Below are 57671 nucleotides of genomic sequence, written 5' to 3' on the forward strand. Positions count from 1 at the left end.
GGCGTGGCGCCGCGACTACAACGAGACCCGGCCGCACGCGTCGCTCGGGGACCGGACCCCCGACGAATTCGCCCTCGCGGCGATCACCTCAAAGCGTCCAGTTTGCCCATCATGATTGGGATACGCGCGGGGGCCAGGTCAAATCCGTTAGCAAACGTCCAAGGTGTCGAACATAAGCTGGAGAAAAAACTCAGCATTGCCTTGTCGCGTAAGGCGTTGCAGATATGCGGGCGAATAGCTCAGTTGGTAGAGCACCTCCCTTACAAGGAGGGGGTCACAGGTTCGAGCCCTGTTTCGCCCAAATTTCAGTCTTTGGTTTGACCGCTTAGTTACGGCGTGAACGAATAGAACAGTCCCTGATTGTACAGGCCGCCTCCAGCCGTCACACCATAGAGATTCGTGCCCATGGGTAACAAGCCGACGGGCGCGTTGCCGCCCCTCCCGCCAGCGAACTTGTGAAGCGTGGTCGCTCCACCGCCCGGGTTGACACTGAACAGCGTACCCTCGCCGAGGCAGGGGGGCGTCGATCCGCCGACGCTCGTACCGTAAAGCGTACCGTTGAGGTTGACGAGGCCCGCCCACGGTTCACAGCCTTTCGCCGCCGTGCCGCCGAAGCTGTAGAGCACTGTCTCCGGGCCGGTCAGGCCGCTCGAAAAGATTGTACCGACGCCTTTTGCGCCGCCCTGAAGCGTCGTTCCATACAACGTGTCGTTGAGGGCGATGAGCGCGCCGAAATATGGTATTCTGCCGTCCGTGCCTTTTCCAAAACTATGTACGATTCTCACGTTTCCGGCAGTGCTGACCCGGAAGATCGTTCCCCCGCCGAACTTGCCGCCGCCAAGCGTCGTGCCGTAGAGCGCCCCGTTGACGACGATCAGCGTCGACATCGGCTGCTCGCCATCGGTCGCGGTGAGGCTAAACGAGTGGATCACGTTTTCAACTCCGCCCGTCGTTATGCTGAACACCGTGCCCACGTCATTGGCACCACCGCCTGACGTCGTGCCGTAGAGCTTTCCGTTGAGCCCGACCAGACCACCGTACGGCTGGCTGCCGTCGTTCGGCCCGCCTTGAAAGCGGTAGAGAACATTGAAGTTCCCGTTGCCGGGATCGATGGTGAACACTTCCCCGAGGCTGCTTGGACCACCACCGGAGATGGTCGTGCCGAAGAACAGGCCCCCGACGTTATACAGCGGTCCGACCGGCTCAGCCCCATCGGTCACCGCAAATGTGTGGAGGATCTTCTCTTTGCCCGCCGGCGTGACGCTGAAAACGATGCCCTCGTTATTCGCGCCGCCGTTTGTCGTCGTTCCATACAACACCCCGTTGAACGATACGAGGAACGTCGGCTGGCTGCCATCGCCGGCGTTCTTCCCGAACGGGTAAAGCGTACTGAAAACGCCGGCGTCCGGCGCCGCCACTGTCTCACGCGAGAAAGCCGTGGAGATCGGCGGCAACGCCGTTGAGCCTGAATGTTGCGAACACGCCGGTAGCGCCAAGCAACACAAAACGGCGAAGTGGCGAAGTCGCGATCGCATATGAAACCTCCCAAGGACGTGACTGCACGTCACTCGAGGCGTGCGTTCGCGAGCCGAAATCGTATCTCCTCAGGTGCGCGCCGCTACGAGGATCAACTCAGCGACTTCCTTCGGATGCGACACCAGCGAGGCGTGGCTAGAGGCAAGCGAAACGGTAGTCGCCTTTGCGCGCGACGCCATCATGCGCTCGGTATCGGGCGGAATCATCAGGTCGTTCTCGGAGACCTGATACCAAGACTTGATCGACTTCCACGCGGGCGCTCCCATCTTGTCGCCGAAGATCGCGCCGCTGACCGGTCGTTGCACGGACGCGAGGACAGCAGCTTCCGCTGCTGGCAAGTCGCCCGCGAAGCACGCCGGAAACTCTTTACGGTCGACGTATAGCAAGCCGCCCGGCCCCGGACCAATGAATTTTGCCCCGGCACCGGGCGGAAACCCGCCGAGCGCCTCACCCTCGTCGGGGGCAAACGCGGCGATGAAGACGAGCCCCTTCACGTTGCGCGCCCCGTAGGCTGCGGACGTCACGACGGCTCCGCCGTAGGAATGACCGGCAACGAGGGTCGGCCCCGGCATCGCATCGATCGTGGCACGCGTGTTCGCGGCGTCGGCAGCGAGGCTAGCCATCTGGTTCTGAACCGCAACGACGTTGTGGCCAGCTGCCTGAAGAATCGGCACGACCTTCGACCAACCCGAACCGTCCGACCATGCCCCGTGGACTAAGACGATGTTGATGCCGCCATCAGAAGACATTCGCAAGTACTCCTTTGCCGCCAGCGAGGAACGATGCGTCGGCAAATCGCGGCGCCTCGGAAAATGTGGTTACTAGCAGCTCACAGCTAAAGCCCTTGTTACAACCGCCGTTCGTCGAGCGGCGACCCTTAGGGTGCCACGCATAAAGAGAAGAAGCGGCCGGTCGTAGACCTGCCGCTTCGTCCGAACGAGGCTTCGTGCTAGTAGATGGCCGTCGCGAAGAAGTTGTTGTCTTTCCAGTATCCGTACGCGACGATCGCCCGGCCGACGGCCACCTTGCCGGTCTGTTTCGCGTCCAGCGCCGGCTGGTCATCGATCGTGACGTTGCCGGTGGCCTGTTGGACGGTCACCAGGTGCCCTTTCACTACAGTGATGGTTCCTGTTACCGTACCGTGCTGAAGAACTTCGGTACAATTGCCGCTCGGAACCCACTGGTCGTTGACCCAGCTTCCGCAAGAGGTGTCGACATACGGAGGAGGATCGGCGAGCGCCGGAGCCATTCCGATCGCGGCGGCTATCGCCAGAGCAGAGATGAATTTCACTAAGACCACTCCCTTCTGCTAGGCGATTTTACCCCGTTTTCCTTGATTTAGGCGCCTCTATTCCATGAGCTTCATCGTGAAATACGTCCACTCGAGCGCGGACGTGTGTGCGCGCTCGTCGAGGTTCGCACCCGCGCCGTGGCCGCCTTCGGTCACCTCGTAGAACAAGTACGGCACGTCCATCGCTGCGAGCTTCGCCGCGAACTTGCGCGCGTGTTGCGGGCCGACACGATCGTCCTTGGTCGTCGTCCAGATGAACGGCTCAGGATACGCGACGCCCCCGCGCAAATTGTTGTAGGGCGATATCTTCGCGAGGAACGCACGTTCCTCGGGGACCGAAACACTGCCGTACTCGCCCACCCACGACGCGCCCGCTTGGACCTGCTCGTAACGCAGCATGTCGAGCAGCGGCACCTGTATGTCGACCGCATTCCACATCTCCGGATGCTGCGTGAACTCGACGCCCATCAAGAGCCCGCCGTTCGAACCACCCTGGATGCCAAGGTGGCGGGGCGACGTGATCTTGCGTGCGACCAGGTCTTGCGCGACGGCGTAGAAGTCGTCGTAGATCCGCTGCCGATGCGTCTTGAGACCGGCGTCGTGCCATGCCGGCCCGAACTCGCCGCCGCCTCGGATGTTCGCAAGCACGTACACACCGCCGCGTTCGAGCCAGAGCTTGCCGAGGATCCCTGAATATCCGGGGGTCTCCGATATCTGGAATCCACCATACGCGTAGAGCACCGTGGGATTGGTCCCATCGAGCTTCATGTTCTTCGGATGAACGATGAAGTACGGGATCTTCGTGCCATCTTTCGACGTCGCTTCGTGCTGCTCGACGACGTCGCTCGACGCGTCGAATTCCGCGGGCAGCGATTTCTCTTGCGATACGGCACCCGACTCGGTGTCGACCGCCCACAACGTCGTCGGAGTCAGAAAGCTCGTGACGTTGACAAAGGCCTTGCCGCTGCGCAGATCGGCATCTCCGATATTGATCGACGAGTTGTCGGGCAGATCGAGACGCTGCGAGCTCCACGTTCCGTCGGGATGCAGCGTGAAGACGAACGCGCGACCGCGCACGTTCTGATAAAGCGCTACCAACAACTGCGAGCGCGTCGCCGCGACGCCGTCGATCGACTCGCGGGGGCCGGGAGCATAGATGAGGACCGGCTTGAGGTGGGCAGGGTCAGCTCGAACCGCCGCCAGATCCATCGCGACCAGCGCGCCTTGTGGGAAGCTCCTCCCGTTCACGCTCCAATCCTCGTTGAGCGTGACGATCAACTTACCGGCGACCAACGCCGAGATATTCGACTTCAGCGGCAAAGCGAGCCGCTCGACGCCGTGAGGTGTGACGATGTAGAGCTGCGCCGTGAAGAACGTCAGGCTCCGCTGGATGAACGTGGCGGAGTCGCCGGTCCCATCGTGCAGCGCGAAGGCCGACGCGCTCACGTCGCTGCGTTCCCCGCGAAAGATCTCGACCGCGCTCGAGAGCGGTTGCCCACGCCTGAGACGCTTGACGATGTACGCGTAGCCCGACGTCGTCAGCTCGCCCGGTTCCCACTCGCGAGAGATGAGGAGCGTATCCGCGTCTTCCCAGTCTGCCTGCTGCTTGCCGCGGGGAAGCTCGAAACCCGACTTCACGAACTGTCCGGTCTGGAGGTCGAATTCGCGTACCGTCTGCGCGTCTTCTCCACCATCGGACAAAGAGACGAGACAATCGGTTTCGGTAGGCCAGTAGCAGTTCGCGCCTCCCCAGACCCAATTCGCATTCTCGGATTTCGCAACCGCATCGAGATCGAGGACCGTCGTCCACTGCGGAGTAGCGGATGCGTAGCTCTCGGCGCTCGTCCGTCGCCAAATGCCTCGCACGTGGTCGTCGTCTTGCCAGAAATTGAAGATTTCGCCGTGGAGAAAAGCCGGCTGCGGAATCCGCCCCTTCGACTTTGCGACCTTCAGCGCCGCCGCGTACAGATTCGCGTAGTGCGGGTCGCTCTCGAGGACGGGCAATGTCTTCGCATTTTGCTCGCGCACCCACTCAAGAGCGCGCGGCCCATCTTTGTCTTCCAGCCAGAGAAACGGATCAGATCCGTCGCTCGTGACGGGGGGCGCCTTTGCCACCGTCGTCTGCGCTCCATCGTTCGGTTGCGCGCCCGCAGGCAGCACAGCGCCACTGCAAAAAACGATCGCAGCGAGAATTGCCGCGATCAGGGGGATTCGGATTAAGCGATGCATGCCGGTCTCCTCCGGACGTCCTCAGTCTGGGAGAAGGAGCGCGTTCTTTGAAGCGAGCGCAGTACACCTTTGACGGCTCCGGCGGAAAGGCGGATGTGACCGACGAACCGCGAGACAAACGGGCGACGTCTGTCGCTCGAGCATCGGAAGGGAACGCTAGAAGTGCATTTCCGGCAGAAACTCGCACGACTTCTCATCGCCTCGACGTTGGCGATCACCGGCACGCTCGTCTCAGCCGCACGCATAAATGCCGCCTCGACGGCCACTCTCAAGACCGTAACGACGGACGACAAGACGGCTACGGTCGGCGTCCCCGACGGCTGGAAGCTCGCAAAAGGCGCCAACGGATACGTCTACGTGAAGGGCCCACACAGCGAGGCGATCAGCCTTGGCGCTGTTATCATCGCGAAGAACGCGCCGGTCGGAACGAGCGGTCTCAGTTCGGATATAGCTTTCGCTTTGCCATTTTCAGCGAGCTTGAAAGACAAGCTCACGATGGCGATCGATAAGGGCGCCGCCAAAGCGGGATTTCCTGCGCCGCAAGTGACGATCGCCAGCCAGACAGGGACGAAGCTCCCGATGTGCACCATGTTCCTCGGAGGCTTGACCTCAAGCAAAGAGTCGAGCAAGTTCGAGGCGGTGATATGCTCGCTGCGGCCCGACTATCTCGGGCTCTACAAGAACATCGTCTTCATGGCGAAAGTGCCGTCCAGCGTTGCAAGCACCGATCGCCCGATCGTCCAGCAGATCGTCCAGAGCTACCGCGTAACGCCGACGATGTTCAAGAAGATGCTGTCCCCGTACACCGCGCCCCCACCGCAGCCCCCGTCTGGCGTAGTGATGCCGGTGATGGCGCCGTATCAAGATCCGACAAACTCGGATTGTTTCGACTACAACATCATCCGGGAATCGCCGCCCTGGGAGGTGCCGATGCACTGCGGCGGTCTGCAGCCCGGCTAAAAACACCGTACGCTGACGACGTGAAAAAAGACGCCGCTCCATGTGGAGCGGCGTCTGCTGCACAGCCACTTGTCAGGCCGGGTCGCTTTAGAAGGACGACGTTCCACCTGACCTCGTAACAAATATAGGTCTAACCAAACCAACAATCGGTACGGAAACGTACCAAGCCCTCTTCATTAGGTGATTGTGACGGCTTGAGGAGGCTCGAGATGTCGATGACCACGACGTTCGAGGGAAACGCGATCTTGGCGAGCCTGAGCGGCGAGGACAGAGAGCAGGCGCTCGCCGGAAGCGAAATCGTCGAATTCAAAGTGCGCCAAAGCGTCTATCGGCCCGAAGAGCGCATCAGCGACGCGTACTTTCCCGTCGGGGCCATCCTCTCGGTCGTCGCACGGATGCGCGACGGCGCGATGATAGAAGTCGGCACGATCGGCCGTGAGGGGACGAGCGCTATACCGCTCGTGATGGGGAGCGACACGACCGCGAACGAGTGCTTCTGCCAAGTGCCGGGACCGGCTTGGAAGATGCCGGCCGATATCTTCCGCGGTCTCCTCGCGCGCAGCCGGACGTTCCGGGACTTTCTCAACCGCTACTTGCAGGCGTACGTCAACATGCTCGGTCAGCTCGCCGCGTGCAACCGATTGCACAGCGTCTACGAGCGATGCGCGCGCTGGCTGCTCATGACCCAAGATCGCGTCGGGAGCGATACGTTTCCGCTCACCCACGAATTCCTCGCGATCATGCTAGGCTCGCGTCGATCGGGCGTGACCGTCGCCGCGGCGGCTCTCCAGAAGGCGGGTTTCATCCACTACTCGCACGGCACGATAGCGGTTCTCGATCGCCCCGGTCTGGAGGCGACGAGTTGCGAGTGTTATAGAGTGACGACCGAACAGTTCGGCGCCTTGCTGAAAATCCAGAAGTAAGGTCTCGTCGAGAGGCGCAGAGCATCGTCCATCAGAAAGGAACCGTGACCGCAACGCGTGGCGCCCGCTCGGGCGCTGATGCGCCGGTCTTTCTTCGTCCTTGAGGAGGCGAGAAGAAGATGTATGCGATGATCGCGGCGCTGCTGGCCAGCGTTGCGCAACTTTACGCGACGCCGTTCGGCCTCGTCCGACATGCGCCGCAATCCATGATCAACATGCGCAGCCCTCTCTCAGGCAGCGTCCTGGTCGCGCAGGCGCTCCATGCGGGCAGAGTCCGGCTCCCCTTCTACAACAATAGGCCGTCGCTCGGCGAGCTGCTCACCTGCACGCCCACGCCGTGCACGGTGCCCAATGTCCAGGCGTCCGAAGGCGGACAGCCCGTCAACGAGACGCCTCTCGCAGCGAACCCGGTCAATCGGCGGCAGATGCTCTCCGGCGGCAACGACTACAACTGCCCGACTACGCAAGGCTTTTTCGCCTCGCATGACGGCGGCTCGACCTGGAACCATACCTGCCTCGGCAATGTGGCGGGCGGATTCGGCGTCGGCGATCCGATCGTCGGCTACAACACGACCGGGATGTCATTCATCGGCGGCATCGACGAGGTATCGGGTACCGTCGCGAACATCGTTTTCGAGCACTCATCGAATGGGGGCACGACGTGGTCGAGCGCGGCGCTCGGGATCGTCGGCATAACGCCCTACACGTTCGTCGACAAGCCGTGGCTTCAGATCGATGACGGTGCGACGAGCCCGCGCAAAGACGAGATGTACGTCTCGACGACCGAATTCGATCCGAACTCGAACAGCGCGATGGTCGTCTCGCACTCGACGAACAACGGCGCGACCTGGACGAGCGTCATGGTCGACGCGGTCGTATATCCGCTCGTCGACCAGTTCACCGATCTCGCGGTCGGCAGCGACGGCGCCGTCTATCTCTCGTGGATGCGCTGTTCGGCGACCGGTCCGAGCCAAGATTGCGGCGGCACGACTTCCGCGATCATGTTCTCGAAGTCGACCGACGGTGGGGTCACGTGGACCGTGCCGATCATGATCGCTTCGGCGAAACTCGTGCCGGACAACTGTGGCGCGTTCTACGGCTGCCTGCCGAACACGCCGGAACGCGTGTCGAACGTGCCGCCGATCGACGTCGATAGGTCGGGCGGCCAGTTCAACAACCACTTGTACGTCGCGTACTACAACTTCACCGGCGCTCAGATGCAGGTGAAGGTCGTCACCTCGGCCGATGGCGGCGCCACCTGGAGTTCGCCCGTCCGCGTGACGCACGCCGCGAACGACGAGTTCTTCCCATGGCTGACGACGAACGACAAAGGATTCGTCGGCGTGTCGTGGCTCGATCGCCGGCTCGACCCTTCGAACATCAACTACGACGCGTTCGCCACGGTGTCGAAAAACGGCGGAGCGCGCTTCGCGCTCGGGGTCCGTCTTTCGTCGGTCTCGTCGGATCCGTTCAACGACGGCTTCGGCGGCGGCTTCATGGGCGACTATACCGGCGGGATATGGGTCAAGAACACGGTTTACGCGTCATATACAGACACGAGAAACGGAGTCGACGGACAAGACGAGATCGGTGGATACAGGATCTAGTCGATAGCCCGACTCCCAGCACCGTGCCACAAGCCCCGGTCGATCGAAATCGACCGGGGTTTAGTTAGAAGTTCTCGCTGAGGGAGCGTCGCCGCGCAAACCCCATAACATCAGAGCGAATGCGGCGATGCCGGTCGGTCCGGCCGAGTAGATGACGGTCCGTATCGTCATCTCTTGAAACGAGGTTCCGAGCGGTGCACTCGTCGCCAAGTGGATTATCGAGCCGCCGGCGCCCCAAACCGCAGCAAGCAGGTACGCGCCAACGGTCGCGAGATCGGAATAAATCGCGAGGTAGAACGCGGCTCGCGACGATGTCACGCCGAGATCGAGCCGCGTCCACATCAGACCCCACGCGAGGAAGAACGCGCCGGAGAAAGCGCCGAGGCGGTGTACCGAGAGCCCGAGCTCGGGAGACGCCATGTAAGGTATCGCAAATCCTTCGAACGAGGTGAATAAGAAGAATAGGATGCCGATCTGCAGGAGGCGACGGCTTTGACGCGCGAGCTCGTTCGAGGCGTTCATGGTTCCCTCCGTAAGGCGGATTCGAAGGTGAGACACATCCTTAGGGGGCGTTTGCGAGGCGGGCGTGCACGTCTTCCATTGCTATCGCAAGGGCGAGGCGAGCGTGGCTCGAAAGAGGAGGCATGCTCTCGGCGCTACTTGCTTCCGCCGTGTTTGGGTTTGCTGCGTTCGGCCTGAACGACCCGGTCGCGTCCCCGCTGCCTGCGACGGCATCGCAAGCGTCGCCGGCGCCGGTCGCGACGCAGCGTCCGTTGCGCGAAGTCGTCTACGATGTGACGACGAATTGGCGCATCGACGACATCACCGAGTCGTACGCGGGCGGTGCGGATGCGACCGACCCAGGCTCGACCGAATACAAGAACGGTCAAGGCACGGTCACCGTCGACGTCTTCGGCCAAACGGCAGACGGCAGTCTCATCGTCACGGTCACGGAGGCGTGGAAAGAACCGACGAAGCAATTGCCGCTTGAAGCGACGATCCAGCCGTCGGGAAACCTCAACTTCGACTTGACCGGTCCGACGTCGCTCGACAATGTCGGCGGCGAGCTGCTCCCCTACTTCGGAACCCAGTTCGCACCTGCCGGCACGCTTGACACGACGACCCGCTGGTCGATCGAGGGCGCTGCAGGCAAGATCAGCACGCGGACCGACTATCAGATCACCGCGGTATCGGGTGACACGGTCACCGTCCACAAAGATCAAACGATCAAGGAGATCGAAACGATAACCGTCGATGGTTCGGTCGTCTACGAGCCTTCGCTGCTCGTCCCCATCTCGGGCACCGTTCGGAAGCGTTCGACCGAGATGTATTCCGACGGTCAGACGACGCGCACGCTCGTGATCACATTCACACGGACATCGGACACGTTCGCATCTAAGGCGCACTAGAAAAGACGGACGCCCCGATCGTCTTGATCGGAGCGTCCATCTCGAGTGCGTTCGCGTAGTCGAGCCCAGGCTCGAGGCCCGGCCGCTTACGCCGTCGTTTGCGTCGTCTGCGAGGTCCGGCGCACGGCCATGTTGCCGAGCCCGAACAGGATCGCTACGCCGACGACGAGCCAGCGGGCGTCATCGCTCCAGATGTTGCTGATGCCGAAGGCCGCATCGAGCGAGAAGCCGCCGAATCCGACGAAGGCCAAGATGAGCGCAGCCGCGATGTTCATCGTGTTGAGCTCGTAGCCGCCGTTCGAAGCCCAGAAGCCCTTGGGTGCGTGAACCGATAGGATCGCCACGATCATCACCATGATGATGAGCGCCGGACCGATCGGGCCGCCGAGGCCGAGAGCGGTCAAGAGGCCGCCGCCGACTTCGCCGAGCCCAGCTGCCGCCGCGAAGAGCGTGCCAGGCCGGAAGCCGATCGATTCCATGAAGCCGCCCGTGCCTTTGATACCGTAGCCACCGAACCAACCGAAGAGTTTCTGCGCGCCGTGCGCGAACAATGCTCCGCCTAAGAGCAGCCGGGCGATTAGTAGTGCCGTAGTCATATGAGAGAGCCTTTCCTCGCTTATATTGCATTGGTTACTTATTTATGGTAACCTATGGACCAAAGGATACTACGGCGAGGTTCGAATTGTCAAGCGCAAAAAAGCGCGAAATGCGGGACGGGGTGGAGTTGTCGAACTTCTGCCCCCGGTTTCACCGAGCGATCGAGCTCGTCGGCCGAAGATGGACCGGAGCGATCATCCGGATCCTTTTGTCCGGGCCGCGGCGGTTCAACGAGATAGCAGCTGGAGTTCCCGGACTCTCCGACCGGCTGCTGACCGAGCGGCTCCGAGAGCTCGAATGTCAGGGAGTTTTGCGCAGGGTCGTCGAGACGGGTTCACCCGTTCGCGTAGCGTACGAGCTCACCGAAGCCGGCACGGAATTGGATGCGACTATACGCGCACTTTCGACTTGGGCCGAGCGCTGGGTTGAAATCCCCGAGCCCGAGCATTCGAAACGCGGCGCGTAACGCGCGACGGGCTGCGACACTAGCAAGGATCTACTCGGGACCTTCGCAACTCATTCTACGGACGGAAACGTCGAGATGGAATAGTTAAGTCGGAGGCGCTCATCGCGTGCCCGACAAGAAAAGTGAAGAACAGCTCCCGCTTACCGTCCGTTTTGTCGCCGGGCTCGGTTTGCTATTCGTCGCCGGCTGGCTCCTCATGTTCGTTCTGCTGACGAAGCGCTGGTAGACGTGCACATCCACCGATCCGAGAAGGTCTGGCTCGTCTGCGGTGTCGTCGCGCTTGTCGTCTTTCTCGCGATCATCGGCGGTGCGGCGATATCCGACGGTATCGTTCCGCCGAGCCACATCGAGACGATCGATCCGACGAAGGTCGCGCAGACGCCTCCCTTCGACCATCCAGGCTTGCGCCGCACCGGACCGCACACGATGGAAGCGTACGTCGTCGCGCACATCTTCTCGTTCACGCCGGACGCCATGAAAATACCGGTTGGGACGAAAGTGACGTTCTACGCCACCAGTCCCGACGTCGTCCACGGCTTTTTCATCACGGACACCGCAGTCAATATGATGGTCATCCCGGGCTGGGTGAGCTCCGCGACGCATACGTTCACGAAGCGCGGGAGCTATCTGCTGCTTTGCAACGAGTATTGCGGCGCGGGCCATCAATATATGTACGGGACAATCGACGTCAAATGAGGCGCCGCACGGGTAAATGATCGCCGATCGCGTCAGAAGCCAAAACCGTCTCATTCTCGCGCACGTCTACGTCGCGACTGCCGCATTGTGCGTCGGCGCGATCTTCGGTCTTCTTCAGGGCATGTCACGTGCCAGGTGGACCACGCCGCCCCCTTGGTTCGACTATTACCGGATGCTCACCGCGCACGGCGTGTTGATGGCGCTCGTCTTCACGACCTTTTTCATCTGCGGCATCTGCACGTTCATGACGCAGCGTGCCATACCTCGCGAGCGTTCGCTCGTGCTCGGCTGGACGGGCTTCGCGGTCATGCTGGCAGGCACGCTTGCAGCGGCCTACGAGATCCTCGCCGGCAACGCGACCGTGCTCTACACGTTCTACGCGCCGCTCAAGGCGAGCCCGATATTCTACATCGGCGCGACGCTGCTCGTCGTTGGAACATGGCTGGTCGCGGCTGATATACTCCTCGACGTCGCATGGTTCCGCAAGAACCGGCCCGGCGAGCGTCTCCCGCTCGTCGTGCACGGGGCTGCATGCACGTTCGTCATGTGGGTCGTTGCGACGATCGGCGTCGCGATCGAGATGGTATTCTTTCTCATCCCCTGGTCGCTCGGCTGGACCCCGACCGTCAACGTCATGCTCACCCGCATGCTGTTCTGGTATTTCGGGCACCCGCTCGTCTATTTCTGGATCATGGGCGCGTACCTCATCTGGTACAACGTCGTGCCGCTCTTCTTCGGCGGTAAGGTGTTCAGCGACGCGCTCACGCGCCTCGTCTTCGTCATGCTCGTCTTGCTGTCGACCCCCGTCGGCATCCACCACGAGTTCATGGAGCCGGGCATCTCAGCGGGTTGGAAGTGGCTCCACACGATGACGACGTACGGGGTCGTCATCCCGTCGATCATCACCGCGTTCTCGATATTCGCCGCGTTCGAGCTCGCGGCGCAGCGCAAGGGCACGAAGGGGTTCATCGCGACGATCCGCGGCTTGCCGTGGGGCGATCCGGCGTTCTCGGGCCCGGCACTCGGCATGATCCTGTTTATCTTCGGCGGCTTCGGAGGCATCGTCAACGCGTCGTACAGCATGGATGCGCTCGTCCACAATACGATGTGGATCGTCGGGCACTTCCACATCACCGTCGGCGGGCCGGTGGCGCTCACGTTCGTCGGTTGCGCGTACTGGCTCGTGCCGCGACTCACCGGTCGCAGGCTATGGGCGCCGAAGCTCGCTCTCGCCCAGACGTATGCGTGGTTCATCGGCATGGCGATCATGTCGACCGCCATGCACTACGCCGGGCTGCTCGGCTCGCCGCGCCGCACCGAAGATGTATCATATTTTGGGTCCGCCGTCGCCCAATCGTGGATGCCCGAGATGAATGCCGCCGCTGTCGGCGGCACGATCCTCTTCGTCAGCATCATCATGTTCGTCGCCGTCGCCGTCGGCACGCTCTTCACGCGAAAAGAGCAATTTCCGGAGGTCGTCTTCGCCGAGGTGGAACCGACGGCGCAGCCCACCCCGGCGGCGCTCGACGGAATGGGTCGCTGGGCTGTTTTGGCTGTGATCCTCGCCGTTCTAGCGTACGTCGGGCCTTTAAGGGAACTGCTCGCGCAGCACATCTACGGCGCGCCCGGCATGCGGACGTGGTAGGGGCTGCGACTCCCGCAACATCTGCATAGGACCTTCACCGGACCTTCCGCCCACGCGAACCTCCACTTGGAATAGTATGACATGGAGGTACTTCGCAATGCGCACATCGCTCAATCGTATCGGAATCGGCCTCGCAGTTGCCGCTGTCCTGGCTGCGGCCGTGTCCCTGATGCCCGCGACCTCGTCGGCCCATCCTTCCATAGACATCGCGGTCGCGAACTGGAAGTTCACTCCGGATAAGATCACGATTCCGGTCGGCGAACCGACGACGCTCCGAATGACGACGACATCCGGCGTCCACGGGATCAAGTCCGACGAGCTCGGCATCCCGATGACGACGATTCCGAACGGCAAAGTCATCGAAGTGACGTTCACGCCGGCGAAGGCGGGCACGTACGTCCTGCACTGCCAGATCTTCTGTGGACCCGGCCATCCCAATATGGCCCTGACGATCGTCGTAACGCCATGAAGCAGCGCAATGCGATCGCCGCGATCGCGCTCGCATTTGCGGCGACCTTCTTCATCGTCGACGCCCGCCCGCTGCAAGCGATGCCGCCGTTCGCCCAGGCGTATGGGATGAACTGCGACGTGTGTCATACGGCTGTGCCGGCACTCAACGCGTACGGCCGCTACGTACAGCGCACGGGTTATGCGTCGCTCGACCCAGCGACCATCCATCGCGCGAACCCGCTCTGGATTGGCGAAACCGCGTTCTACGATTCCCAAGACCCGGCGCTCCCGCACCAGACGCAGTTAGGGAATCTCGCCATCCACGCCGCCGGCTATATCGGCACCGATTGGACGTTCCACGCACATCAGTGGATCGTGCAGAACAACGCGTCCGGCGGCACCGATACGCTTTGGGTGACGTACAACAACCTCTTCCACCGCGATGGCCATCTCTTCATAGGCAAGATCGAAGACGCAGCGCCCTCACCGTACAGCCAGTGGTCTGAACTCAATGGGTTCGGCACGACCGGCGTCGTCTCGGGCGAACATGCCTGGCAATGGGGAGCGAACCGCTGGGGTACGAAGCTGGCGTATACGCACGACTGGGTCGTCGCGGAAGCCGCATACCTAGGTCCGAACGGCGACTTGAACAGCGCGACCGATTTCTCGGCCGCCCAGGACAAGACGTTTGATTGGCGCCTCGCGTACGCGCCGCCGGCTGCGCCGTTCGAAGTCGGCGTCTACGGTGAGCGCGGCATCGTGCCGATCTCCGACGGTACATTCGACCACTACAGCGGCTTGGCGGTCTACGGCCAAATGGATCCGATGCCGCACGGGATGCCAGGCATCTTCAGCGCCTACCAGACAGGCCATGACGCGAACGCGGGCGCCGGGCTCGGCGCATCGACGAGCAAGGCGTTCTCGGTGGACGTGTACGAGCCGTTCTTCAACCAGCGGGTGATGTTGGGCGCGCGGCACGACTACATCGATGACGGATTCGGAAACCACAGCCACTCCTCGAACATCGACCTCGAGTGGCTCGCGGTGCGGCACGTTGACGATCGCAACGCGACCGGCCTCATCTTCAACGCGGAAGACGCCATCGTGCCGGGCGTGGGGCCGGACTGGAAGTACCAGCTGTGGTACGCAACTACCGTCGGTCCGCTGCACTAGGCCATACGCTTCGTCGTAAGGCGAAGACCTCTCGTGGAGCCGCGCCGACCTCGATGAGGCGGCGCGGCTTCATGGAACCGCTTGGGTTATTGGATCCGCATGGCCCACTTGGATCGCCGATCGGATCGAGGTCGACTATGTGACTGAGAAGCCCCACATCTCGCGCTGACCGACCGTCACCGTCTCGCTCGCTCGTGTCACAAGCACCGGTACCTTCGAGTGCCGCAGCACGCCTTCCGCGATGCTGCCGAGCAAAGCACGTGCGAGACCACTACGGCCGTGGCTTCCTATCACGATGAGGTCCGCTTTGTGTTGGCGTGCGACGGTGAGGATGGTATCGACGCACGAGCCTTCTTCGATGCAGCTATTTGCGTCGATTCCGCCGCCCTTGGCCCGATCGACCGCGTCCTGCAGAGCCGCCTCTCCGGCCTCGCGTTCCGCTTCGAGCGCGTACGACGGATCGATGCTGACCGCCGGAGCGGACATCATCGCGGCGATCTTCGCCACCTCGCATACGTGCGTGAAGACGACCTTTGCGTCCTGATCCCGGGCGAGGCGCACCGCCAACGCGACGGCGGCATCCGAGGGAGCGGAGCCATCGACGGGGACGAGGATCATTTTGAACATGGACATGGTCTCTTATCCTCCGTTAGCGACCGCGATCAGCCGGATCGCGAAGCTCCGCATCAATGGCCGCCATGCACCGCGCTGAGAGCCCATCCTAGGTCGACGGGCCAGAGGACGATCGCGAGAGCCCCTTGCCAGAAGGTCAGATGCAGATAGCCGATGGTGAAGAGCCAGGCCCATATGCCGACGATGAAGACGGCGCCGCTCGGATCCACACGCACCGTGTTGCCGCTACGCGGGTTGCCGCTTTGTGACGAGTTCTCCATCGCGACGACCTCCTCACACACGAGCACGATGCCATCTCGATGCTCAATTGTCGCCCCGAGGGCGGTGCGAACGTATGAAGGTCGTCGGAAGTGCGTAGGAACGTAGGCGTTTTTCTCGCCGTCGGGTCGAGGGCGTCTAACGCGACGAATCGACGAGCGCGTGCGTGCGTCGTGCGATGACGACGGCCTCGTTCGTCGCGATCACCCGCACGTCGACTTTGGCGTTCTCGGGAGATATCCGATCCGCGCATCGAAGGTTGAGCGTTTCGTCGATCTCGACGCCGAGATGCGCAAGTCCGGCGCAGATCGCTCCGCGGATGGGCGCTGCACCTTCTCCAATACCCCCGGTGAAGACGAGCGTGTCGAGTCCGCCGCATACCGCAGCTAGCGCACCGGCGTGTTTGACCGCGATGTAGACGAACAAGTCGATCGCGCTCTTGGCCTTATCGTCGGTCGAATAACGTGAGAGCAACTCGCGCACGTCCGACGACGACTCGGAGACCCCTCTCAGTCCCGATCGCTCGTTTAGCAGCGTCGTCAGCGTTTCGATCCCGGGCGCGTCATCGCTCCGAAGTCGAGTGGTCGTTCCAAGAGCGGGTTGTCCAGGAGGTAGATCTGGCCGGCGGCGAGATAGTTCGCCGCTCGCCAATAGGCATGCAGTCGATCGAGTTCGTCGGTGCCGAGCGGCTTGACGTCGGTCACATGCTTGATCGAGGACCCGCCGCGCAGTGGCGGCAGCTTTCGGATGCCGCGCCGGCGACGAGCGTTCCAGGAAGACGGATCGTGAAGCGAGCGCCTTTCTTGTCGTTTGACGAAACATCGATCGTGCCGCCGTGCGCTTCGACGAATTCCTTCGCGATCGCCAAGCCGTGACCGCTGCCGCGCGCTTCCGTTCCAGCGCTTCCGCGAACTCCCGGCAAGAAGATCTTGTCGCGTTCTTCGTCGCGAACGCCCGGTCCGGAGTCGGAGATCGTGATCTGCAATCGATCGGCTTCGTGCATGCAATCGATCGCCACCACACCGCCCCGAGGAGTGTATCGCACCGCGTTGAGGAGCACATTCGAGACGATTTGCGCGATGCGCACAGGATCGGCGATGAAGCGCTTGCACGCTGTCAGCGGAACCGGGCATCGCGAGATCGACACGGCGATACCTCGATCAGCGGCGACAGGCTCGATGGCATGATACTCTCGGTCGAGAAGCTCACATACGTCGATCTCGACGAGGCGGACTTGGAGTGCGGCGACTTGGGCGGCCCTGATGTCGTTCAGCAGTGCCCCCAGCTGGTCAAGCGCCTGGAGCACGACTTTCAGGCGATCTGGGGTCGCTTTGAGCTTGCCGTCGATAAACGCCTCGACGTTCGCACGCGCCACCGCGAGCCGATTGCGGATGTCGTGGATGACCTCATCGGGACGCGCGCGGTCGCTCAAGGAGTTTTGGAGAGTTTGTAGCCGACGCCGAATACCGTGACGACGTAGCGCGGTTTCGTCGGATCCTCCTCCATCTTATGCCGGAGATTCGCGATGTGGCGGTCGAGCGTACGGTCGAATATCTCGAGGTCGTCGCCCTTCACTTGATCGAGCAGCTGCGTACGCGTGAACGTGCGACCCGGGCTCGTGAAGAGCACTTCGAGGATCCGGAATTCCGTCGGGGTCAGGTGAACGGGTTGACCGTGCAGCCGCACCTCATGTTCCGCCGAGTCGATCTCAAGATCGCCGATGCGGATAGGCGATTCCGACGCGGCCTGTGCGTTCGAACGCGGAGCCGCCGCAGCATCGCCGGACCGGCGCAGCACCGTCTTGACTCGGGCGACCACTTCTCGAGGGCTGAAAGGCTTAGCGATATAGTCGTCGGCGCCAAGTTCGAGTCCTACGACCCGGTCAACTTCTTCGCCGCGCGACGTAAGCATGATGATCGGAACGTCGGAACGCGAACGGATCTCCCGAAACACGTCGAACCCATGCATTACCGGCATCTTCAGATCGAGGACGATCAGATCCGGTAGTTCGAGCTGCTGAAGTTCGACCGCGCGCGCGCCGTCGAAAGCGGTGCGAACGTCAAAACCCTCGTCCGTCAGATATTTCTCGAGGACTTCGACGATCTGCTGCTCATCGTCGACGACGAGGATTTTCCGCCGTCGTTGATCCGCGCCGGATTGGGAACTCATGCGCCTGACTTTTACGCGTCGCGCACTGCGTCCCCCGCGGCCGTAAGCGCTCGGTCGGCTCCTACTGCGCGGTGACGGCATACTCGCGGTCGTCGACCGCCGGTACACATGCGGCCTCGACAATCGTCCGGCAAAGGGCTTCCGCGAGGCTGGCGACCGCTTCGCGCACGATGGCATGTTCGCGGGGCGGCTCTGCGTCGAGGTTCGCCCGTAGCGTAACCGTCACTGCCGTCGACGTCAAAGCCTCAGGGTGGAGGTCGATCCGTCCCATCACAGGGTGACGAAGGTCGGGTGAGTCAGCTATGAAGCGGAATCGAGCGGCATCGGTCGCCGCTTCGACGACGCGGACCGCGACGACGAAGTGCATCCCAGTCCTGCCGACGATGTGGGCGCGCTCACCCGACCATTCATCGGACGTCAAAACGGCCGCGAGGACACGGCTGCAGACCTTCCAGGGGAGCCCCGCGATCGACTCGCGGAATGCTGTAATCTCATTCATATAGCAAACCTCATGCCGAGCATATCGCTCGGTCATCCGGCACGTGTGAATGAGGTTTGCAAACGGTGTGAAGGAACGGCCGATCGTCGTAAGACTTGACGATCGGCCTGTTCTCACATTGTCGGCTTAGGGCTCGGCTTCGGCATCGGGGTTTGGTACATGCCACCGTTCCCGCTGCCACCCCCATAGCCGCCGCCACATGCGCCGACACTTGTGACGAGCGTGGCGGCGAGCAGTGCCGCGGCGACGAACTTCAGACTCTTGTATTTCATGATGTCCTCCATGCAGGCACGCACGAGCCTGCATCGACAGCGTTTCCACGACCCATGAAGAACCGCTGAATTATTGGCCGAGCGCGAAGAGCACGGCGTTGTTCACCGCGTAAGCCTGGCCGTCAGCGCCGACGATCGTCGGGGTGTAGGCCTCGCCGACCCCGCTCGTCAGGCGGATGCGTTGCGTGAACGAGTTCGAGCTCAGGTCCCACCGATACAGATAGCCGTCTTCGCTGTTAGCGAGAACTGAATCGGTTGCCGGATCGACGGCCGCGGAGTTGATGCACCACTCCTTGACACCGCCCGGGTTGTTCGGATCGGGCGTCACGCCGAGAATCGTGACGACTTCTTTCATCACCGGGTTGCCGTAGACGAGATCGGGCTGCGTCGCATTCGGGTCAAGGACCGCGATCTTGTTCTGCCCATCACCCGTGCCGATGCCGGCGTAGTTGTTATATTTCGACATGACGAGGTACGACGATGTGCCCGAATACGACGGGACCATCGTCGTCGGCACGATCGACGGTGTGTCATCCCAGCCGAACGAGCCGGGAGTTTTCGTCACTGCAAGCGTCGAGTCGAAGTGGAGCAGCCAGCCTCGATCGTTGTGGTTCGGGAACGGATCTTCGAGCACGCCGAAGTAGACATCACCGTCCGGCCCGACAGCTGGCGACGCCGTGCCACTATCTGGCATCCCCGCTGGGGCGCCGGATTGCGGGTCGAGCAAGAAGACTTTGCTCTTCGTCGCGAGCGTGCCGCTGTTGAGCGCAAGCAGATAACCTTTTCCGAATTGGCCCAAGCTCGGATTCGACACGGCGACATACACGGTTTGCTGCCCGGCCGAGAGCGCAGGCGCGCTGTTCGTCGTCACCTCCGTCATCGAGGCGTCGCCCGAAGCAGCCGCTGCGCTCACCCATGTGCCCGTGCCGTCGGGGGCGACCCGTGCGATGCCGCTTTGGAGTCCGGCCGGTGTCGCGCCGGTTACTGTGAAGCCGAAGTACGCGTCCCCCGCGGAGTCCGTCGTGATCGGCGTGTCGATGTCGACGTTCGCATTGTAAACCGCCGTGTCGCTTTGATATTGCGAAAGGCCGTAGAAGACGAGCATTTGGAGCTTCGAGTGCACGGCGTCAGGATCGCGGACGAGTAGCTTACCGCCCGCTCCGGGGAACAGAAGAAGGTTCGACGCCGTGAGCGCGGGGCCGAAGCTTGGGATCCATCCGTGCGGCGGCAATATGTAGTCCGTCGGCGCGCTCCAGATGAGGGCGCCGTTTATCGGGCTGTGACCCTCGACGCGGAAATGGTTGTTCGATCCGGTCCGCACGGGCACTATCACGTCGTCGGCTTGCGTGACGATCGGAGATCCGTAATGGATGAACAGCTCATGGCCTTGGCTGTACGGCGGAGCAAGGTCGACGGGCGTTCGCCAATGGATGCGGGCGAGCGATTGGCTCGCCTCGGCGCTCAGCGCCGTATGTTGCGCATTTCCGGCGAAACCGAGCCACGGCGGTCCGGGCTGGCCGTGCAATATCGGGCCGACCGCTCGCATGACGGCGCCGGCCCCGCCGCAACCGGCGATGACGAGCGATGCGAGAGCGATCCAGCAAGCAAGCGCGATCGAGCGCGTATGATGCCGCACGGCCGGACAGTTCTGAGGAAACGGAGCGGTCGACCTTTATGGTCGACTGCCGCGGTCGCTCCTGTTGTGTTCCATATATCACGTCTTTTCGGGAACCTGAGCCCGCACCTGAACGTTTCCTGTACATCATCGGTCAGGAGGACTTGATCCACGTGAACACTTTCATCAACGGGTTGCTTTCGATGCGGCGCGTCGTCGCGGTCGCGATAGCAGCGCTCATCGCGATGTCGACATTCGCGCTGCCGGCGAACGCCGAGACGGCCGGCCAGACATCGACCCGCAACCTCATCCTCGCAGGTCTAGCGGCGACTGCCGCCGTGATCTTGTACAACAACTACCATCACAAGTACGAGGCCGCGCACACGGTCGTCGGCTACACGCGCGACGGTGGGACCGTTTACGCCGACGGTCGGGTCGTCTATCCGGACGGCACGACGCTGTACACGGGCAACCAGAACGGCACGCGCTGCTCGTATACGGGCTACTACACGCCTTGCAGCGGACAGGTATACGCGTATGGCCCACCTGGTCGAGGCCACCACTACGGTTGGTACAAGCATCACAACGATCAAGACGACCAAGGCGACGACAACGGCGGCGACCGCTAACGATCGCACAACCCGGGGAGCGGTCGAGATTCATCTCGACCGCAGACGACCTTACTTCCCGTGATCTGCGATCACACTCAGGCGAGACCGCGGCGGTCGACCATAAAGGTCGACCGCTCCCTTTTCTAAGCGTCGCCACTGCACTGCCAGCAGGCGCGCGAACTCGGCGCACAAAATCCCGCGTTGTTTCGACACGTGAGGAGATCTCCATGCGCCTACCGGCCGCCATCCTTTTTACGCTCGCTCTCGTAGCGGTACCGATCGTCGCCGGCGCATCGCCTGCGTACGATGAGCTCCAAGGCCTCGCGAAAGACATGACCTTCACGACGGCGCGCCTGCATCCGATGCAAGCGACATCGCTCGGCATCGCCGGCTACGATGGTCAGCTCGAAGTCCCGTCCGAGGAGTCGCGGTCTGCCGAGATAGCCCTCATCGTCTCATGGCAGAACCGCCTCGCGAAGATCGAGACCGACAACAAGGGAGCGATGACGCTCGTCGAGCGCGACGACGCGCAGCTCCTCGCGGCGCAGTTGACGGGGCAGTTGCGGCAGTTCACGGTCTACGAAGCCGACCGCAAAGACTATGCCGCGGCTGCCAACTCGGTGGTCGGTGCGATCTTCACGCAGTTCCAACATCTGCCGATCGCCGGTCAACGCGGTGCGACATCGACGGACGTCGTGCGCGCATGGGACGATATAACGTCACGGCTCTCGAAGGCGCCCGCGTATATCGTCGCGGCGAACGCGATGGTGATGCATCCGGGTCATTTGCAGGGCATCACCGGTAGCCAGGAACTCGCCGGCGTTCCAGATTTCTTCGACGGACCGCTTACGGACGCGGCAAAGGCGCAGATACCCGCCGCCGATTTCGCTCGTTTCACCGCCGCTCGCGATCGCGCGCTCGTAGCGATTTCGGCGACGAAGAAATATATCGACATGCACGTGGGCAGGTGGCCGGAAAACTTCGCGATCGGACGGACCGCGTACGATGCGATGCTTCGCGACGAACAACTCCTCCCGGTCGACGCGAACGATGTCGAGCGCATGGGCTACGACGAGCTTTCGCACGGCTGGGGCGTCCAAATGTGGCTCGACCATCTTTCGCAGCAGTCGGGAGTCCCGTTCGGCCCGCGATCCGGCGGCGGTCTCGCGCCCGGCGGCCCGGCGCTCATCTCGTACTACCGCGATCGGATCGCCGAGCTGCGCCACTACGTCATCGCGAACGATGTCGTGACGGTGCCTTCGTGGCTGGGGCAGATCCAAGTCGTCGAGACGCCGAAATTCTTGCAGCCGGTGTCGCCCGGTGCCTCGATGAATCCGCCGCGCCTCTTCTCGAGCGAGACGGATGGCTTCTATTATATAACCCCGCCGACGTCGCTCGCAGACGCCGCCAAGCGCCTCGACGCGAATGAGGATTTCGACCGTGACCGCATCTGGTCGACGGGCGCGCACGAAGCGATGCCCGGTCACTTCTTGCAGCTGTCGATCGCGAAGCGCAATCCGGATTTCGTCCGCAAGATCCAGGGAAGCGGTGTCTTCGCCGAAGGCTGGGCGTTCTATGGCGAAGAGATGTTCGTCCAACTCGGCATGTACGGCAACGACCTCGACGGCCGGATGTACACCGCTCAGTGGGAGCGCGTTCGCGGCGCTCGTGCCGTCATCGACGCCGAACTCGCGACCGGCGAGTGGAGCTACCGCCGCGCATCCGACTACTTCGCGCAGCAAGCCGGCTTCACGAAAGGCGCGGCCGACGCCGAAGTCGCCGGCATCGCGCTCAACCCCGGCTATGTGATCGCCTATACGGTCGGCCGCAGCCAGCTCGAGCTGCTCGAATCGCAATATCTATTGAAGGAAGGCGCAAAGGCGTCGATGCTCGACTTCCATGACAGGCTTTTGTGCTACGGCACGACGCCGCTCGCGATCGTCGGCCCCGAGCTCATGGCCGACCTGAGCAAGCCGCTCTCGCAAGTCCGCGCCGCCGCCCGCTACTAGAGCGCGGCAGATGTGGTAGGCCGAGCGAAGCTCGGCGCTATGTGCTGAGCCGCCATGCGAGCACCGCTGTGGATACGACTTCCGCTCATCGCCGTCGCGGTAGTCGCCGGGCTTGCGGTGTTGGTGCTTCTCGTCGCGATATTTTGGCCGAGGTCCTAAATTACCAAACCGACCGCGTTCCCCCGTATGCTTGTGCGGGCGGTCAAGTGCTATGCCCCTATGCCGTCAAGAAAACTCGGTGAAACCAAGTAGTTCATACCGAAAATAGCCGAGCTGCGCTCGGCCTACTACTTCGTTTCGTACGCTACGCTTTGCCCTTGGCGATCTCGTCGACGTACGTCAACGATTTGTCGCGCAGCATGCTGTGGCGATAGCCGTACCACGCATATATCGCGATGCCGATGACGAACCAGACGATATAGCGGATCCACGTCGGCGTTCCGAGGCCGGTCATCATGTAGATGCACAGGCCGAAACCCAGCAGTCCGACGAGCACGCCCGCCGGGGCTTTGAACGGCCGTTTAGCGTTCGGCGCGACGTAGCGCAGGACGACGACGCCGATGCTCACTATAGCGAACGCCCACAGCGTGCCGACGTTCACCATGAAGAGCAGCTGATCGAGCGGGAATAGCAGCGCGAAGAGCGCGACGGCGACGCCCGTGATCAGCGTCGTCCGAGCCGGCGTGTGAAAGCGCGGATGGATCTCGGCCACGCCGGGCGGCAGCATGCGGTCGCGCGACATGACGTAGAAGATGCGCGCCTGGCCGAGCAGAGACGTGATCATGACGCTGATATTGCCGGCGAGCGCGCCGATCGTGACCGCGTACAAGAAGAACGGGTTGTTCCCGGCCATGCGGACCGCTTGACTCATCGCCGCGTTGGCATCGATCTTACCGATCGGTACGACGCCGATGGTCAGCGCTTCGAGCGCGATGAAGATGACCGCGCCGATCGCGAGCGACCCGACGACGGCGCGGGGGACGTCTCGTTGCGGGTTCTTGGCCTCCTCCGAGGCGACGGTCACCGTGTCGAATCCGATGTACGCGAAAAAGACGAGTGCGGCGGATTGCACGACCGAGTGCACGCCGAGCGGTGCGAAGCCGGTGAAATGCGACGGGTGGAAAAATCCGATGCACGCGATCGCGAACAAGACGAACGTGATGATCTGGATGATGACGAATGCGGCGTTCGTACCGGCCGACTCGCGGATGCCCAGCGCCAGCAGACCGCTGACGACGAGGACCGTCAGCGCCGCGACGACGTCGATGTGCGACTGTCCGAGATGGGACCAGTCGATCTGCCCGCTCTGCAGCCATTCGGGCAGGCTGATGTGGAAGTAGCTGAGCAACTCTTGGAAATAGCCGGAGAACGACGCCGCGACCGGCGCGGCGGAGATGCCGTACTCGAGGATGAGGTCCCAGCCGATGATCCACGCGATGACCTCGCCGAGCGTCGCGTACGCATACGTGTATGCGCTGCCTGCGACGGGGACCATCGATGCGAACTCCGCGTAGCAGAGCGCGACGAACACGCACGCGATGCCGGAGAGCAGGAAACCGGTGATGACGCCCGACCCGGCGGCTTGCGCGCCGACGCCGGCGGTCGGGAAGATGCCGCCGAGCATCGTGCCGAGGCCGATCCCGATGAGTCCCCACACGCCGAGCGCGCGGCGCAGTTGAGGCTTGCCCTCTTCTTCGGGGCGGACGCGATCGAGCGGCTGGACCGCGAAAAGACGTCTGATCAAAGACATGTGCGATCAGGCGTCAATAGAACGTCCTCCGGTAAAGCTGTAGCGGTCGACCTTTAAGGTCGACCGCGTTATAGACCTTCCGTTTGAAAGGCCGCGGCGGTCGAGATGAATCTCGACCGCTCCCCTGGTCAAGAGCGCGGGTTTACTCGGAGAACCAGCCGCTCGGAACGACGTCGAGGTTGACGTTGATCTGCTTTACTTCGGTGTACGAGTCGTAACCGTAGGTACCGAGCTCGCGACCCGACCCGGATTGCTTGTAGCCGCCCCACGGGGCTTCGTTGTAGGTCGGGTGATACGTGTTGATCCACGTTATGCCGGCTCGCATCTTGCGGATGACGCGGTGCGCCTTCGCTATGTCGTTCGTGAACACGGCGCCCGCCAAGCCGTAGATCGTATCGTTCGCAAGCGCGATCGCCTCGGCTTCATCTTTGAACGTCTGCACGACGAGGACCGGACCGAAGATCTCCTCCTGGACGATGCGCATGTCGCGGCGCGTATTCGTGAAGACCGTCGGCATGATGAAGTTGCCCTTCTCGCCGAGCTCGCCGGGCAAGCGGCCGCCACCGCACGCGAGGGTCGCGCCCTCTTGTTTGCCGAGCGCGATATACGCCTCGACCTTCTCCTGATGCGCGCGGGTGACGATCGGACCCATCTCCGTCTCCGGATCGAAACCGTCGCCGACGCGGATCTTGCCCGCTCGCTCGACGATCTTCGAGACCAGCTTGTCGTGAAGCGACTCTTCGACGATCAGCCGGGACCCCGCCGAACAGACCTGACCGGAGTTCGCATATATGCCGAAAAGCGCGTAGTCGACGGCCGTGTCGAAATCCGCGTCCGCGAACACGACGTTCGGCGACTTACCGCCGAGCTCGAGCGTGACTTTCTTAAGATTACCGGTCGACGCGAGCATGATCGCGCGCCCGGTCTTGGTGCCGCCGGTGAACGCGATCTTGTCGACGAGCGGGCTCTCGGCGATGTGCTGCCCGACGACCGGCCCGGAGCCGAGCACGATCTGGACGACGTTCTTCGGAAACCCGACCTCTTCGATGAGCGTGGCGAGCAGGAGCGCCGTGAGCGGCGTGAGCTCCGACGGCTTGAGGATGCACACGTTGCCGGCGGCGAGCGCGGGCGCCAATTTCCACGCGCCCATAAGTAGCGGGTAGTTCCACGGGATTATCTGACCGCACACGCCGATCGGCTCGCGCACGACGAAGGTCTGCGACGGCGCCGGCACGTCAAAGGTCTCGCCGTGCGGCTTCGTCGCGAGGCCGGCGTAGTAGCGGAAGCAATTCGCCGCATCGGTGACGTCGTACTCGGTCTCGCGGACGGGCTTGCCGTTGTTGAGCGTCTCGAGCCGTGATAGGTCGGTGAAGTGCTCGTCGATCTTGTCGGCGAGCTTGAAGAGCAGCTTCGCTCGATCTTGAGCGTGGGTGTCGGACCACGGTCCGTGGTCGAATGCTTCGCGCGCCGCGCGGATCGCCCGCTCGGCATCGTCCTTCGTACCTTCGGCGACGATTGCGCTCACCTCGCCGCTCGCCGGGTTGATGAGCTTGCGCGTGCCTCCGTCCGAAGCCGCCGAGAAGGCGCCATCGATGAACATGAGACAAACGCCGCCGGATTGCCGCAGGCCGCGGAGCAGATCATCGTGTTTCGGTGCGATCGTCGTCGCCATCGCTAAGCCACCGGTACCTTTCCAGCCATCTCCTCGAGCGATTCGCGCAGTGCGGTGCAGACGTAGTCGGCTTGCTCTTCGGTGATCGTGAGCGGCGGCTCGATGCGGATGACGCGCGCGTTGACGAGCGTGCCGGAGACGAGCACGCCGCGATCGAGCATCGCCTTGCTGAGCGCGAAGCCCATCTCGTTGTCGACGAACTCGATCGCCATGAGCAGTCCTTTGCCGCGGACCGCGACGACGATGCCCTCGTGATCGGCGACCGCCGCTCGCATGCCGTCGAGCATCCGATCGCCCATGACGGCCGCGCGCTGCGGCAGCTTCTCTTCGATGAGCACGTTGATAGTCGCCAGCGCCGCCGCACACGCGAGCGGATTGCCGCCGAACGTCGTCGTGTGGAGGAACGGGTTATCGAAGATGCGTGAGAAGACCGCCTTCGTCCCGACGACCGCGCCGATCGGCATGACGCCGCCGCCGAAGGCCTTCGCAAGGCACATGAGATCCGGCGCGACGTTCCAGTGATCGCACGCGAACATGCGGCCCGTGCGACCCATGCCCGTCTGCACTTCGTCGAGCACGAGAAGCGCGCCGTATTCGTCGCACAGCCGACGGACGCCGGGCAGATAGTCGTCGTCGGGGATGTTGACGCCGCCTTCGCCTTGGATCGGCTCGAGGATCACCGCACCGACGTCTTCGCCGACCATCTTCAGCGTGTGCATCTTGATGCGCAGCTCTTCGAGATCGTTGAATGGCACGTGTTCGATGTTCGGCAGCATCGCGCCGAACGGGCGGCGGAACTCCGCTTTCGCGCTGACCGAAAGCGATCCGAAGCTCTTGCCGTGGAACCCCTTCGTCGCGGCGACCATCGTCTGTTTGTGCGGGTTGAACGCGCGCGCGAGCTTCAGCGCGCCCTCGACCGCTTCGGTGCCGCTATTGCAGAAGAACGAATATTCGAGGTCGCCTGGTGTGAAGAGCGCGAGCGTCTTCGCAAGCATCGCGCGAAGCGGGTCGAGCAGGTCTTGGCTATGGAGCGCCTGACGCTTGATCTGGTCGGTGACGGCCTTGACGACCTTCGGGTTTCGATGTCCGACGTTGAAGATGCCGAAACCGCCGAGGCAGTCGATATATTCCTTGCCGTTGACGTCGCGGTACGTGTTCGGGCCTGAGTCTTCCCATTCGACTGCCGCGACCGCGTGCGCTACCGACGTCGCCTTCCTATACTCAAGGAAGCCGGGGTTGACGTGGTCGCGGAAATTCTCGACGGTCTCCGACGTGATCCACGCGGCATCGGACGGCGTGATCGATGGCTTGGCGATCAGGTCGAGCACTTTTTGGCTGTATAGATATGCTTGCGCTTCGCTGCGGTTATGAATTTTAACGGTTCCTCCGGGGTCGCCGAGCTTCGCTCGGCCGGTCGAGCTAAAGCTCGACCGCTACAAGTAGAAATTCACGCGAGGGCCGCGTCGCAGCTCTCCGCGAGCCGCGCGAGCGCCGTATCGAGCTCGTCATCCGTGATCACAAGCGGCACGAGGACGCGGATGACGTCCGCCTTCGAACCCGCCGACATCAAGAGCAGACCGCGACTGCGCGCCTCCTCGATGACCCTTTTCGCATACGCCGACCGCGGTTTATCAGGCTCGTCGACGAACTCGATGCCGAGCATCGCGCCGAGACCGCGGACGTCGGTGATCTTCGGATGCCGGCGCTGCAGATCGTGAAGCGCGCGTTCGATGCGCGCGCCGATCGTGCGCGCTCGCTCGACCAGGCCCTCCTCCTCGAAGACGTCGAGCGTCGCGAGCGCCGCGGCGCACGCGAGCGGGTTGCCGCCGTACGTGCCTCCAAGGCCGCCGGGCGTCACCGAGTCGATCATCTCCGCTTTGCCGATTACGGCTGCGAGAGGCAAGCCGGCTGCGACGCTCTTCGCGATGGCGACGAGGTCCGGTTCGATCCCGCTGTGCTCGAACGCGAACATCTTGCCCGTTCGGCCGAAGCCGGATTGGATCTCATCGCAGACAAGCAAGATGCCATGCCGCGTCGCGAGTTCGCGCAGCGCGACCATGAACGCCGGCGGCGCCGGCACGAAACCGCCTTCTCCAAGCACGGGCTCGATGATGATCGCGGCAACGCGATCGGGCGAGACCTGTGCCTCGAAGAGGTCGTCGAGCGATCGGAGCGCCCGCTCGGTCGTCCAGCCGTGATGCTCGTATGGGAACGGCGTCTGATAGATCTCGCTGCAGAACGGACCGAAGCGCAGCTTGTACGGATCGTTCTTGCCGGTCATCGACAGCGCGAGCAGCGTGCGCCCGTGATAGCCGTGGTGGAAAGAGACCACCGCTGGCCGGCCGGTGTACGCGCGCGCGATTTTCACCGCGTTCTCGGTCGCCTCGGCGCCGGTCGTCACGAGCAGCGTCTTCTTGCGCGACGGGCCCGGCACGAGGCGGTTCAGCCGCTCGGCGAGGCGGACGTACGGTTCGTACATCGCCACTTGAAAGCACGTATGGGTGAAACGATCGAGCTGCTGCTCGACGGCCGCTCTCACCCGCGGATGTGCGTGCCCGACGTTGAGCACACCGATGCCGCCGACGAAGTCGATGTATTCCTTGCCGTCGATATCCCAAAGGCGCGCGCCCTCGGCGCGTTCGACGAAGATCGGGTGCGCGTTGCTGACGCCGCGCGCGACCTCAGAAGCCCGCAGTTCTAACAGCGCTGCGGTGCTCGTGCCAGCGAGGGCCACGGTGGGATCCTTTCAAGGGGATTGTCGAGGGTACGCCTCTAGTGTACCGGGTTCGACAGGCAAGCGCCACGTCATTCTCGCACAACTTTTCGTCGCTTCTTTGGCATACGAAACCAACCGATAGGCGGTACGGCCGTATGACGGTTCGTGAGGCGCTCGCGCTCGAATCGCTCGACGCAGCGCGCGTAGTCGCGGGCGAGGACGGCCTCGACCGTCTCGTCCGGTGGACCCACGTCGTCGATCTCCCCGATCTCGCACCTTGGGTGCGAGCGGGACAACTGTTGTTGACGACCGGACTGTCGTGGCCGAAGTCCGACGCGGAGCAGCGCTCCCAGATCCGCCAACTCGCGGACAAAGATCTCGCCGCCGTCGTGCTGGCTGTTCCACGCTACCTCGAACATTTTCCCGACGCCGCGCGCGACGAAGCGGACCGGCGCAGTCTCCCGTTGATCGAGATCCCGTTCGAGATCCCGTTCGCACAGATCACGGAAGAATTGCAGCGCGCGATCATCGCGGAACAGTACCGGATACTCGAGCGCTCCGAGCAGATCCATCGCGAGCTGACGCGTGCCGCTGCGAGCGGCAAGAACCTGCACGATCTCGCGAATGCGCTCGGCACGCTGCTCGAGCGTTCGGTGACGTTCGAAGACGCGACCGGTAAGCTGCTCGCATTCCACGACGCCGGCGTCGCCGATGCGATCCGCGGCGAAACCCTCCAGCGCGAGCAGAGCCCTGCGAACACGATCGCAGCGCTCGAGGCGGCCGGACAGCTCGCGAAGATCCGCAACAGTTCCGGTCCGGTGCGCATCCCAGCGATGCCGGATATCGGTCTTGCCGCGCGCGTCGTCTGTCCGATACGTTTGGGCGCCGAGCTCGTCGGACACGTGTGGATCATCGAAGGTGCGGCCGAGCTGTCCGAACTCGATCACCGCGCCGCCGAGCACGCTGCGCTCGTCGCAGCCGTCCATGTCGCGCATCAGCGCGAACTGGCCACGACCGAAGCTCGGCTCGGCTACGCGTCCTTTCTATCGCTGCTGGAGGCTGAAGACAACGATCCGCAAGCGATCGAGCGTGCCCGTCTCCTCGGGTTCGATCCGGAAGGTTGGCATCGGGTGGCGATCGCGGTCATCCCTGAACCCCTGCCGCTCGGACGCGAGGGCTTCTTGCGCCGCGAAGCGATCGCGGACAAGATCCGGACCGGCCTGCTGACCGCGGGCGTGAAGCCGATGTTGACGACCTCGCTGAACTACGTCTACTTCTTGCTACCCGATGGCGTTCAGGCGACACCCATCTGGGCCGCGCTCGAGGATGGTTCGATCGCGCTGCTCATCGGACGTCGATACCGCGGCACGAAGGGGGCGCGCAAGAGCTTCGAAGAGGCGAAGTCGCTGCTCAACTATCGCGACGGCTTGCCGATCAGGCACTTCGACGAATCGCTCGTGCCGCGCGTTCTCATGGGCGATTCCGGCGCGCGAGCGGCATTCATCGACGACCTCTTCGGGAAGCTGCGGGCGAAGAAGGGCGGCGCGACGCTCGAGCGCGCGCTCCTCACGCTCGCCAAGTCGGGGTTCAACCACAAGAAGTCGGCGGAAGAGCTCAAGATCCACCTGAACACGCTTCGCTATCGGCTATCGCACGCTGCCGAGATGCTCGGTCTGAACCTGGACGAGCCCGAAACGCGCTTCCGGCTCCAGTTGGCGGCGAGGCTCTTGGACTTCGCGCATAATCCCTGAACGAAAATTTGTCACCCGCGGACATAGGTGCCGGCACGGCTACCTAGTACACTTCCGTCCGTAGGCACTCGCTTCTGGGAGATTGCCCGTGATATTCCGCATTTCGTTGGTCGCGGCGTTTGTCGCCGCGTGCGTTCTGACATTTGCTGGCCCGGCCTGCGCGGGTACGACAGGCGGACTGCACGGCCGCGTCGCGGATACCGCGACCGGCGCGCCGATCGTCGGAGCTAAGGTCACGGCGTCGTCGCCGTCGCAGCTCGAGGCGGTGACGACGGACGCGAACGGGGTGTTCGTCTTCATCTCCCTCGCGCCCGATACGTACACGATCACGGTCTCGAAAGACGGCTACGACATCGCGTCGCTGCCGGGCATCACGGTCGTCGCGGACCAGTCGCGCAACATCGGCGTGACGCTTCAAAAAACGGCGAAGACGCTCGCGACGATCAGCACGCGCGCCGCGACATCGCTCGTGCGGCCGGGTACGACGAGCGACGTCTACTCGATCAATGCGGCGACCGCGAAGGCGACCTCGGCGCTCGGCGGATCGGGAAGTCTCAACCAGGCGTACGGCTCAGTCGCGAGCGCGCCGGGCGTCGTCTATCAGCAAGGCCAGCAAGGCTGGTACCAGAGCATCTACATCCGCGGCGGCGACATCGACCAGACCGCGTACGAGCTCGACGGAATTCCCACGATGCGCGTGTCCGATAGCGCGACCGTCACGACGCTTTCGAGCCTCGGCCAACAGGAGATGCAGGTCTATACGGGCGGCACTCCGGCGTCCGCTGACGCGTCGGGCATCGCAGGCTACGTCAACCAAGTCATCAAGACCGGAACGTATCCGGGCTTCGAATCGCTCAAACTAGGCATCGGCGGCCCCGCGCTTTACAACTCTGCGCAGTTCGAAGCGGGCAGCTCGACGCCGGACCGGCGCTTCAACTACTACGTGGGCGAAGCGCTCACCGCACAGGGTTATCGCTACGGCGATCAGTTCAACGGGGCAAGCGATCCGCTGTTCTTCATGCCGGCGTACATCCCGTCGAACAACAGCTCGTCGTTCAACGGCGGATGCTCGGTCGCTCCGTGCGTGTTCGACGGCTCGGGCACGCCGCTGTTCTCGCCCGGCACTTCGGACGCGATCGCTTCCACGCACGACTACGAGACCGTCGCGAACTTCCATTACCAGCTGCCGCACAAAGACGATCCGCTGCACGACGACATCCAGCTGCTCTGGGTCTACAGCAACCTATTGCAGAAATTCTACACCTCGCTGAGCGACCTCGGCTTGAGTTCGCTCGCGTCGCAGAATCTCGTCGAGGGCGTTTTCGATTGCGGCGGCGGCACGCCGTGCACCGGCCCGGTGACGTATCTCGACCAGACGACGTACAGCGGTCCGATATTCCAGGCGCCGAACCCGAACGATCTCATCACGTCGAACTTCCCGAACTCGGGTCAGTTCCGCCCGGCGTTCCAAGACATCCCGCTCAACGAACGTGAGGGATCGCAGAACGGCGCGGGCATCGAGAAACTCCAGTTCCAGAAGAACATCGACGAGAAGACATACCTACGCATCTTCGGCTACGCAGAGAACTCGTGGTGGTGGATCAGCGGTCCGGTGAGCGCGAACCTCACGTACGGCGATCAGCTGCCCGACTACGAGGTCGACGGCCACACGTACGGCGGCGACATCATCTTCTCGAAACAGCTTTCCGACAAGCATCTCATCAACGCGACGGCTTCCTACTTCACGTCGAAGCTCGAGACGTACTCGATGGGGTTCCAATCAGGCAACTTCACGAGCCTCATCGACAGCGCCGGCAACTGCTACGACTTCACGACCGGCAACCTCGACAGCTGTTACGACGGCAACTCGCAAGGCACCGCGTTCTCCGGGCTCACCCCCGGCCTGCCCCCGGCGGGCTCGCCTGGCGCGCTCGCGAACGCGCAATGGATCGTCACGGAAAACGGTCAGAACGCGCAGATCGACACGGTACATCCGTTCTTCTCAGCGGCGTCCATCACCGACTCGTGGCGTCCGAACGAGAAGCTGTCGTTCACGCTCGGCATTCGCATGGAGAATTTCAAGTACCAGCTGCAGGACCTCGCCACCGGCTATCCGGCGCGCCAGTTCTGGTTCCACTCGTACAACAACGAGTTCTGTTGGGGGCCGGGCTATCCGACGACCGTGTCGCGCTTCGACCCGAACACGTCGTCGTTCGTGCCATGCTCGTCTCTCGGCCCGTTCCTCGCCCCCGTCCACCTGCAGAACTATCACGGCGGCTCGATCTCGCAGACCGTGCCGCAGCCGCGCTTCGGCGTCACCGACGAGTTGAATTCCGACAACGTCATCCGCGCCTCGTACGGACGCTACGCGCGGCCGGCGCCGACGTCGTATCAGGAATACAACACGTTCCAGCAAGACCTGCCCAGTTTCTTGGCGACGTTCATCCCGAACGGCTGGAACTCGCCGGTCCACAACCTCTACTCCGACACGTCGCTCAACGCCGACCTCTCGTGGGAACACCACTTCCCGAACACGTCGCTCGCGATGAAGGTGACGCCGTTCTTGCGTACGACGCAGGGGCAGATCCAGTACTCGGCGCTCAACGCGCAGGGCGTCGTCGCCGGCGTCAACGCCGGCAAGCAGGTGTCCGACGGCGTCGAGTTCGCGCTCGACAAAGGCGCGTTCGACCGCGACGGACTCTCGTGGGCGTTGTCCGCGACGTTCACGCGGAGCAAGATCCGGTACGGTCCGTATCCGAGCGGGCTTAGCGTCATCGACTTGTTGAACGAACAGATCCAGATCTACAACTCGTACACGTCGGCGTGCGCCGGCGTCGCGCCGTCGAAGAACCCGCAGAGCTTGTGCGGCGTGAACTTCAACCCGAACGCACAATCCCCGAATGCGCTGCCGGTCGAACCGAACGGGATCAACAACCCGTACTACAACGCGAAGCCGCAACCGCTGCTCGACCCGAACGCCCAGTACACGACGTACGACGAGATCCCGTCGCCGTTCAGCAACGCGATCGGCTTCGAGACACCCTTCCAAGTCTCGGTCGTGCTCAACTGGAAGAGCGGACCGCTCACGATCACCCCGAACTTCCTCTACTCGACGCAAGGCAAATACGGGTCGCCGCTCGTCTGGCCGGGCTACGACCCGCAGACGTGCTCCGGCTCGGGCGCCGCGAATCCGCAGAACTGCTCGGGCTACATCTTCATCCCCGACAAGTACACCGGCGTATTCGACAATCTGGGAGCGTTCGCGCAGCCGCAGCGGTTGACCGCGAACCTGTCGGTCGGCTACGAATTCAACAAGCACCTCACGGCGACGCTTACGGCGGCGAACCTCATCGACCACTGCTACCAGCACAACGTGCCGTGGGCGAACGGTCCGACGTGCGAGTACGCGCAACTGCAGTCGAATCTGCTGCCGGCGGCCGGCAACTTCGTGAAGAACCCGCCGATCCAACTCGCGTACCCGTACGGGAGCTGGTACAACAACCTCGAGATCGCGCAGATGGGTCAGAAGAATCCGGTCGAGGCCGTCATCGAGTTCGAATACAAACCCTAGAGAGGACGTCATGGCCCGATCGACCCTGACCGACCTGCTGCGCCGGATTCATGCGGCGTACGCCGAGGCCTCGTTGCGCGACATGCCCGCCGACGAGATCTTCGACGAGCAGACTCAGCGTGTGGCGCTGAGACGCAGCCGCTTCATCGCGGGTGCGGCCGCGCTGAGCGGCACGGCCATGCTGGGTCGCACGCTCGCACCGGTACGTGCGCTTGCGAGATCGTCGGCGCCGCGCGTCGTGATCGTCGGCGGAGGCCTTGCCGGCACGACGTGCGCGTACAGGCTCCATCAGGCCGGCGTGTCGTCGACTATCTACGAGGCAAACGCGAGCGTCGGCGGTCGGACGTGGACGCTGCGCGGCTTTTGGGATGACGGTCAGCACACCGAGCACGGCGGCGAGAACATATCGAGCGAACACGCCGAGATCCGCGCGCTCGTCAAGGAGCTCGGCCTCGAACTCGTCGACGTACGAGCCGCGCAGACGCCTGGGACCGAAGAGGTCTACTGGCTTCGTGGCAAGCGCATCCCGTTCAAGGCGATGCTCGCCGAGTACGCGCTCGCATATCCGAAGATCAAGGCGGCGAACGATGCCGCAGGCTATCCGACGCTCTGGAACCACCATAACGAGGCCGGTCGCAGGCTCGACGGCATGTCGGCGCGCGAATGGATAAAGCAGACCATCCCCGGCGGCCTCGACTCGGCGATCGGCTGGATGCTCGACCTCGACGCGACGACCGAGAACGGCGGCGAGGCAGACGTGCAGAACTCGCTCGAGCTCATCTACATGCTCGGGCACATGCCGGCGTACAACCCCGGCGGCGGCTTCTATTGGGTGGGAACGGACGAGAAGTACGTCGTCAAAGGCGGCAACGATCAGATCGCGCACCGGCTCGCCGCGAAGTTGCCGGACTCGTCGGTGCAGACGAGCACCGCGCTGGTCGCGTTGAAGAAACGCTCGGACGGCTCGTACCTGTGCACCTTCGAATCGCACCTCCAGACTTTCGACGTCCCCGCGGACTACGTGATTTTGGCGCTGCCCTTCACGACGCTGCGGCGTGTCGACCTCACGAAGGCGGGATTCGACGAGCGCAAGATGATGGCGATCGAACACCTGCCGCTCGGTACGAACACGAAGATCTACGTCCAATTCCGCGACCGCCCTTGGCTCGCGATGGGCTACGACGGCGCGACCTACGCCGACACCGGCTATCAGCAGACGCTCGACGCCTCGCGCGGACAGTCGGGCAAGAGCGGCCTTCTCGAGTTCTACACCGGTGGGCACAAGGGGGCGTCGTTCGGGCCGGCATCGTTTGGTCCGCCCTCGGACGACGTCGTGCGCGATCAGATGCGCGGACTCGAACCGCTCTATCCGGGCATCTCGAAGGCCTGGAACGGCAAAGCGTTCATGGACTACTGGACCGGCGACCGCTGGCACAAAGGATCGTATTCGTATTGGGCGGTCGGCCAGTGCACGTCGTTCGCCGGCTACGAAGGCGTGCGTCAAGCGAACACGATGTTCTGCGGCGAGCACACCGCCGTCGACTTCCAAGGCTTCATGAACGGCGCCGTGGCCACCGGGCAGCGCGCGGCCGCGGACATTCTCCACCAAGAAGGGCGAGCAGCCGCAGGAGTCGGGCAATGATCGAGACCGCGACATCGGCGACGTTAGAGAAATACCGCCGCTACGTATTGACGAGCTTCCTCAAGAAGGTGCAGCCGGTCGTCATCGATCGCGCCGAGGGCGCGACGGTATGGGATGAGAACGGCAAAGAGTACGTCGACATGTTCGGCGGCATCTCGGTCGTCAACGCCGGTCACTGCCGGCCTGAGGTGATCGAAGCCGCGGCGGCGCAGATGCACAAGCTCGTCCACAGCGCCTCGTATATCTATCCGAACAAGCCGGTAGCCGATTTCGCGGAAGCGCTCGCGTCGATCATGCCGAGCCCGGAACTCCACGTCTCGTTCTTCGGCAGCAGCGGTGCCGAAGCGGTCGAGGGCGCGATGCGGGCGGCGAAGCAGTTCACCGGCCGCGGGGGGTTCGTGGCACTCGAGATGTCGTTCCACGGACGAACCGCGGGCACGCTTTCGATCACCGGCAACTGGAATCGCAAGAAAAAGGGCGGCCCGTATCTCCCGGGCGTCGCTTTCGCACCGGCGCCGAACGTGTATCGCACGCCGTTCGCCGGCGACGCGGACGCGATCGCGCGCCAGTGCGCGCAAGCGGTCGCGCGCGCGATCGATTTCGGAACCGCGCACGACGTCGCCGCGTTCATAGCGGAGCCCGTGATGGGCGAAGGCGGCATCATCGTGCCGCCGCGCGCCTACTTCTCCGAGGTCAAGAAGATCCTCGACGAGCGCGGCATCCTTTTCATCTGCGACGAGGTGCAAAGCGGGTTCGGGCGCACCGGCAAAATGCTGGCGATCGAGCACTACGGCGTCGTTCCCGACATCGTCGTGACCGCAAAGGGCATCGCCGACGGTTTCCCGCTTTCCGCGTTCACGATGCGCGACGAGATAGCTCGCTCATTCACCCCGGGCGATCATCTCTCGACGTTCGGCGGCAACCCAGTATGCTGCGCTGCGGCGCTCGCCAATCTCGAAGTGTTCAAGCGCGAAGGCCTTGTCGAAGCGACCGCTCGCAAGGGGCAGCGAGCGATCGAGAAACTGCGCGCGATCGCGCAGCGACGCGACCGCATCGGCGACGTGCGCGGTCTCGGACTCATGCTCGGCGTCGAGTTCGTCTCAGACCCGCAGCGTAAGACACCCGATGCGAAGCTCACCGAGCTCGTCCAGGACAAGATGCTCGAGCGCGGCTTCCTCGTCGGCGTCGGCGGATTTTATGGAAACGTCCTACGTATCCAGCCGCCGCTCGTCATAGACGAGGCAGATCTCGACCGCGGCTTGCTGGCCCTCGACGAGATACTCGATGCCGCTTGAGCGCGCAGCCGGCCCCGAGCACTCCCCAGGTCTAAGACGCGACTGCCTGTCGTTCGCCGAAGTCGTCGCGCAGAGCGTCGCGAACATCGCGCCGTCGGCGACGCCGGCGCTCATCGTCCCCGGCGTTTTCGCGGCATCGGGCAACGGCTCGTGGGAGGCCTACGCGTTCGCGACCGTCGCGCTGCTCCTCGTCACGTACCACATCAATCAGTTCGCGCGCCGCTCGGCGTCGCCGGGCGCGCTCTACACGTTCGTCGGCCAGGGCATGGGCCCGTCGTGGGCGGTCGTCACTGGTTGGTCGCTCGTCGTCGCCTATCTCCTCACCGGCTGCGCCGTGCTTTGCGGTGCGGCGAACTACGCAGGCGTCCTCGGGCAGGCGCTCTTCGGCATCTCCTTGACGTTGCCGCTGACGCTCGCCGCGTTCTTGATCGTCGCGTTCGTGTCGTGGTACCTCGCGTACCGAGACGTCGAGCTGTCGACGAAATTGATGCTCGTACTTGAAGGTCTTTCCGTCGGCGTCGTCGTTCTGCTCGCGCTCGCGTTCTATGTGCGGACCGGCAAGGTCGTCGACGCGCATCAGTTCTCGCTCTCAGGCGTCACCGGAGGCGGGTTCGTCCAGGGACTCGTGCTCGCGTTCTTCTCGTTCGTCGGTTTCGAAAGCGCGACCGCGCTCGGCCACGAGGCGAAGGATCCATTGCGCTCGATACCGCGATCGGTGCTCGTCACCGTCCTCGCCGTCGGCGCCTTCTTCACGTGGATGGCGTACACGCTCGTCAGCGGATTCGAGGGCTACGCGACGTCGCTCGCCTCGTCGAATCAGCCGATGAGCGAGCTCGCGAATATCGCCGGACTGCCGGTGCTCGGCTTGCTTTTCGCCGCGGGCGTGATGATCGGCCAGTTCGCGTGCGCGCTCGCGTGCATCAACGCCGGCGCGCGGGTCATCTACGCGATGTCAAAGCATGGGCTCATCCACCAGTCGGCCGCGGCCACGCACGAGACGCATGCGACGCCGCACGTCGCGGTGACGGTCTCGGCCGCGATCGTGTTCCTGGCGCCGCTCATCATGATCCTCGATCACGTCGCGCTGCTCAACGCGTTCCTCTTCCTCGGCTTCATCGCGACGTTCGGGTTCCTATTCGCATACATCTTGGTCTCCATCGCTTCGCCGATGTTCTTGCGCCGCCGCGGCGAGTCGAACTCGACCGCGGTCATCATGTCGGTGTTGTCGGTCGCGATGCTCGCCGTCGCAACGGTGGGCAGCGTCGTGCTCAACCCGGCGCCGCCGTATAACTATTTGCCGTACGTCTTCCTCGCGCTTATCGCGATCGGCGGGCTGCGCTTCGTCTACGTCCGGTTGAAGCAGCCGGGGCTCGTCGCCGACATCGCGGCGGATCTCGTCGGCGACGCCGCGGGATGATCCCGCACCTCGTCGGCGGGTCGTGGGAACGCTCGAACGCCGCGACCTTGCCGGTGTACGATCCCGCGACAGGCATCGTCATCGACGAAGTGCCGCTGCTCGGCGCGTCCGAGGTCGATGCCGCAGTGCGCGCCGCTGCCGCTGCGTTCGCCACCTGGTCGCGGACGCCGGTCATGGAACGCGTCCGCCTCATGTTCCGCTTCCGCGATCTGCTCGAAAGTAACGCGGAAGAGTTGGCGGCGATCGTCACGAGACACCACGGCAAGACGCTCGATGAAGCGCGCGGCGAGGTGCGTCGCGGCACCGAGGTCGTCGAGTTCGCATGCGGAGCGCCGACGCTGCTGCAAGGTCGAACGCTGCGCGACGTTGCCGCGGGAGTCGACCAAGATCTTATCCGTTTCCCGGTCGGCGTCGTCGCTGGGATCCCGCCGTTCAATTTCCCGGTCATGATACCGCTGTGGATGTTCCCGCTCGCGATCGTCGCGGGGAACACGTTCGTGCTCAAGCCTTCGGAGCGGACGCCTCTTGGCGCGGTCAGGCTCGCCGAACTGTTCTTAGAAGCCGGATTCCCGCCAGGCGTGCTCAACGTGATCCACGGCGCGAGGGATGCGGTCGACGCGATCCTCGATCATCCGCTCATCAACGCGGTGTCGTTCGTCGGCTCTGAAAGCGTCGCGCGCCACGTCTATCAGCGCGCGGCCGCGAGCGGCAAACGCGTCTCGGCGGCCGGCGGCGCGAAGAACCACATCGTCGTCATGCCCGACGCAGACCTAGCGCAGGCCATGCCCGCGGTTCTCAACTCGGCGTTTGGAAACGCGGGCGAGCGCTGTCTAGCGGGCAGCGTCGCTGTCGCGGTCGGTGATATGCACGGCCCGCTTGTCGAAGCGCTCGCGGGCGCAGCGCGATCGATGGTCGTCGGACCCGGCGACCGGCCCGGCGTTCAGCTCGGACCGCTCATCCGCGACGAGCACCGGCGCCGCGTCGTCGACTTCATCGAGCGAGGCGAGCGCGAAGGGGCGCGCATCGTCGCAGACGGTCGCGCGCTGCTCGGCGAGCCGGGTTTTTTCCTCGGGCCGACGCTCCTCGACGGCGTTTCCGCGGACATGACGGTCGGCCGCCAAGAGATCTTCGGGCCCGTCCTTTCCGTCTCGCACGTGTCATCGCTCGACGAAGCGATCGCGCAGGCGAACTCGATGAGCCTCGGCAACATGGCGGCGATCTTCACGTCGAGCGGCGCGTCGGCTCGTGCATTCCGCGAACGCGTCGAGGCGGGGATGATCGGCGTCAATGTCGGCGTCGCCCAACCGTTCGGCTTCTATCCATTCTCGGGCTGGAAGCACTCGTTCTTCGGCGACCTGCACCCGCATGGAACGGACGCAATCGAGTTCTATACAAGGAAGAAGATGGTCGTCTCGAGGTGGTCGTGAGTTGAACTACGATCCGATGCGTCGGGCGCGCCGCGGGTCGAGCCAGATCAGCAGGCTTACGCAAACGCCGCTCGGCTGCTTCAAGCTCGTTGCGACGTTCATCCTCGGACTGGCGATCCTCCTGACGATCATCCTCCTCGTATTCGGCCACGTCTCGCATGCCTGATCCGGATCGCACGCCGCGGATCGAGACCGAGCGTTTGATCTTGCGGGCGTTCGAGCCGAGCGACGCGCCGAGTGTCATGTTCTACGCCGATCCGGAAGTCATGCGCTACATCCCACGTGGTGCATGGAAGAGCGACGACGTCGAATCGGGCTTCTTGCGTATGGTTGAACACCGCCGGGCACAATGGCAAAGCGCCGGCTTCGGTATGTGGGCAGTCGTGCTCAAACAGACGGGCGCCGTCATCGGCCATTGCGGATTACAACGCCTCGAGACGGGCGACGAGATCGAAGTGTTCTACTTGCTCGATAAGCCGTACTGGAATCAGGGCTTCGCGACCGAAGCGGCTCGAGCGACCGTGCGTTTCGCTGAGCAGCGCGATCTGAAGAACATCGTCGCGGTCGCGATGCCGGATAACGGCGCGTCGCAGCGGGTGATGGCGAAGGCGGGGATGACCCACATCGGGCGAGCGTCTCACTACGGATTCGAGCTCGTGAAATACGCGATGACTTCGACGCTTGCGACGAAGGCGGAGTCCACGCCGGGCGGCGGGAAACCGAGCGCATGAGCAAGACGCTGCTGATATCGTTGCGACCGGAGGTCATCGAGCGCTGGAAAACCGAGCAGCCGGATTCGGTCGCTATCCCGCATGTCGAAGCGCTCGCGCGGACCTTCGCTGATGCGCACGCGAACGGCTACGTCTTCAAGTCGATCTATGCCGATTTCCGCGACGCCGACCGCTCGCTCATCAGGTCGTTCTTCCAGACCGCGGGCTTCAACCGCGAACAGGTCGCCGGTACGATCCTGCGGATGGATGTCGAACCCGGCACGTTCGCCGAACAGCAGAAGCGCTTTTTCAGCGGTCTCGGCATGACGTGTGAGATCCTCGAAGCGGATTGACTCGCGAAGATCCGATTCCGTCCATGCAAGACCGCGGCGGTCGAGATAAATCTCGACCGCTCCCTGCTACGTCTAGAGAGCTTTCAGCGTCGACGTAGCGCGGGCGAGCAACGACTCGCGGGTGGTGCCGTCTTTGGGAAAGGCTGCAAAGCCGACGCCCCAAGCGGCGAAGCCGCGTGCGCGCGCCTTCCCCTTTGCGGCGGGCCGCAACCGCGACTGTTCGATGCCAGACGCGATTCTCGCGGCCCCCATTTGTGCTCCATCCGTGTCGGCGTCGGCGAGGACGACGACGAAATCATCGCCGCGCCCTGAGATGACGTCGGACGATCGAACAGAGCCGCGGATGACCTTCGCCGCTTCTCCTATCCGCAGCTCGCCGCTGCCCGCCGGCTCGCCCGGACGCGCAGCCGAAAGCCCGGGCAAGTGCACGAGACACATGCCGAACACCGTCTCGCTCGTCTTCGCCCACGTGATCTCGTCGTCGAGGACGGCGAGCAAGTCGAGGCGCGGCGTCGCGCCTAGACCGGCGGTTGCGACGACATCGCGGCTCAGGTCGGCGACGCGCTTGAGACGCCGTGTCGCCTGAAGGCGGTCGTCGAGCGATTCGACCGCTACTCGCGGCATCGCGACCGTCTCCGGTTCCTCGCTTGGAGGTCTGCTTTCGATCGACCGCGTTTTCGAAAACCAATCAAGGGCGAATGCCCCCGAGTCGAACGCGCGGCGTGGAAGCATCGTCACGCCTCGAGGCGCATCGAATGTAGCGCGGGCCGAATCGTCCGCGACGATCGCGAGACGGCGGTCGCCGAGAAGTGAGACCGCGGCATCGAAGATCGAACGCTCGTCCGAAGAGACCGGGACGACGCAGGCATCGAATCCGTATGCGCCGGCGGCAGCCGCACGGAGGGCCGCATAGCGCGTCGAATGCTCCACGCGGTGACCGGCTGCAGCGAATGCCCGTGCCGCCGTGCGGCACGAATCGCAGAGATTCCGGCCGTCGCATGTGCTGCAGGTGATGTTGACGGTCAAGAGCGCAACCTGATGACGGGACGTTTGCGGGCGATTATACAATCGATATCGGAGATAATCGCGCTTTCGATGCCGCCGTGCGGGCTCCATGCCCCCGGTCCGAGGGGAACTGAACGCTTGCCGGGTCGCATGGCCGTCGCCGTACTCGCCTCGCTCCTCACGTTCGCAGCGCTACCCGCGGTCGCATCTGCGAAAGCTCCCGCACCTGCAGTCCCGAGCGCGTCGCCGCCCGCACGCGACTTCGCGGCGGACATCGCGACTGCGAAGCAGCTCCAACGACAAGGACGGGCGCGAGACGCGCTCGCGATGCTCGCGGCCGACCACAAGCTCGATCCGGCGAATCGCGACGTCACCGTCGCGTACGCGCAGATCTCTTCGTACGCCGGCGATCAAGGGCTCGCGATCGCGCTCCTCGACCAGCTGCTCCAGGCCTCGCCGGACGACGCGGACGCGCGCATCGTACTCGCTCAGGCGTACGCGTTCAACCACGATTACGCGTCAGCGGAAAGCCAATATCAGGTGGTCCTCAAGGCCGCGCCGGCCGACTCCGACGCGCAGGTCGGCCTAGGAGAGACGTACACTTTTGAGGGTCGATACGACGAAGCGAAAGCGATCTTCGCGACCGTCCTCTCGCACGATCCGAAGAATACGGATGCGCTCGTCGGCCGCGCGGACGCAGAATCGTTTTCCGGCGACTACCACGCGGCGCGCGCGGACTACGAAGCGGTGATCGCCGCGCAGCCCGACGACACCGATGCGCTCGTCGGTCTTGCCACCGTCGATTACTGGTTGAACGACTTGCCGCAAGCCGTCGCGCTCGACAACCGCGCGCTCGCGCTGGACCCAGGCGACTCGGACGCCGTCGATCTCCATCGCCAGCTGTCGATCCTCACCTCGCCCCAGCTCGTCTCGACGCTGACGACATCGCACTCGTCGGACGGATCGACGTTCGATTTCCGTCTCGCCGAGCGATTCTTCACGACGCCGACGACGGCGTTCGGGATCATCGAAGAGCTTTATCGGATCAGCGACTCGCAGTCGTTCGTCCAGACAAAGCGGTTCGGGATCGAGGCGACCGTGCAGCCGACGAGCCGCCTCGGCGCCACGCTGTCGCTGCTCGGGTCGCAGTACGGCGGCGTTCCGTCGGTGACGGACAGCGTCTTCAGCCTCTTCGGCAGCAATGACGGCGTGTCGTACGGGGCCGGATACTCGGTGGGAGGCGTCGACGGGAGCGTCGCCGCCGATGGCGGCCAAACGAACGTCAACGGTTTTTGGTCGCCGCTGGTGCGGATATCGACGGTTTTCGGCAACGTCGGGTACACGCATCGCGCGAATACGCTGAACGTCACCGCGCAGAGCGGCAGCTACAACGACGGCAACCGCTACCACGAGTTGACGTTCGACGTATCGCGCTCGCTGCACATCGGCAGTACGACGACCATGACCCCTGATCTCGCTCTGCGCAACGCGAGTTTCAGCGAGACATACACGAATCCGCCGCAAGGCGCCGCGCCGGGCTACTATAACTACTACAGCCAGCGCGATATCACGCTCTCGGTCACGGCAAATCGACAGTTGAGCGATCGATTCGCCATCGGTGCCGTCGGCACGCTCGGGGAACGGCATACGATAGTGCCGGTGTATTTCAACGGGCCGAAATTTCCGCCGGTTTTCCTGACCCCCGGTACGTTGCCGTTCGAGCGCTTCGAGCCGTTCTTCGACTACGAGGGCGACCGCTTCTCGGTCGCCGGCGCATACTATGACGATCACTACACAGGCGGCCCGTGGGTCCTGCCGTACGACGCGAGCACCATCGACCTGACGTTTTCGATAAGGATGCCGTGAGAAAAAGACTGACGATCATCGCCGGACTTTGTTTCGTGCTGCTCGCTGCGGGCGAGAGCAGGTCGCGCGTCGCGCTGGGCGCGAGCGCAAGCGCCACTCCGCCGCTCGCGCTCGCCGTGTTCGCACCGGATCCGCAAGAGTACGCTTTCGGCGCTCGCCACTTAGCATCGGGGATGGGGATCCCGTATCTGTTCACCCACGATATAGCGGCCGCGCTGCGCCAGCCGATGGTCGTGATGACGGGCGCCGTCGACGGCAACTTCATGACCGACGCGACGACCGCGAAGATCCGCGATTATATCGCGTCCGGTGGCATCGTCGTCGTGGACGACGGTGAGTCCGCGGGTATCGAGATCCTCGCCGGCATCGACGCGCTGACGCCGAGCGAGCATCGATATACGATGACGATAGATGCGGCGAGCGGCGATCCCGGCTTCGTCCGTCTGTCGCATCCCGAGGAGCGGACGATCAGCCTCGGCAACAAAAAAGAAGGCCAAGCGGTCCTGACCCAGGGTTACAAAGCGAAACCGGGCGGAAGTGAGCGCGTCCTCGCACGCTTCGACGACGGCACGGCGGCGATCGTCGAGCGCGCGATCGGTAAAGGGCGCATCTACGTCACGGGATTGGCATACTACGATTCGGTGCTGCGACCCCAAGACGATCAGGCGATCGAAGCCGGCCGCGTGTACGACAACGGTTTCGAACCGAGCGCGGACGTGCCGCAGATGATCGTGCGCGACTGGTACTTGCACTTCGTTCCTGGGGCGGTCGTCACGGACCCGACGCCGGACGGGTTGTCGGGCGCTCTCATCATCACCCACGACGTCGACTACATCAAATCGGTCTCGAACATGCTGCCGTACGCGAAGGCGGAGAAGTCGCACGGCTTCACGACGACGTATTTCGTCCAAGCGAAGACCGTGCACGATATCGAGGACTACGGTTTCTACGACGACGGTGCGAAGCGGATCGTCGCGACGGTCGCGAGCGAAGGCGGCGACATCGGCAGCCACACGGTCGCGCACGCTCCAGATTTTCGCACGTTTCCGGTCGGCACGGGCAAGGAGACACCGGAGAACTACAAACCCTTCGTCAAGGTGATCGCGCCCGATCACAGCCACGGATTGACGATCGGTGCGACCGTCACCGGCGAGGTGCACGTGAGCCAAGAGCGGCTCGACGCTGCGAGCCCGCTCGTCCATGTCGACGCGTTGCGGACCGGCTACCTGCTCATCAACCGCGAGCAGTGGACGGTGCTCGAACGCTACGGCTATCGGTTCGACTCATCGTACGCGGCAGGCGAGGTGATGACCGCGTATCCCTACGTCGCGATGGAAGAGCAAGGCGGCACGGTCGAATCGCGGATCGTCGAATTTCCGATCGTCCTCGCCGATGCCGACGGTTGGGTGCCGATGTTGCCGCACATGGCGGCCTTCGACGCAGTGCTCGACGATGAAGCCGATATCCACGGCGTCGTCACGACGCTTATCCACCCCGACGTCGTCGCGGACAAGCTTCCGACGGAACTCGCGCTCGTCGAGCACGCAAGACCGCGCATGTGGGTCGGCGACATGGATGCGTTCGGCGATTTCTGGGTCAAGCGATCGCAGACGGTCGTCACCGGATCGCCCGTCATCGACGGCCGCGAGCAGCTGACCGTGACGTCGCCGCACGGTGTCGACGGCTTGACGCTCGACTTCCCGGCAGGCCTTACACAGGCCGCCGCCACAGGAACGACCGCTCGCATCACGCGCAGCGGCACGTCCGTCGTGCTCGGCGACCTCTCGCCGGGACAAACGATCACCTTGAGCGTCACCTTCAAGTCGCGATGAACCTACGCTACGGCCCGAGACACGGATAGGGGAGCGGTCGACCTTCATGGTCGACCGCCGCGGCCCTGAAACAGAGTGAACACTAATACGGTAGAACTCACTACCACCATCCCGCCCAGCAACTCGATCGAGGTTCGAACATCATGCAGTTCAGTCAAGACGCCACCGTCGCGATCAACGATTACGTCGACCGCGTCCGTATGGCGCTGCCGCTGTCGCCGTCGGCGCGACTAGCGGTCGCCGACCGCCTTTACCAAGACATCTGCCGCGACGCGTCCGCAAGAGCGAGCGCCGCGAATCAATCGATCATCGGCGCCGATGTCGTGCGCGAGATCATCGCGACGCTCGGACCGAGCGATCAATGCGCGCAACGGCTGGCCGCGAGCGCGACATCCGGCACGTGGCAGTGGCCCGGTGACGCCGTCGCCGATGCGTTCCGCCGTCATCGCGTCCACGAGAAAGTCGATCGCTTCGCGCGCGAGGCGAGCCGCCACGGCGAGCGAGTCGCGCAGACATCGATCGACGTCGCCGCGCAAGCGCTCGATCTGGCCGCGCAGAAGTTGAAAGAAGTCGCGGAGAAGCTCAACTTCAAGGACTAAGGCCCCCGAAGGCAAGGTCACCGCTGAAGGCTAACCCCCGCGCATGCATCTGTTGACCATGCGGCGGTTGGCCTTTGCGCTCATCATCGTAGGCGCGATCGCGTCGCTGCTCGTCGCGCTCGATCGCTATCGCTTCGAGCAGGCGAGCCGATCGGTCGAGATCACCATCGACCAGCTCGACCTCGACGATTTCGCGAAAGCGTACGGCTACGACGAGGACGATCTGCTGCGGAAGATGCGCGCGGCTGGTCTCACGTCGGTCGCGGTCTACTCCGAAGAAGGCCAGCGCGTCAACTACGGGACCCACGCGTTCGTCCAGACCGGCCAGCAGGTGATCGACGGCGATCGCGTGACGGGCCTTGCCGACAAAGGGCTTCAAGAGCTCGTCGCGGCCCACAAGATCGATCCGAAGTACATCTATATCGTCGTCTACGACAAGGCGACGCTCGCGCGCTACATCGATGCGCTGCAGACCCAGCTCGAGCCGCGCGACATCAAAGTCGTCCGCGCGCAGCTCCCGGCCATCCTCGAGGTGAAGACGCAGATCGACTTCTTCAACGGCGTCGACCTCGGCATGCCGGCGGACGTCACGAAGCGCATCCGCGAGATGGGGCTGCTCGTCGATCCGCGCATGCAGAACAACGAACGTCTCGGACCCGATGGTATCGCGAAAGTCCTCGACGACGCCGTCGGTGGCGGACGCGTCGGCACCATCATCTTCTACGGCACCGGCAACGAAGTTCTCGGCTATCCATATCAGCTTGAAGCGACCGCGCAAGCGTTCCGCGATCATCCTGGCATCGACTTCGGCGACGTCGAAGCGTACACGGCCGATCAGATCCAAAAAGGCACGCAAACGCTCGGTAAGGACATACCCGGCCAGACCGTCCGCGTCATGGCGATCCCGAAGTTGCAACTCGACAAACTCGATGTCGACACGGTCATCGGCGAGTACTTGCTCGGCGTCCGCGAGCGCAACATCCGCGTCGTCTATTACCGGCCGTATCCGCATCCGGTGCAGAAGAAGCTGCCCGACGGAACGATGGAGACCGAGTCCGTCGAGCAGACGAACATCGATCTCATCTCGAAACTGGCGGATCAGCTCCGGGCGAACGGTTTTGACATCGGCCGAGCGAGCAGCTTCACCGACTTCAAGAGCTGGAAGCTCGACCTGTTGTACTTCCTCGCCGGGCTCGGCGTCGCCGGCGCGTTCCTTCTGCTGCTCGATCACTACGGCTGGTCGCGCAAGTGGATGCCGTGGGTGTTCGGAGGCGTCACGATCGCGGCGTTCGCGGCGGGCTACGCGACCGGACATGACGAGGCCGTCCGTAAGTTGTGGGCGCTCGGCGGAGCGCTGACCTTCGGCGTCCTCGCCGGCAGCGAACTCGCGATGCTCTTCAAATCGCAGCCGTCCGGGTCGTGGATCGCCGACGCGCGGACCGGACTCGTCTGCCTCGGCAGAAGCGCGGGCGTCGCTCTGCTCGGCGGCCTCTTCATCACCGGCCTGTTGTCGCAGGTCGCGTTCATGCTCGAGGTCGACCTGTTCTTCGGCGTCAAGGCGCTGCTGGTCGTGCCGCCGCTCATCGTGCTCGGGCTCTACGTGTTCACCGACAAGTTCGTGGCGCCGAGCAAGATCCGCGACGTCGCGGACGCGCCGGTACGCGCGTGGATGCTCGCCGCGTTCGTCGTGCTCGCGGCAGCGGCGGCGTTCCTCGTCATGCGCTCGGGAAACCAACCGGACGTCGGCGTGTCTGGCTTCGAGCTTAACGTGCGCGGTGCGCTGACGCAGCTGATGGGTGCGCGACCGCGCTTCAAAGAGTTCCTCATCGGCTATCCGTCGATATTCTTGCTCGCCGCACTGACGCCGGCGCACAAACGTTTCGCAGGCTGGCTGCTCGTGCTATGCGCGGCCGTCGGCCTCGCCGACGTGCTCGATACGTTCTCTCACATCCACACGTCCTTGAGCGTCGGACTCCTCCGCACGATCAACGGCGCCGTCCTCGGCGCGCTTATCGGCATCGTCGTCCAATGGATCTACCAGCGTTTCGTGCGTCCGCGCGCCGGCACGACGGCGTGAGCGAGGCGCCCGTCGCGGCGAAAGCGCGGATCCTCATCTCCGGCTACTACGGTTTCGGCAATTTCGGCGACGAGACGATACTGCGCATCATCGTCGACGAGATGCGCGCTCGCCGTCCGAGCGATTCGATCACCGTGCTGTCGGCGAACCCGGCGCAAACAGCGTCGACGTTCGGCGTCGCGGCGATGCCGCGGATGAACGCGGGTGCCGTGAGCGAGGCGATCCGCAGCTGCGATGTCGTCGTGAGCGGCGGCGGCGGCCTGCTCCAAAACGCGACGAGCCTGCGCAGCCTGCTCTATTACGCCGGCATCATCCGCGAGGCGAAGCGCGCCGGGCGCAAGTGCGCGATCTTTGCCCAGGGGATCGGTCCGCTCGACTTCTTCGGCAAGCAGGTCGTCAAAGGTACGTGCGGTGACGTCGGTCTCGCGATCGTCCGCGATGAGAAGAGTGCTGCGCTCTTGCAGCCGCTCGTGCCCCGCGTGCCCGTCGAGGTCGGCGCGGATCCGGTGTTCCTCGCTCCGGCGGACGCGCCGCCTGCTGCACGAGAGGCCCTCGCGAACGAGGGGATCACCGATGCGAGCGGCGAGATCGTCACCGTCGTCGTGCGGAAGACGAAGATGCTGCCGCGGATCGCGCTCGCCCTCGCGGCCGGCATCGATCGCATCGTCGAGCGGCAAGGAGCCCACGCCGTTTTCGTTCCGCTTCAGCGGCCTGACGATGTCGAGGCGTCGATCGACATCATCCGACGCTGCAAATCTGCGCCGACCCTGCTCGGCGGTCTGCACGATCTGCCGGCCATGACGGCGCTCCTCCGACGCAGCGCCGCGGTCATCTCGATGCGGCTCCATGCGCTCGTCCTCGCCGCGCGCCTCGGCGTGCCGATGCTCGCGATCCCGTACGATCCGAAGGTGAGCGCACTGCTCGACGAGCTGAAGTATCCGCTTCCGGCGTTCGAACGAGGTTCGAGCGGCCCGGCGCTTTTCGACCGATTGTGGGATGAGCGCGCATCGCTCGCGGCGTCGCTTGGCGCGGGCGTGCAGCCGCTCGCGCGACGTGCGTCGTACGCGTTCGACAGGCTTGCGGAGTTCGCCGGAGGCTCGACAGCCTAGGCGTTGAAACGAGCCGGTGTGATGTTCGTGCGCGGAACGCTTCGCCTCGGCCGCATCGCTGGGATAGAGATCGCGGTCCATCCTAGCTGGTTGCTCATCTACGCGCTGTTCGCATGGTCGGCGATCACTGTCGCGCCTTCCCTCGACCCGCATCTATCGAAGACCGGTGTCATCGTGCTCGGCCTTGTCTACGCGCTCGCGCTGTTCTTCAGCGTCGTCCTGCACGAATTGTCGCACGCGATCGTCGCACGGCGTCTGGATATCCCCGTCGGCAACATCACCCTCTTCCTTTTCGGCGGCGTCGCGAGTATCTTGCGGGAGCCCGGAACCCCTGACGCCGAGGTGAAGATGGCTGCCGCTGGGCCGGGCGCAAGCGTCGTGATCTCGATCGTCTGCTCGGGCATCGGCGCCGCTCTACCCTACGGGTGGTGGAAGGATCTTTTCCTCGCGCTTGCGTGGTCTAATGCGGCGCTCGCAGTCTTCAATCTCTTGCCGGCGTTCCCGAGCGACGGCGGTCGGATCTTGCGAGCGATCATCTGGCACTTTCGTCACAGCCAGGCGCGAGCGACGCAAATCGCCGGCGTTGTGAGTCTCGTCGTCGCGGCACTTCTGATAGCCGGCGGCATCTTTTTCACGATCGACGGTGAAAAGGTGTTCGAGACTGGCCCGACGATCATCGTGAGAGGCTGGTGGTGGATCCTCATCGGCTTGTTCTTGGGCCAGGCGGCGCTCGCGAGCATGCGCGGCGCGCGCGTGAGCCTCATCCTCGAGTCGATGCCGGTCAGCGAGTGCATGGCTCGCACGCTCATACCGGTGCCGACGACGACGACGATCGCGGGATTCATCGCGCAGATGGCGGTCGCCGGGCGCTCGGCCGGGTATCCGGTCGTCGATGACGGCGCTTTCGTCGGGCTCGTGACGCTTCAGGACACCGCCGCGGTGCCGCACGTGCTTTGGCCGCAGACGCCGATCACCGCCGTGATGACGCCGTCGTCGCGAACGCCGGCGATATCTGCGCAGATGCCCGCGTTCGAAGCGCTCGAGACGCTCGACTCGCGCCATCTCGGTGAGCTGCCGGTCTTCGAGAACGGCACGCTGACCGGCGTCGTCTCGAAAGAGACGATCTTCGCCGCGCTTCATGCGCGAGGCAAAGCGCTGTCGTGAGTTTCCCGACGCTCGCCGAACATCCGGATAGCGCGAAGCGCGAGGTCGACGTGCTCGCGTTCTGGCGCGAGCACCGCATCTTCGAACGCTCGCTCGAGCAGACGAAAGACGGCCCGCGCTATTCATTCTTCGAAGGGCCGCCGACCGCGAACGGCCGGCCCGGCGTCCACCACGTCCTCGCACGCGCGTTCAAAGATCTGTATCCGCGCTTTTGGACGATGCGCGGCCGTTACGTCCGCCGCAAAGCCGGTTGGGATACGCACGGGCTGCCCGTCGAGCACCTCGTGCAAAAAGCGCTCGGTATCTTCGACAAGAGCCGCATCGAGGCGGAAGTCGGCGTCGCCGAGTTCACGCGCCGTTGCCGCGAAAGCGTCTACGAATACGTCGGCGACTGGAACCGCATGACCGAGCGGATGGGGTATTGGGTCGATCTCGATGATGCCTACTTCACGCTGACGACCGGCTACATCGAAAGCGTCTGGTGGCTGCTCAAGCAGCTATGGGATCGCGATCTCATCTATCAAGACTACAAGTCGGTGCCGTACGATCCGCGCATCGGTGCGACGCTTTCGGATCACGAGGTGGCGCAGGGCTATCGCGAGGTCGACGATCCGTCGGTATTCGTCCGCTTCCGGCTCGCGAACGATCCGACGACGTCGTTCTTGGCGTGGACGACGACGCCGTGGACGTTGCCGGCGAACATGGCGCTCTCGGTCCATCCCGACGTCACGTACGTCACGGTCGAACGCGAAGGCGAGCGGCTCATCGTCGCCGAGCCGCTGGTCGCCAAGGTGTTCCGCGACGAGCCCGTGCGTGAGGTCGCGCGCAAGCGGGGCGCCGACTATGCCGGCGTCCGCTACGAGCCGCTCTACGAGTATTGCACGAGCGATCAGGACCGCTGGTATGTCATCCCGGCGGAGTTCGTGACGACAGACGACGGGACCGGCGTCGTGCACATCGCACCGGCATACGGACCGGAGGATCTCGCGATCGGCAAGGCGCGCGATCTGCCGATCTACTATGCCGTCGACTTGACCGGCTACGTCGTGCCGGAAGTGAAAGTCGCAGCGGGTCTTTTCTTCAAGGACGCGGACAAGCCGATCACCGCCGACCTCAAGGCGCGCGGGCTCATGTTCCGCGCTGAGACGTTCCGTCATACGTACCCGTTCGGGTGGCGCACGGGTGATCCGCTGCTCTACATCGCGAAGACGGCGTGGTTCATCCGCACGACCCGTTTCAAGCAGCAGCTGCTCGAGAACAACGACAAGATCAACTGGGTGCCGGAGACGATCAAGTACGGCCGCTTCGGCAACTGGCTCGAGAACAACATCGACTGGGCCCTGTCGCGCGAGCGTTTCTGGGGCACACCGTTGCCGCTATGGACCGACGGCGAATCGTACGTCTGCGTCGGCTCGGTCGATGAGCTGTCGCGGCTGTGCGGCCGCGATGTCCGCGGCGTCGACCTGCATCGGCCGGCGATCGACGAGATCACCTTCGTCCGCGACGGCCGCGAGTTCAAGCGCGTGCCCGAAGTGATCGACGCGTGGTTCGACTCGGGCTCGATGCCGTACGCGCAGTGGCACTATCCGTTCGAACACTCCGATCTTTTCGAAGAATCGTTTCCCGCCGACTTCATCTGCGAGGCGGTCGACCAGACGCGCGGGTGGTTTTATAGCCTCCATGCGATCGCGACGATGATCTCGCAGTCGCCGGCGTATCGCAACGTCATCTGCCTCGGCCACGTCGTCGACGCTAAGGGCGAGAAGATGAGCAAGAGCAAGGGCAATATCCTCGACCCGTACCTCATCTTCGACGAGCTCGGCGCCGACCCGCTGCGCTGGTATTTCTACACCGGAAGCCCGCCGGGCTCGGGGAAGCGCATATCACTCGAGCTCGTCAACGAGGGTTCGCACGCACTGTTCCGCACGCTGTGGAACACGGCGAAGTTCTTCACGATGTATGCGAACGCGGACGGCATCGGCGTGCCTTCCGAAGTGCCCTTCGACGAACGGAGCGAACTCGACCGGTGGGCGATGGGCCGTCTGAACGAGCTGATCGACGGCGTCACCGCGGATCTCGAGCGCTACGACGCTCAGTCTGCCGGTCGCGCGATCGAGCAGTTCGTCGACGAGCTGTCGAATTGGTACGTCCGTCTGTCGCGCGACCGGTTCTGGAAAACCGCATCGGACGACGACAAAGCATCTGCGAACCGGACGCTCTATCAGTGTCTCACCGGCGTGACGCTGCTGCTCGCGCCATTCGTGCCGTTCTTGGCAGAGTCGCTCTATCAGAGTCTCGTCCGATCGGTCGATCCGAGCGCGCCTGAGAGCGTGCATCTCGCATCCTGGCCGGCCGCGCATCGCGCACACGTCGATCGCGAGCTGCTGGACGAGATGCGGACCGTGCGGACTGCCGTCGACCTCGGGCGCCAGGCGCGCGCGGTCGCGAAGATCAAGACGCGCCAGCCGCTTGCGGCGGCGTTCGTGCGCACGCGGACGAAGATCGACGAAGAAGCGCTGAAGCGCTTCCGCCACCTCTTGCTCGACGAGCTGAACGTCAAGGACGTGCGGGTCGTCGGCATCGACGCGACCTTCATCGAGTACGCGCTTCGGCCAAATCTGCCGCGGCTCGGGCCGCGTTACGGCAAGAAGATCGGTTCGTTGCGGACCGCGCTCGCGAACGCCGACGCGCGTGCTGTCGCTGAAGCGGTCGCCGCCGGCAAGAACTTCGAGGTGTCGAACAACGGCGAGGTCTTCGCCCTTGAGCCCGATGACGTGCTCGTCGACAGCAAGTCCGCGCAGGGGTTCGCGTTCGCGGAGACCGACGGCATGCTCGTCGCCCTCGACACGCGCCTCGATCGCGCGTTGATCCTCGAGGGCATCGCGCGCGAGATCGTCCGGACCGTCCAAGACGCGCGCAAGGCAGCGGGACTCGACATCAGCGACCGCATCAAGCTGCGCGTGGAGACTAAAAAATTCGACATATCGGACTCGCTCACCGAGTGGCGCGACTACGTCGCCGAGCAGACGCTCGCGACGGAGATCAACGGTTCCACCTTCGAACCGTCGTACTCTACGAGCGCCGACGACTGGTCGATCTCACTCGCAAAGTCATAACATACGAACGCGACGTAGCGGTCGAGCTTTAGCTCGACCGGAGGAGACCTTTAAATTGAGAAGCCGCGGCGGTCGACCATGAAGGTCGACCGCTCCCTATCACGCGATCACGCGCGGGCGGTGTACGACTTGGGTTTGGGTGGCTGGACCGGCGGAGCCGATTCGGCAGTCGGACCGGCGCGTTGACAGCGGATCCACATGACGACGCCGAGGATGAACATCGCGATCGTCAGCCATTGCGCCGCGGTCAGACCGAACCACACGATGCCCGGTTCCCGGTAGAACTCGACGATCGTGCGCACCAGACCGTAGCCGGCGATAAACGCCCACCAGATGACGCCGTCGCCTCGCCCTTTCCATCGATGGAGCAGCCAGAGCAGCGGCAGCACGATGACGAGCATCCCGGCGGCTTCGAACAAGACCGAGGGATAGCGGTAACCGACCGCGCTCGGGAACTGCATGCCGATCGGCGAGTCGGTGAGGCGCCCGGGAAGCTCGCCGTTGATGAAGTTCGCGATACGCGTCAGCACGATGGCGAGCGGTATCCATAACGACGTCTCATCCGCAAGACGGTTGAACGAGATCTTGTTCCGCCGCAGGAAGAACCACGATCCGGCGACGGCGCCCATGAGCCCGCCGTGGAACGCCATACCGCCTTCCCAGATCGCGATGAGCTCGAGCGGATGCTGGAAATAATATGAAGCCGGATGGCCGCCGGGCGTCAGCATGTCGGCGATGAGATAGAGCACGCGGCCGCCGACAATGACGCCGATCATCGCGTAGACGACGAATTCCTGCGCCTGATCGACGGTCATGCCTGTGCGAGCGCGGCTGCGCGCGCTCTGCAACTGGAGGTACACCATCAAGGCGCCGAAAAGGTAGGTGAGGCCGTACCAGCGGATCGAGATCGGTCCGAGGTGGATCGCCACCGGATCGAAGTTCGGATACGTGAACCAGTGCGATCCGGCTGCGACTGCGGCTACGAGCACCAAAGTCTCCTACACGGTCCTAGGCGACAAGAGAGCAGGCGCCCCGATAACCATGGCTCAAGCGGTGACTACACCCACGGGCAAGCGAGAAGCGATGCTCCACGCGCTCGCCTTCATCGGTGGTTTCACGTTCGTCTTCGTGATCGCCGGGGCGACGGCGAGCGCCATCGGCACCATTTTCAACGACTATCGGACGATCATCACGACGGTGCTCGGGGTCGTCGTCATCCTTCTCGGCATCAATATGCTGGGCCTGTTCCGCCTTCCGTTCTTGCAGATGGACAAGCGGCTGCGCATCAGACGCCCCGGCGTTTCGTATGCGGGCAGCGTGCTCGTCGGCATCGGTTTCGCCGCGGGCTGGTCGCCGTGCATCGGTCCGATCCTCGCAGCGGTGCTTGCGATGGCGAGCGACGCGAAGACGGTCTACGCGGCGATGGGTCTGCTGCTCATCTATTCCGCAGGTCTTGCGATTCCGTTCTTCCTCACCGCATTCGCGCTCGATCGAGCGCTGCCGATCTTCAAGCGCATGCGCCGCTTCCTGCCGGCGATCGAGTTCGTCGCGGGGTTGTTCGTCATCGCGATGGGGCTCGTGCTCGTCACCAACGAGTGGCTCAGGTTCACCGGCTGGATCTACGCGACGTTCCCGGCGCTCGCGAACGTCGGTACCGGACCGGAGGCGACAGGCGCCATCTCGATCGGGGCGGTCTTCATCGCCGGCCTCGTGTCGTTCATCTCGCCGTGCGTCCTGCCGCTCGTTCCGGTGTACATCTCGTACATCACCGGCCAGACCATCGAGCAATTGGCGGCGGCGTGAAGCGCATCTTCGCGCTCGTCTCGATTGTCGTCATCGTCCTCGATCAGTACACCAAGTATTTGGTCAAGACGTCGTTCATGCCCGACGAGAGCCGCATCATCATCCCGCACGCGCTCTGGTTCACCTACGTGCAGAACCAGCACGGCGCGTTCGGCTTGTTCGGTTCGCATCCGCTCGTGCTCGCCGCGCTCGCGTCGGTCGTCCTCATCTCGTTCTTCATCTGGTATCGCCAGGAGCGCGGCGGCTGGGGGACGCACGTCGCGTTCGCGCTCATCCTCGGCGGGGCCGTCGGGAATATCCTCGACCGGGTCCGGCTCGGTTACGTCGTCGACTTCGTCGACCTCCACTGGTTCCCGGTCTTCAACGTCGCCGATTCGTGCATCACGATCGGCGTCTGTCTGCTTCTCCTTCGCATGCTCATCCAAGAGCGGTCGGCGAGCTCCGAAAGCGAACCCAAGGCGGCGGAATGAGCCGTCCGGTCTCGTTCGACGTACGTCCGGCTGAGGCCGGCGAGCGTCTCGATGTCGTGCTCGCCAAACACGTCGATCGTTCGCGCACCGCATGCGCAGCGATGATAAAGCGCGGTCTCGTGCGCGTCGACGGTCGCGTCGCGAAAGCGGCTCGATCCGTCGCGGCCGGCGAGCACGTCGTCGCCGAACTCCCCGCGCCCGTGAAGCCGTCGGCGGCTCCCGAAGCGATCCCCATCGCGATCGTGTACGAAGACCGCGACCTCGTCGTCGTCGACAAACCGGCCGGTATGGCGACGCATCCCGCGCCTGGGAGCACGCGCGGCACGCTGGTGAACGCGCTGCTCGCGAAACTTGGACCGCTGCCGTCGATCAACGGCGTACTGCGTCCAGGCATCGTCCACCGTCTCGACAAGCAGACGTCGGGTCTGCTCGTCGTCGCGAAGACCGATCGCGCTATGCGCGGACTATCGGAAGCGATCGCGGCACGCGCCGTCAAGCGCGGCTACGATGCGATCGTGTGGGGCGTGCCGGCGAACCGTTCGGGGACCATAGACGCGCCCATCGCCCGCGATGCCGCGGTCCGCACGCGCTTCGCGGTTCGCCCGCAAGGTCGTCGAGCGGTGACGCACTATCGCGTGCGCGAGCGGCTCGGGGCAGGTGACGCGGCGACCGCGCTGCTCGAGCTGCGGCTCGAGACGGGACGAACGCACCAGATCCGCGTCCACTGTGCGGCGATCGGCCATCCGATCGTCGGCGATCAGACCTACGGCGCGGGCAGGCCGCGGCTCGGCGTGTCGCGCCAGATGCTCCACGCGGCTCGATTGGCATTCGATCACCCGGTGACCGGCAAAGCACTCGCGTTCGAATCGAAATGGCCCGAGGATTTCGCCGCGCTCGTCGACCGGCTGCGCCGAGGCGAGGTCGCTCCATGAGCGCGGTGTCATTCTCGCTCGAGGCTACGGACGGGCTTGCGCGCGCCGGCACGTTTCGCACGCGGCACGGCGACGTGGCGTCGCCGGCGTTCATGCCGGTGGGCACGCAGGCATCCGTCAAAGGACTATCGCCCGACGAACTCCGCGTGGCCGGCGCGACGATGATCCTCGCCAACGCCTACCACTGCTACCTTCGCCCAGGCGCGTCCATCATCGCGAAGGCGGGCGGCCTGCACGGATTCATGTCGTGGGATCGCCCGATACTAACGGACAGCGGAGGTTTTCAGATCTTCTCGCTGTCGCGTCTCTCGAAGGTCGACGACGAGGGCTATCACTTCGCTTCGCA

General features: G+C 63.7%; 52 protein-coding genes and 1 tRNA gene (1 of these 53 running past the window's edge). 32 read left to right on the forward strand and 21 right to left on the reverse strand.

The annotated features are described in order from the left end of the window. A partial coding sequence (locus VFO25_05735) for an integrase core domain-containing protein (GenBank protein ID HET9342393.1) occupies positions 1 to 115 on the forward strand: 115 nt, incomplete at its 5' end. A gap of 113 nt (positions 116 to 228) precedes the next feature. Beyond that, positions 229 to 301 (forward strand) — tRNA-Val (locus VFO25_05740). Positions 302 to 329: 28 nt separating this feature from the next. Here the strand turns inward: VFO25_05740 and VFO25_05745 are convergent. The 4 genes from VFO25_05745 to VFO25_05760 all read right to left on the reverse strand — a co-directional run bounded on the left by VFO25_05745 (position 330) and on the right by VFO25_05760 (position 4942). Continuing rightward, on the reverse strand, positions 330 to 1418 hold the full coding sequence (locus tag VFO25_05745) for a choice-of-anchor tandem repeat GloVer-containing protein (GenBank protein HET9342394.1): 1089 nt from the start codon (positions 1416 to 1418) through the stop codon (positions 330 to 332). A gap of 186 nt (positions 1419 to 1604) precedes the next feature. Continuing rightward, entirely contained in the window at positions 1605 to 2285 is a 681-nt protein-coding gene (locus tag VFO25_05750; protein HET9342395.1) for an alpha/beta hydrolase, read from the reverse strand. A 200-nt stretch (positions 2286 to 2485) separates the two neighbouring features. Further along, complete coding sequence (locus VFO25_05755; protein HET9342396.1) at positions 2486 to 2827, reverse strand: hypothetical protein; 342 nt, start codon at positions 2825 to 2827, stop codon at positions 2486 to 2488. 57 nt (positions 2828 to 2884) lie between these two features. Continuing rightward, on the reverse strand, positions 2885 to 4942 hold the full coding sequence (locus VFO25_05760) for a prolyl oligopeptidase family serine peptidase (protein ID HET9342397.1): 2058 nt from the start codon (positions 4940 to 4942) through the stop codon (positions 2885 to 2887). Positions 4943 to 5218: 276 nt separating this feature from the next. Here VFO25_05760 and VFO25_05765 point away from each other — a divergent pair, with 276 nt between their 5' ends. From VFO25_05765 to VFO25_05775, 3 genes are all read left to right on the forward strand, one after another. Then, on the forward strand, positions 5219 to 6016 hold the full coding sequence (locus VFO25_05765) for a hypothetical protein (GenBank protein HET9342398.1): 798 nt from the start codon (positions 5219 to 5221) through the stop codon (positions 6014 to 6016). A gap of 215 nt (positions 6017 to 6231) precedes the next feature. Beyond that, the gene (locus VFO25_05770) at positions 6232 to 6939 is read left to right on the forward strand and encodes a Crp/Fnr family transcriptional regulator (protein ID HET9342399.1); all 708 of its coding nucleotides are present in this window, start codon (positions 6232 to 6234) and stop codon (positions 6937 to 6939) included. A 119-nt stretch (positions 6940 to 7058) separates the two neighbouring features. Further along, the gene (locus tag VFO25_05775) at positions 7059 to 8546 is read left to right on the forward strand and encodes a sialidase family protein (protein HET9342400.1); all 1488 of its coding nucleotides are present in this window, start codon (positions 7059 to 7061) and stop codon (positions 8544 to 8546) included. 60 nt (positions 8547 to 8606) lie between these two features. Here the strand turns inward: VFO25_05775 and VFO25_05780 are convergent, their stop codons facing one another. Beyond that, positions 8607 to 9068 carry a hypothetical protein gene (locus VFO25_05780; protein ID HET9342401.1) on the reverse strand — a complete coding sequence of 154 codons (462 nt, stop codon included), beginning with the start codon at positions 9066 to 9068 and terminating at the stop codon, positions 8607 to 8609. 122 nt (positions 9069 to 9190) lie between these two features. Between VFO25_05780 and VFO25_05785 the strand changes: the two genes are divergently transcribed. Beyond that, the gene (locus VFO25_05785) at positions 9191 to 9955 is read left to right on the forward strand and encodes a hypothetical protein (GenBank protein HET9342402.1); all 765 of its coding nucleotides are present in this window, start codon (positions 9191 to 9193) and stop codon (positions 9953 to 9955) included. A gap of 86 nt (positions 9956 to 10041) precedes the next feature. Here VFO25_05785 and VFO25_05790 read toward each other — a convergent pair whose 3' ends face one another. Then, complete coding sequence (locus VFO25_05790; GenBank protein ID HET9342403.1) at positions 10042 to 10551, reverse strand: DoxX family protein; 510 nt, start codon at positions 10549 to 10551, stop codon at positions 10042 to 10044. A 695-nt stretch (positions 10552 to 11246) separates the two neighbouring features. Here VFO25_05790 and VFO25_05795 point away from each other — a divergent pair. From VFO25_05795 to VFO25_05810, 4 genes are all read left to right on the forward strand, one after another. Beyond that, the gene (locus VFO25_05795; GenBank protein ID HET9342404.1) at positions 11247 to 11714 is read left to right on the forward strand and encodes a cytochrome c oxidase subunit II; all 468 of its coding nucleotides are present in this window, start codon (positions 11247 to 11249) and stop codon (positions 11712 to 11714) included. A 16-nt stretch (positions 11715 to 11730) separates the two neighbouring features. Next, entirely contained in the window at positions 11731 to 13359 is a 1629-nt protein-coding gene (locus VFO25_05800; protein HET9342405.1) for a cbb3-type cytochrome c oxidase subunit I, read from the forward strand. Between the two features lie 97 nt (positions 13360 to 13456). Continuing rightward, positions 13457 to 13828 (forward strand): cupredoxin domain-containing protein, encoded by a 372-nt coding sequence (locus VFO25_05805; protein ID HET9342406.1) that lies wholly within the window; start codon positions 13457 to 13459, stop codon positions 13826 to 13828. Then, a complete protein-coding gene (locus tag VFO25_05810; protein HET9342407.1) occupies positions 13825 to 14982 on the forward strand; it encodes a hypothetical protein in 1158 nt (385 codons plus the stop codon). Before VFO25_05805 ends, VFO25_05810 begins: the two co-directional genes overlap by 4 nt. Positions 14983 to 15117: 135 nt before the next feature. Here VFO25_05810 and VFO25_05815 read toward each other — a convergent pair whose 3' ends face one another. The 9 genes from VFO25_05815 to VFO25_05855 form a co-directional block, all read right to left on the reverse strand. Next, positions 15118 to 15615, reverse strand: coding sequence for a universal stress protein (locus VFO25_05815; GenBank protein ID HET9342408.1), 498 nt, complete (start codon positions 15613 to 15615; stop codon positions 15118 to 15120). Between the two features lie 53 nt (positions 15616 to 15668). Beyond that, positions 15669 to 15902, reverse strand: a complete 234-nt coding sequence (locus VFO25_05820; GenBank protein HET9342409.1) for a hypothetical protein — start codon at positions 15900 to 15902, stop codon at positions 15669 to 15671. A gap of 109 nt (positions 15903 to 16011) precedes the next feature. Further along, complete coding sequence (locus tag VFO25_05825; GenBank protein ID HET9342410.1) at positions 16012 to 16425, reverse strand: hypothetical protein; 414 nt, start codon at positions 16423 to 16425, stop codon at positions 16012 to 16014. Continuing rightward, complete coding sequence (locus VFO25_05830) at positions 16413 to 16577, reverse strand: hypothetical protein (protein ID HET9342411.1); 165 nt, start codon at positions 16575 to 16577, stop codon at positions 16413 to 16415. Before VFO25_05830 ends, VFO25_05825 begins: the two co-directional genes overlap by 13 nt. Next, on the reverse strand, positions 16574 to 17305 hold the full coding sequence (locus VFO25_05835) for a HAMP domain-containing sensor histidine kinase (GenBank protein ID HET9342412.1): 732 nt from the start codon (positions 17303 to 17305) through the stop codon (positions 16574 to 16576). The genes VFO25_05830 and VFO25_05835 overlap by 4 nt, the downstream gene beginning before the upstream one ends. Then, a complete protein-coding gene (locus VFO25_05840) occupies positions 17302 to 18042 on the reverse strand; it encodes a response regulator transcription factor (GenBank protein HET9342413.1) in 741 nt (246 codons plus the stop codon). Before VFO25_05840 ends, VFO25_05835 begins: the two co-directional genes overlap by 4 nt. A gap of 61 nt (positions 18043 to 18103) precedes the next feature. Continuing rightward, complete coding sequence (locus VFO25_05845; protein ID HET9342414.1) at positions 18104 to 18541, reverse strand: hypothetical protein; 438 nt, start codon at positions 18539 to 18541, stop codon at positions 18104 to 18106. A gap of 113 nt (positions 18542 to 18654) precedes the next feature. Further along, the gene (locus tag VFO25_05850; GenBank protein HET9342415.1) at positions 18655 to 18813 is read right to left on the reverse strand and encodes a hypothetical protein; all 159 of its coding nucleotides are present in this window, start codon (positions 18811 to 18813) and stop codon (positions 18655 to 18657) included. A 70-nt stretch (positions 18814 to 18883) separates the two neighbouring features. Continuing rightward, on the reverse strand, positions 18884 to 20449 hold the full coding sequence (locus VFO25_05855; protein HET9342416.1) for a hypothetical protein: 1566 nt from the start codon (positions 20447 to 20449) through the stop codon (positions 18884 to 18886). Positions 20450 to 20601: 152 nt separating this feature from the next. Between VFO25_05855 and VFO25_05860 the strand changes: the two genes are divergently transcribed. Next, positions 20602 to 21057: a hypothetical protein gene (locus VFO25_05860; protein ID HET9342417.1), complete on the forward strand. Its 456-nt coding sequence runs from the start codon at positions 20602 to 20604 to the stop codon at positions 21055 to 21057. Positions 21058 to 21266: 209 nt separating this feature from the next. Continuing rightward, complete coding sequence (locus VFO25_05865) at positions 21267 to 23048, forward strand: DUF885 domain-containing protein (protein HET9342418.1); 1782 nt, start codon at positions 21267 to 21269, stop codon at positions 23046 to 23048. A gap of 304 nt (positions 23049 to 23352) precedes the next feature. Here the strand turns inward: VFO25_05865 and VFO25_05870 are convergent, their stop codons facing one another. From VFO25_05870 to gabT, 4 genes are all read right to left on the reverse strand, one after another. Beyond that, the gene (locus VFO25_05870) at positions 23353 to 24792 is read right to left on the reverse strand and encodes an amino acid permease (protein HET9342419.1); all 1440 of its coding nucleotides are present in this window, start codon (positions 24790 to 24792) and stop codon (positions 23353 to 23355) included. Between the two features lie 148 nt (positions 24793 to 24940). Continuing rightward, positions 24941 to 26470 carry an aldehyde dehydrogenase family protein gene (locus VFO25_05875; GenBank protein ID HET9342420.1) on the reverse strand — a complete coding sequence of 510 codons (1530 nt, stop codon included), beginning with the start codon at positions 26468 to 26470 and terminating at the stop codon, positions 24941 to 24943. Between the two features lie 2 nt (positions 26471 to 26472). Continuing rightward, on the reverse strand, positions 26473 to 27843 hold the full coding sequence (locus VFO25_05880; GenBank protein HET9342421.1) for a putrescine aminotransferase: 1371 nt from the start codon (positions 27841 to 27843) through the stop codon (positions 26473 to 26475). A gap of 74 nt (positions 27844 to 27917) precedes the next feature. After that, a complete protein-coding gene (gabT, locus tag VFO25_05885) occupies positions 27918 to 29204 on the reverse strand; it encodes a 4-aminobutyrate--2-oxoglutarate transaminase (GenBank protein HET9342422.1) in 1287 nt (428 codons plus the stop codon). A 137-nt stretch (positions 29205 to 29341) separates the two neighbouring features. On the opposite strand from gabT, the gene VFO25_05890 reads away from it, so the two are divergent. The 9 genes from VFO25_05890 to VFO25_05930 all read left to right on the forward strand — a co-directional run bounded on the left by VFO25_05890 (position 29342) and on the right by VFO25_05930 (position 41352). Next, positions 29342 to 30937, forward strand: coding sequence for a PucR family transcriptional regulator ligand-binding domain-containing protein (locus VFO25_05890; protein HET9342423.1), 1596 nt, complete (start codon positions 29342 to 29344; stop codon positions 30935 to 30937). Positions 30938 to 31025: 88 nt separating this feature from the next. Next, positions 31026 to 34508 (forward strand): TonB-dependent receptor, encoded by a 3483-nt coding sequence (locus tag VFO25_05895; protein HET9342424.1) that lies wholly within the window; start codon positions 31026 to 31028, stop codon positions 34506 to 34508. A 10-nt stretch (positions 34509 to 34518) separates the two neighbouring features. After that, complete coding sequence (locus VFO25_05900) at positions 34519 to 36150, forward strand: FAD-dependent oxidoreductase (GenBank protein HET9342425.1); 1632 nt, start codon at positions 34519 to 34521, stop codon at positions 36148 to 36150. Continuing rightward, positions 36147 to 37445 carry an aspartate aminotransferase family protein gene (locus tag VFO25_05905; GenBank protein ID HET9342426.1) on the forward strand — a complete coding sequence of 433 codons (1299 nt, stop codon included), beginning with the start codon at positions 36147 to 36149 and terminating at the stop codon, positions 37443 to 37445. Before VFO25_05900 ends, VFO25_05905 begins: the two co-directional genes overlap by 4 nt. Beyond that, on the forward strand, positions 37435 to 38862 hold the full coding sequence (locus VFO25_05910; GenBank protein HET9342427.1) for an APC family permease: 1428 nt from the start codon (positions 37435 to 37437) through the stop codon (positions 38860 to 38862). The genes VFO25_05905 and VFO25_05910 overlap by 11 nt, the downstream gene beginning before the upstream one ends. Then, complete coding sequence (locus VFO25_05915; protein ID HET9342428.1) at positions 38859 to 40289, forward strand: CoA-acylating methylmalonate-semialdehyde dehydrogenase; 1431 nt, start codon at positions 38859 to 38861, stop codon at positions 40287 to 40289. Before VFO25_05910 ends, VFO25_05915 begins: the two co-directional genes overlap by 4 nt. A gap of 1 nt (position 40290) precedes the next feature. Continuing rightward, entirely contained in the window at positions 40291 to 40455 is a 165-nt protein-coding gene (locus tag VFO25_05920; protein ID HET9342429.1) for a hypothetical protein, read from the forward strand. After that, positions 40448 to 41020, forward strand: coding sequence for a GNAT family N-acetyltransferase (locus VFO25_05925; protein HET9342430.1), 573 nt, complete (start codon positions 40448 to 40450; stop codon positions 41018 to 41020). Before VFO25_05920 ends, VFO25_05925 begins: the two co-directional genes overlap by 8 nt. Then, the gene (locus VFO25_05930; GenBank protein HET9342431.1) at positions 41017 to 41352 is read left to right on the forward strand and encodes a hypothetical protein; all 336 of its coding nucleotides are present in this window, start codon (positions 41017 to 41019) and stop codon (positions 41350 to 41352) included. Before VFO25_05925 ends, VFO25_05930 begins: the two co-directional genes overlap by 4 nt. Positions 41353 to 41424: 72 nt before the next feature. On the opposite strand, the gene VFO25_05935 is transcribed toward VFO25_05930, so the two are convergent. After that, entirely contained in the window at positions 41425 to 42282 is an 858-nt protein-coding gene (locus VFO25_05935) for a diguanylate cyclase (protein HET9342432.1), read from the reverse strand. A 225-nt stretch (positions 42283 to 42507) separates the two neighbouring features. Between VFO25_05935 and VFO25_05940 the strand changes: the two genes are divergently transcribed. From VFO25_05940 to ileS, 7 genes are all read left to right on the forward strand, one after another. Continuing rightward, positions 42508 to 44223, forward strand: a complete 1716-nt coding sequence (locus VFO25_05940; protein HET9342433.1) for a tetratricopeptide repeat protein — start codon at positions 42508 to 42510, stop codon at positions 44221 to 44223. After that, positions 44220 to 46055 carry a hypothetical protein gene (locus VFO25_05945; protein HET9342434.1) on the forward strand — a complete coding sequence of 612 codons (1836 nt, stop codon included), beginning with the start codon at positions 44220 to 44222 and terminating at the stop codon, positions 46053 to 46055. The genes VFO25_05940 and VFO25_05945 overlap by 4 nt, the downstream gene beginning before the upstream one ends. A gap of 143 nt (positions 46056 to 46198) precedes the next feature. Next, complete coding sequence (locus VFO25_05950) at positions 46199 to 46654, forward strand: hypothetical protein (protein ID HET9342435.1); 456 nt, start codon at positions 46199 to 46201, stop codon at positions 46652 to 46654. A gap of 43 nt (positions 46655 to 46697) precedes the next feature. Beyond that, on the forward strand, positions 46698 to 48731 hold the full coding sequence (locus VFO25_05955) for a DUF5693 family protein (protein ID HET9342436.1): 2034 nt from the start codon (positions 46698 to 46700) through the stop codon (positions 48729 to 48731). Then, entirely contained in the window at positions 48728 to 49840 is a 1113-nt protein-coding gene (csaB, locus tag VFO25_05960) for a polysaccharide pyruvyl transferase CsaB (GenBank protein HET9342437.1), read from the forward strand. Before VFO25_05955 ends, csaB begins: the two co-directional genes overlap by 4 nt. Before the next feature lie 21 nt (positions 49841 to 49861). After that, a complete protein-coding gene (locus VFO25_05965; GenBank protein HET9342438.1) occupies positions 49862 to 51004 on the forward strand; it encodes a site-2 protease family protein in 1143 nt (380 codons plus the stop codon). After that, positions 51001 to 54120 carry an isoleucine--tRNA ligase gene (ileS, locus tag VFO25_05970; GenBank protein ID HET9342439.1) on the forward strand — a complete coding sequence of 1040 codons (3120 nt, stop codon included), beginning with the start codon at positions 51001 to 51003 and terminating at the stop codon, positions 54118 to 54120. Before VFO25_05965 ends, ileS begins: the two co-directional genes overlap by 4 nt. A 107-nt stretch (positions 54121 to 54227) precedes the next feature. On the opposite strand, the gene lgt is transcribed toward ileS, so the two are convergent. Further along, positions 54228 to 55109, reverse strand: a complete 882-nt coding sequence (gene lgt, locus VFO25_05975; protein ID HET9342440.1) for a prolipoprotein diacylglyceryl transferase — start codon at positions 55107 to 55109, stop codon at positions 54228 to 54230. A 52-nt stretch (positions 55110 to 55161) separates the two neighbouring features. Here lgt and VFO25_05980 point away from each other — a divergent pair, with 52 nt between their 5' ends. The 4 genes in view from VFO25_05980 to tgt are tightly spaced (each overlapping or abutting the next) and all read left to right on the forward strand, a layout consistent with a single transcriptional unit that may run on beyond the window. Further along, the gene (locus tag VFO25_05980) at positions 55162 to 55923 is read left to right on the forward strand and encodes a cytochrome c biogenesis protein CcdA (GenBank protein HET9342441.1); all 762 of its coding nucleotides are present in this window, start codon (positions 55162 to 55164) and stop codon (positions 55921 to 55923) included. After that, the gene (lspA, locus tag VFO25_05985) at positions 55920 to 56393 is read left to right on the forward strand and encodes a signal peptidase II (protein HET9342442.1); all 474 of its coding nucleotides are present in this window, start codon (positions 55920 to 55922) and stop codon (positions 56391 to 56393) included. Before VFO25_05980 ends, lspA begins: the two co-directional genes overlap by 4 nt. Next, positions 56390 to 57325 (forward strand): RluA family pseudouridine synthase, encoded by a 936-nt coding sequence (locus VFO25_05990; GenBank protein ID HET9342443.1) that lies wholly within the window; start codon positions 56390 to 56392, stop codon positions 57323 to 57325. The genes lspA and VFO25_05990 overlap by 4 nt, the downstream gene beginning before the upstream one ends. Beyond that, on the forward strand, positions 57322 to 57671 hold the 5' end (the start) of the coding sequence (tgt, locus tag VFO25_05995; protein ID HET9342444.1) for a tRNA guanosine(34) transglycosylase Tgt. The gene runs 778 nt beyond the window's last position; 350 of the gene's 1128 nt are visible here — the first part of the coding sequence; the start codon lies at positions 57322 to 57324; its stop codon lies beyond the right edge, outside the window. The genes VFO25_05990 and tgt overlap by 4 nt, the downstream gene beginning before the upstream one ends.

It is taken from the genome of Candidatus Eremiobacteraceae bacterium, from assembly GCA_035710745.1.
GTDB lineage: Bacteria > Vulcanimicrobiota > Vulcanimicrobiia > Eremiobacterales > Eremiobacteraceae > JANWLL01.

Excerpts from the sequence above, each read along its gene's own strand:
- VFO25_05915 (HET9342428.1), top strand. The coding sequence starts at position 38,859 with ATGATCCCGCACCTCGTCGGCGGGTCGTGGGAACGCTCGAACGCCGCG.
- VFO25_05900 (HET9342425.1), top strand. The coding sequence starts at position 34,519 with ATGGCCCGATCGACCCTGACCGACCTGCTGCGCCGGATTCATGCGGCG.
- VFO25_05805 (HET9342406.1), top strand. The coding sequence starts at position 13,457 with ATGCGCACATCGCTCAATCGTATCGGAATCGGCCTCGCAGTTGCCGCT.
- VFO25_05840 (HET9342413.1), bottom strand. The coding sequence starts at position 18,042 with ATGAGTTCCCAATCCGGCGCGGATCAACGACGGCGGAAAATCCTCGTC.
- VFO25_05850 (HET9342415.1), bottom strand. The coding sequence starts at position 18,813 with ATGAAATACAAGAGTCTGAAGTTCGTCGCCGCGGCACTGCTCGCCGCC.
- VFO25_05775 (HET9342400.1), top strand. The coding sequence starts at position 7,059 with ATGTATGCGATGATCGCGGCGCTGCTGGCCAGCGTTGCGCAACTTTAC.
- VFO25_05750 (HET9342395.1), bottom strand. The coding sequence starts at position 2,285 with ATGTCTTCTGATGGCGGCATCAACATCGTCTTAGTCCACGGGGCATGG.
- VFO25_05905 (HET9342426.1), top strand. The coding sequence starts at position 36,147 with ATGATCGAGACCGCGACATCGGCGACGTTAGAGAAATACCGCCGCTAC.
- VFO25_05890 (HET9342423.1), top strand. The coding sequence starts at position 29,342 with ATGACGGTTCGTGAGGCGCTCGCGCTCGAATCGCTCGACGCAGCGCGC.
- VFO25_05990 (HET9342443.1), top strand. The coding sequence starts at position 56,390 with ATGAGCCGTCCGGTCTCGTTCGACGTACGTCCGGCTGAGGCCGGCGAG.
- VFO25_05800 (HET9342405.1), top strand. The coding sequence starts at position 11,731 with ATGATCGCCGATCGCGTCAGAAGCCAAAACCGTCTCATTCTCGCGCAC.
- VFO25_05780 (HET9342401.1), bottom strand. The coding sequence starts at position 9,068 with ATGAACGCCTCGAACGAGCTCGCGCGTCAAAGCCGTCGCCTCCTGCAG.
- VFO25_05930 (HET9342431.1), top strand. The coding sequence starts at position 41,017 with ATGAGCAAGACGCTGCTGATATCGTTGCGACCGGAGGTCATCGAGCGC.
- VFO25_05950 (HET9342435.1), top strand. The coding sequence starts at position 46,199 with ATGCAGTTCAGTCAAGACGCCACCGTCGCGATCAACGATTACGTCGAC.
- VFO25_05910 (HET9342427.1), top strand. The coding sequence starts at position 37,435 with ATGCCGCTTGAGCGCGCAGCCGGCCCCGAGCACTCCCCAGGTCTAAGA.
- VFO25_05810 (HET9342407.1), top strand. The coding sequence starts at position 13,825 with ATGAAGCAGCGCAATGCGATCGCCGCGATCGCGCTCGCATTTGCGGCG.
- VFO25_05785 (HET9342402.1), top strand. The coding sequence starts at position 9,191 with ATGCTCTCGGCGCTACTTGCTTCCGCCGTGTTTGGGTTTGCTGCGTTC.
- VFO25_05925 (HET9342430.1), top strand. The coding sequence starts at position 40,448 with ATGCCTGATCCGGATCGCACGCCGCGGATCGAGACCGAGCGTTTGATC.
- VFO25_05865 (HET9342418.1), top strand. The coding sequence starts at position 21,267 with ATGCGCCTACCGGCCGCCATCCTTTTTACGCTCGCTCTCGTAGCGGTA.
- VFO25_05940 (HET9342433.1), top strand. The coding sequence starts at position 42,508 with ATGGCCGTCGCCGTACTCGCCTCGCTCCTCACGTTCGCAGCGCTACCC.
- VFO25_05815 (HET9342408.1), bottom strand. The coding sequence starts at position 15,615 with ATGTCCATGTTCAAAATGATCCTCGTCCCCGTCGATGGCTCCGCTCCC.
- VFO25_05980 (HET9342441.1), top strand. The coding sequence starts at position 55,162 with ATGGCTCAAGCGGTGACTACACCCACGGGCAAGCGAGAAGCGATGCTC.
- VFO25_05955 (HET9342436.1), top strand. The coding sequence starts at position 46,698 with ATGCATCTGTTGACCATGCGGCGGTTGGCCTTTGCGCTCATCATCGTA.
- VFO25_05790 (HET9342403.1), bottom strand. The coding sequence starts at position 10,551 with ATGACTACGGCACTACTAATCGCCCGGCTGCTCTTAGGCGGAGCATTG.
- VFO25_05770 (HET9342399.1), top strand. The coding sequence starts at position 6,232 with ATGACCACGACGTTCGAGGGAAACGCGATCTTGGCGAGCCTGAGCGGC.
- VFO25_05875 (HET9342420.1), bottom strand. The coding sequence starts at position 26,470 with ATGGCGACGACGATCGCACCGAAACACGATGATCTGCTCCGCGGCCTG.
- VFO25_05845 (HET9342414.1), bottom strand. The coding sequence starts at position 18,541 with ATGAATGAGATTACAGCATTCCGCGAGTCGATCGCGGGGCTCCCCTGG.
- VFO25_05965 (HET9342438.1), top strand. The coding sequence starts at position 49,862 with ATGTTCGTGCGCGGAACGCTTCGCCTCGGCCGCATCGCTGGGATAGAG.